The organism is Novosphingobium subterraneum, assembly GCF_000807925.1.
In the GTDB taxonomy this organism is placed as follows: Bacteria; Pseudomonadota; Alphaproteobacteria; order Sphingomonadales; family Sphingomonadaceae; genus Novosphingobium; species Novosphingobium subterraneum.
On the sequence record NZ_JRVC01000034.1, the window covers coordinates 1 to 57671 of the forward strand.

The window sequence follows — 57671 nt, forward strand, 5'->3', positions numbered from 1 at the left end:
CCAACTGACCGCCCAAAGCCCAAAGTGGGGAATTTTACTTTGCCACTTCCGGGGATTTTTACAGTGCCGTTGACACCGTGCGGCCCGCGCTTGATGGTGCTCATTGGATCAGTGAGTAGCCCCTAGATTTCTGGACGCCTCCTGCTTTAAAAATCTGCTATCTTTCTAGCTCGGCGCCTTGTTTGCAATGGGGTCAGGCTTGCCTGGCCCCATTGCAAAGATCGCTTTCGCGTAGCTGGCTGGGGTTTGGTATCCGATTGAGGAGAGGGGACGGCGAATATTGCAATCCTCCGCCCCCTCCCGGATCACGGCACAGGCATGATCGATGCCGTAGAACAGCGTCTCGTTGAGTATTCCACGTAACCGTTCTGCGTTGGCTTGCCCGGCGAGATGTGGTGCCACTCGATCTCGTTGTTCTTGTACCAAGCGAGGATCGCATTGGCGATGAACTCGGTGCCTTAGCACATTGGGAAGCGGCGCCATGATCGGCCAACAGGTCTCCAAAGTGACGTTGTCGACTCAACCCTTTGGAGACGGACCGACCATGACCAAGCGCAGTTCTACCCTCCGTCGACTCCGCATTGGTAGCCATCGATATGTCGAAGCACCGGCAGGAGGTATTGGTTGAACGCCCCGAAAGCGGCCGCCAGCGGCGCATGACGATCACGGCCACCAAGGCTGACTACGATTGCCTCGCCGACGAGCTCAGCAGCATAGGGCGCCCGATCGTCGTCGGCTTTGAGGCGGCCGGCAACTACCATCGCACCTTGGCGCACCGGCTGCTTTCCGCAGGTTTCGAGCTGCGACTGATTTAGTCGGTTGCCCTGCGCGCACCCGTGGGGCGCTGCACAATGGTTGAGAAAAGAACGATTCCAAGGATGCGCTGGTGATCCTGCACATGCTGCTGATCGGTGCCACGCAGCGTTACGTCGATCCGCTGGCGGTCGAGATCGACTACCTGCAGGAGATGCCGACGACCCATGACGCCATCTCCAAGGCCAAGACCCAGACCTGGCACCGGATCCTGACGCACTATCTGCCGTTGTACCTTCCAGAGATTGAGCGGTTCGCCGGCTATAGCCGGTCGGACTGGTTCCTAGCCCTGCTGGAGCGGTTTCCCACCCCAGCCAGCATGATTGCACTGGGGCAGGGAGGCTTCGCGCGTGAGGCTTGGTCGCTGGTCGGTCGCAAGGTCTTCAAGGCCCGTCTAATCAACGATATTGATGAGACCGCCTGCGTCTCGGTGGCATTGCGGGTCGACGAGGATTCGGTAGCGATCGCCATGTTCCGGATGGTCATCGCGCAAGCACGCAGCCTCGTCCGGCAGCGCGATGAGATTGAGCGTACCGCTCACACCTTGCTCTGCGTGAATTGAGATTATCAGCTCCTACGAATGATCCCCGGGATCGTACCGATCACGCGCTGACGATCGTCGCCGAGGCCGGCGACCCTCGCCGGTTCGCCCACCACTGCCAGTTCCTCAAGTTCTGTGGGCTTGACCTCGCGAATTGCCAGTGGGGCACATTCCGCGGGCGGACCAAGCTGTACAATTACGGCAACGCTCGGCTACGCTGCACCTTCTGGATGGCAACCCAGGTTGCCATCCGCCAGCGCGACAACAGCTTCCGTGACAAGCTTGGCCGCTATGTAGCCGGCCATGGCAATGACCCCGATGGCCGCCGCAAGGCGATGATCGCACTCACGGCCAAGATGGCGCGTCGCGCACGCTGTCATAAAGACGGGAGCCGAGTACCGCCCGTTCGTCGAAGGGGCGGACACCTGATGGAAGGACCCCTCTCTATCGTGCCGTGAGGGCGCTACGACGACCTTGTAGATAACGTTCGTGGCTTGCATCCGGCATCCGCATCTCATTTTAAGGACGGTGAGGATCACGACCGCCGAGGCCGCTGGATCCTGTGTTTGCTATGGCCAGAGCGCATACCTTGACGATGGAAGCCACTGAATCAGAACGCAATCAGCGCCGATCACCATCGGCGTAACGAGACCTGCTGGCTGTTTCCCGCCGCTGCTTCCCGACCTAGGACGTTGTCGCTGACGATCATGCCCGGCTTGCCGCGCCCGCCGATGATGTCGGGCAGTTCGCGCACCATTCGGTGCCCGAAGAGTGACGTGTCGGGTATCGCGGCGAGGCATTCCCTGGTCACGTTATCGGCGATGTTGAGCACGCGGAACCGCCTGCCGCAGGCGAACTGATCATGGACGAAGTCCAGGCTCCAGCGCGCATTGGGCCGGGCCTCGACGAGGATCGGAGCCGGTGTGCCGACGGCCCTGCGCCGTGTCCGACGCTTGTGAACGCCAAGACCTTCCTCCCGATAGAGCCGGTAGACGCGGTTGATGCCCGAAGGCTCACCTTCCCGCCGCAGCAGGATGTGCAGCCGGCGATAGCCGAACCGGCGCCGCTCGTTGGCAAGCTCGCGCAAACGGCGCGCAACTCCGTCTCCGGCGGCCGCCGGGACTGGTAGCGAACGCTTTTGCGATCAGCTTCAATGACACGGCACACCCGCCGCTCGCTCATCCCATGATGATCCGCGAGATGAGCAACCGCTCTGCGCCTGACAGCGGGCGTTACCAATAATGGGATGACCCGCCCTGTCCTTCCATCCACAGTCGAGCGATCAAGAAGGAGGATGCAATGAGCATACGGAACAAGCCAAGAGATGCAGCCGTGTTCGGCATCGACATCGGCAAGACGGTCTTTCACGTCGTCGGCCTCGATGCTTCTCACGCACCGATCCAGAAAGCCACCTTCAGACGGGAGACGTTGCTGCAGTTCTTTGAGCGTGCGTCGCCGGTGTTGGTGGGGATGGAAGCGTGTCCCGGTTCGCAGTGGCTTGCGCGCAAACTTCAAGCGATGGGTCACATTGTGCGGATCGTGCCGGCACAGTTCGTGAAGCCGTTCGTGAAGTCGAACAAGAACGATATCATCGACGCCGAAGCCATCGCAGAAGCGGTAACCAGGCCGACGATGCGCTTCGTGGAGATCCGGTCGCCGGAACAGATTGACCTGCAGGCTCTGCACCGCGTCCGGGACAGGATGATCGCTCATCGCACGCGACTGATCAGTCAGATGCGCGCCTTTTGCCTGGAATACGGCATCGCAATCCACCAAGGTGCCGGCAAGTTCAAAGCCGACATGCCACGGGTGCTCGGGGATATGGACAATGAGCTCACGCCCGCCATGCGCCGAATGCTGACTGAGGTATTCGGGGAACTCGGCGATCTCGAACAGCGCATCGCCGCCATGAACCGCGAGATCGAAGCTATCGCAGCGCGCAGCGATACGGCCCGTCGCTTAATGACTGTACCCGGTGTCGGCCCACTGGGGGCCACCGCCTTGCTTGCATCGGCCGGCACGGGGCGTCAGTTCCGCAAAGCTCGCGATCTGGCGGCATGGCTTGGGCTCGTGCCACGGGAGTACTCTACTGGGGGCAAAACGAGGCTGCTCGGCATCAGCAAACGTGGCAACAAGTACCTCCGGCGCATGATCATCCACGGAGCTAGATCCTGCGTGACGCATCTCGACCGAAGCCGGGACCGCCTGGGGCCATGGCTTGATGGGCTGGAACGCCGAATGCATAAGAACAAGGTCACCGTCGCCTTGGCAGCCAAGATCGCCCGCATCTTGTGGGTCGTGCTGACGAAGCCCGGTGCCAGTTACGAGCGGAGGGATCCAGCCTTCGGCTGATCTGGACCGCTACAGACTGCGAGGTTCGTGAGCGTGATGACGAAACAGTTGACCTGCGTATCGTAAGCTCCGTCAAAAAAACGGGCTACCAGCCCGAAGCATTTATCCGAGAACGATACGCGCGGATCTCATCAAGGCCTGGCCGCAACAGCGGTCCACTCGCGAGAGGCCGGATACATTTGTGCAGACTGGCACCGTCACCACCGATCGACCCTTGCATGGACAGGGCGGGTCATACATTTTTTGAGAGAAGATCCTTCAGCGCGGCGTTGTCCAGCATCGTAAAAGCTGATCAAATGGATGCACCCGACCGAGGTCCTCATTGCCGAAAGGCTCCTGCGCAGCGGGGGTCGTCCACGACATCACGACAAATTACAACGAGCCCGAAAAGTTAATCCAGATCGATGTAGAACGTGTAGAAACCGCTCTATTTCCTAGCTCCTTGCCCCTACGATAAGATGGTGTTGACAAAGTCAGCAGCCGGGTTTCGGCAACCACTCCCATAGAGTTGCGGTGCTAAATGCGCCAAGCGCGCCTGCTTGGGTCAAAAATTCGGAAGAGGTTTCAGATAGTTAATCGATACCTTAAACCCTTTAAGATTTGCTTATGTAATTTCCCTTAGGTCTTCTCGCGGGTCGGTTCGGACGTGCTGACCCAAGATCAGCGACTCTAGTCGGCGTACCAGGGGACTTGAAATGAGACATTATCTTGCCAGCGCGGCAATTGCCGCCGGGCTTCTGGCCGGAGGTTCCGCCTTCGCCCAGACCGCCGCAAATACCAGCAGTGCTACTGCGTCGGGGTCGGTCACCATCGTCCGCCCGCTGACGATCACCAAGAACAGCGACCTTGCCTTTGGCCGCATCGTGCGTCCGCGCACGGGCGGCACCGGTACGGTCACGCTGGCAAACACCGGCAACTCGGTTGTCGCCGCCAGCGGTGCCGTCGCACTTGCCAGCACCACCAGCCGCGCACAGTTCACCGTCGATGGCGAGGGAGGCCAATCGGTCACCACCTCGATCCCGGCGACGGTCACCCTGACCAGCGGGACCAACACCATCCCGGTAACGTTGCTGCCCGACTTCGGCAGCACGGTGACTCTCTCTGGCGCCCTGGCGGCCGCAGGATCCGCCACGCTCAACGTCGGCGGCTCGTTCAGCCTGCCTGACACACAGGCTTCAGGCGCCTACACCGGCAACTTCACGGTGACTGTCACCTATCAGTGATGGAACTTCGGGGAGCGTTGCCGCAACTGCGCGGCACCTCCCCGAGGCAGACGGCAACCGTCGGCGAGAGGGGGACAAGCCATGGACGCAGGATCGAAGGTTCGCATCGGGCAGATTGCCAGGGCGCTCCTCGCCGCTTGCGCGATCATGGCCTCGCCGGCGGTTGCCCACGCTGCACCAGCACCCGCATCGGCAGAAGCAGCCGTGGTCATCCTCGAGCCGGTTGGCGCAGGGTTCTCGTTCGACATCCTGAGCGATGCCGTTTCTGCGGTGTTCCTCAATGGCGATGCGGGAGATTCGGTCTCGGTGCTGATGTCACCGCGCAAGCCAGGCAAGAAGGGCATGCCCCGTGACGCCAGCGGCGTCCTGGTCATGGCAAGCGGCGTCTACCGCATTGACCTGCTGCAACCGGCCGCATCGGACGCACGCCTGCGCGGCGCAATGCGCGGCAGTGTTTCTGGGCGCGGCAATGTTCCAGGCGACAGCTCCATCCTGTTCCTCGCACAATTCAACTGAAGGTCATCGAGCCATGAAGCGCAACCTCGTGATGATGCCAGGCCTCCTGACCTTGCTGGCGCCGGCAATGGTGGCTGCCCAGCAGGCACCGCTCCCGATCGCCGCTCCCAAGGCGCAAGACGCCCAGGTGACCGTCCCGGTCCAGGCAGCCGCAGCCAATATCAACATTACGCCACGCCGCGTGATCTTCGATTCCAGCAAGCGTACCGAAGCGGTCTACGTGTTCAACCAAGGCACCACGCCGGTTACGGTTGACGTGGCGCTGGTCGACAACGCCATGCTGCCCTCTGGCGAGATCGTGCCGATGAGCCGCCTTGCAGAGCGTGGTGCCGAAGGTCTTGGCGCGAAAGTGCGCTCCGCCAAACCCTTCGTGCTTGCCGCACCCAGCCGCCTGATCCTGCCACCGGGCCAAGGCAAGACGGTTCGTGTTCGCGCCACCCTGGCCGACACCGCCACGACCGCGGAGTATCGCACGCACCTGACCGTCACCACGGTGCCTCCCGCCGATACGGGGCTGACTGCCGAACAGGCTGCTGCCGCCGAAAAGGGCGAGCTGGTTCTTCGCATTCAGTCCGTCTTCGGCATCTCGATCCCGCTGATCGTGCGGGGGGGCACGCCCGATGCAACCGGCGGAATTGGCGCAATAACGCCTTCCGCCACGCGCGATGGCCCTGCGCTTGCAGTAACCCTGCAGCGCAAGGGCACGACTTCGCTTTACGGCAATCTCGAACTGCGCACGGCCAAGGAAGTGGTCGGCGTGGCGCGGGGTATTGCCGTCTACCCGGAAGCTGATGAACGCCAGGCCCTCGTGCCTTTGCTCCGCCCGCTGAAACGAGGCGAAGTGATAACCGCCACATACAGCGCCGACGACGGCAAGAAGCCGGTCGAGATCACCAGCGGAAGCTACACCGCCTCCTGACATGACCACGACACTGGCCATTCTGGCCCTGGCCGCTGCCAACGGCAGCGCGCCAGCGGGACCGGCTGCATCTGCAAGCCCTGCCGACGAGAGTAGCGGCAGATCGGGCACGGCTTTGCCACAACCTGCCTTCGGCACCATCCGTGCGGACGGGCAAGACCTCCTGCTGTTTTCCGTGCAGCTTGACGGCACCACCATCAGCGAGGCGCTGACGGCGTACGGCGACCCCACAGACCCGCTGCTGCCGCTCGGTGAACTCACCCGTCTGCTTGAACTTCCGCTCGATATCGACGTTACAAATGGCGTTGCATCGGGCCGCATCGGCGAGAGCCAGCGTCCCATCACTATCGATCTGCGGTCAGGTCAGGCCCTTATTGGCGGCAAGGTTGTCGCGCTGATTCCGCCCGACAGCTTGATCTCCGAAACCGATATCTACCTGCGGGCCTCGCTGGTGGCCAAGTTGCTGCCGCTGAAGATCACGTCGATTGCCGACGAGATGATCCTCACCCTCGAAGCCTCGGAAAAGCTGCCCTTGCAGGCCCAGCGCGAACGCCTTGCCCGCATGGCAGGGCTTGCCGGCCAGCCGGAATCGCAGGACGATGCCATGCGCGTCGCAACGCCCTACCGCTGGATCGGTCCCCCCGCTTTCGATTTCACGACCGAGCTTGGCTACAACAGCGAAGGCATCAACGGCGGTGGCCGCTCTGTCACGCGCTTTGAAGGCCGTGTGGCGGGCGATCTGCTGAAAGCAGGCTTCAACGCCTGGATCGCCACCGACGACCACGGCGATCCGGTTTCGGCCCGCCTTGCCTTCACGCGCCGGTCCGAGGACGGACGACTGCTCGGCTCGCTCGGCGGCACGTCTGCCGCGCTGGGCGACGTCTTCACGCCCCCCCAGGTCGTCGGCGCACGCAGTCTTGGCGGGGCCGGTTTCACGTTCTCATCGTCGCGCATCGATGAGGCCAGCGTGTTCCAGCGCATCAACCTGCGCGGAGAACTGCCGCTGGGATATGATGCCGAGCTCTACGTCAACGATATCCTGCGATCCGCCCAGCGCGGTGCGGGCGTGCAGGGACGCTATGAATTCAACGACATCCCGCTGGTGCGCGGCCGAAACGCCCTGCGCGTCGTGCTCTATGGCCCGCGCGGAGAACGCATCGAACGCACCCGCGTGATCAACGTGGGAGGCGGCCAGCTTGCGGCGGGCAAGACGACGGTTGATCTCGGCATCGTTTCGCAGGACCGGACCGTGATCGACCTCTCTGATGCCAACCTCAGCGGCTTTGCCAAGGGCAAGGGCGATCTGCGCGCCACTTTCAACATCGCCCACGGCATAAGCGAACACCTGACTGTCGCGGCCGGTCTTTCGCGCTTCACCGACTTCGGCGGCACTTCACACGCCATCGGTTCGATTGGCGCGCGCCATTCGCTGCTCGGCCTTGCCGTGCAGACCGACCTTGCCAGCGACTTCACAGGCGGGCGGGCGATGTCTCTGGGCCTTGCCGGACGCATCGCCGGCGTAAGCTTCCTTGGCCGCCATGTCGAATACGGCGGGGGCTTTGCCGATGAGGCCAACACCGCTTTCGATCCGTCGCGCCCGATGCGCCGCTACAGCGAAGTCGTCTTCGACCTGGCGGTACCGCTGCCCGGCTCGCTTGGCCTGCCAGTCTCTGGGCGGTTCGACCGTGCCGAGTTCGTCGACGGCAGCCAGACCCTCTCGGCCCGGGCACGCACCACCGCGAGCGTAGGGCAGACCCTGTTCGCCATAGGCGCCGACTACAGCCACCGCACGCAGGGCAATTTCGCCGACACCCGCATCAACGCCAATCTCGGTGCGATGCGGCTGATCGACTACAAGTGGCAACTGCGCGCCACTGCCGATTTCGGGATCAAGCCAGGCACCCGGCTGGAAACGCTGGGTTTTGCCGCGGACCGGGCAATTAGCGATCGGTACAGTTTGCGCCTTGGTGCGACACGCAATTTTGCCGGGCATGATGCGGCCCTGCAGGCAGGGCTGACCGCGCGCTTGCCGATGGTGACCGCGACGCTGGGCGGCGACTGGTCCACCAGCCAGAACCGCTGGCGCGTGGGCGTACAGCTCAACTTCGGGATAGCACGCGACCCGCTCAAAGGCCGCTATCGCGTGACGCCGCCGGGCCCGGCCAATGGGGCCAGCGCAGCGCTCCTGGCTTTCATCGACGCCAATGCCAACGGCCGGCGCGATGAGGGTGAGGAAGCAGTGCCCGGCGTGGTCGTGCAGGGTGGCGGACTGAAGGCCGTGACGGATGGACAGGGCCGGGCGTTCGTGACTGGCCTCGGCGATGGCAACATGACTTCACTGCGCACCGACATCTCGGGGACCGACACCGTATTTGTTTCCCCTCCGCCACAGAACATCACGTTTGCTGCGCGTTCAGGGGGAATTGCGCGGATCGACTATCCGCTTGTGCCGACGTCCGAGTTGGTCACCCGCATCCGCTTCCGTGGCCGGGACGGGGCATTGAATGGCCTTTCGGCGGTGAAAGTGCGGCTTGTTTCGCCCAAGGGCGATGTCGCATCCGGCATGACCGAATTCGATGGCACGGTCGTGTTCGACGGGGTGAAGCCAGGCAAGTACGCAATCGAGATCGACGCTGACCAGGCTGCCCGCCTCGGCATGCGGCTGAAGGAACCGATATTTGCGACAGTGGGAGCGGATGGGAGTGTCGTTGACGTCAACGGTGAAGTCGCGTTCAACGAACACGTACAGATGGTGACGAGATGATAAGATATCTCTTCCTTGCGATCACGATCATCTTCTACGGACATGTCCCGGCATCGGCACAGAATTATACGGTGAATTCCGTTTCCGGCGGCAACCTCGGCACCATTGTCTCGGCAACTTCCGGTTCGAGCCAGATAGAAATCAGTGCGGGGAGCGGAGCGTCCGCTTTGATCTCAGGGAGCGCAGTAAGGCTCACCAATAGTCCTGCCAACTTCATTGTTTCAATATCCTGTAATGGCAATCCAAATTGCGACACTAGCAATGTGATTGTCACGTTAACGCCGTCAGGAAGCGCCCAGGGTCGGATTGGGTCCATCTCTGCTGTCACGGCATCAGCCGGGTCGGCAACAGTCATGAGTACTACACCTTTAGGAAATTCAACCGAAGTTGTAATTGGGCCAATTGGCCGAAATGGCAGCAAGACACTGCAACTCGGTTATACTATCTCAATTTCCGGCAACGAGGCCTCCGCTTCAACAGGATCCGCAACTGCAAGTCTGCTTGTTACAGCATCAAGGCCCAGTTCCGGAGGCTCGAGCTCAATGAGTGGAACGGTCGTTGCCACGGTGATCAGACCGGTGACCATTGGCAAGGTTGCAGATCTCCAATTCGGGAGCATCACCCGACCGGTAACCGGATCCGGTACAGTTTCAATCGATGGCACGGGGACAGTATCGGTAACCGGCACCGGTGTACGGCGGTTGCCTGTCCTAACGCCGACTACAGCCCAATTTGCCATCACAGGGGAAGGAGGGCAGGCCATCAGTGTAAATGTCCCTCAGAATTTTTCGTTGTCCGGACCAAGCGGGTCGCTCATCGTCAACACGACATCGATCGGTGCCGGTAACGTCACTCTACCTGGGAATCTCGGGTCCAGTGGACAAAGCGCCGTCATCGTTGGCGGATTGATCGTCCTGGATGCAAGCACGGCAGCTGGCATATTCTCGGGAAGCTTGCAGGTTTGGGTTCAATACAACTGAACTGCTGCGAAGTGTTGAACAGCCTCCGCAACCGCGAAGCGGGGCATTATGCGGTTGTGGAATGTCGATGTGTAGACGATCTGCCCGGCACAACCGCTTTTCTGTGGCAGAAGCTGTGGTCAGCTTTTAAAAACAGATCGGAAAAAGCGTGCGCCGGGAGCCGGATGGTCTTTGACACACTCTGCGGCGCCTGTCTGCTTTCTCTCCATTTTATGCCTTAACGATACAATTTCGTCCGCTATCCTTGGCCTTGTACAAGGCAAGGTCAGCTGCTCGGAGGGCCTCGCGCCGGTCATCGAACGCAAATACATTCGCAATGCCCGCTGAAAAGGTAACATGCCCGATCGGTTCATCGGTCAGCCGGTTTATTAGTTTGCGTGCAGCAAACTGTTTCCGTGTATCGTCAAGTTTCTGCCAAGCTTCATCCAGAGAGATTCCCCGAAATAACAGAACGAATTCTTCTCCGCCATGCCGCGCGACGTGACACTTGTCGTCTGAAATTCGAGTCAGAGCCTGTGCGATAGATTGTATGACACGATCTCCCGTATCATGACCGTGTTTGTCGTTAATACTTTTAAAGTGGTCAATATCGCAAAACGCAACACTTAAAGGCTCAATTTCGGATTGAGCAATACGGTATTGTGACTCAAACACGCCTTCAAAGGCTCTTCGATTTGCCAGGCCGGTCAGATGATCCAAATCGGCTTCCCTTCGGGCTTTTTCCAGACTTGCCCGCAAAGAGGAGGCTTCCTTCTCGCTTCGCTCCATCTCCTTTTCGATGCGATCCGTCCGTTCGATCATTGTCTTGGTGATCTCAACGAGGTTCTGCAGAACAAGGTCGTGAGTCAGGTTTGCCGACAGGTTAGAGGCTTGGGCATGGAGCACCTCGCCGTATTCCTTGGTGCTCTTTTTTGCAGAGCTGGACGTATGCTCAAAGACGGCAAGCGTGCGCTCGACCTTGGCGGCAAGGCTGTCCAACTCCTCTGACTTCCCAGGAAGTGCGGAGACGGCATAATGGTCCATCATCGATTGGGTGATTTTTTCACCTGCAGCTACTTTTGCCGAGATGGTGCGCGCCAAGCCGACTACCGCGCCTGAAAACGCGGCGTGCGCCGTGAGCAGATTTGCCTGGCTTACTTCAAGCCTGTTTCCAAGGAGGAAATCCGAGATTCTTTCGAGCAATTCGCGATCTGCGTGGCTCGCGAGAGTCTCCGATGTCTTTTCGGCCTCTGGTGGCAAGGGGCTTTCGCTAAACCACCGTAAGAATCCAGATCCGGGTTTCACGCTCACATTCTCCATTACAGGCCTGACATAGCCAGGAGATCCACTTCAAAGGTTCGTGATCCTTTTAGCTCGGCGTGGTAAAGTTTGCTTGCGGCTACCACTACGAAGCTACCGGCATATTTCAATTGAACTCGTTAATAGTCGAGCTACGGGGAGAGTCGGCTAACTGAGGAGATGTCCCGCTCCGTCGAGCGCAGCCGTTGCTCGAACCGGGAGAGACAAGTGATTGTTTGGCTGAGTTTCCACGGAACGTATGGTGCTCGCAGATTCGAGATGCAGCACCGATTTCAGTTCAGCCTTTACAGAGGTCGGCCGGGTTTCGGTCTCTTAAGGATTCTCCGATTTTGCTCGCATCGGTCGAGCCGGAGTAGCACCTTTATTATCGAGTGTCGCGCAGGCTAATGAGGGATTGATGCAAGGCGGGAATCTGTTCGTTCTGCGTTGGTGAGACAAGGAGCGCCTGATACGAGTGCCCGGTCAAACGGTGCCGGTCCGCTTACTCGACAGTGACCGACTTCGCCAGGTTGCGCGGCTGATCGACGTCAGTGTCCTTGGCCACGGCGACATGGTAGGCGAGCAACTGCACCGGCACAGCATAGACCAGCGGCGCGATCAGCGGGTGGACCTTCGGCATCTCGATGGTCGCCAGGCATCCTTCGCCCGCTTCGGCAATGCCTTCGGCGTCCGAGATCAGCACGACCTTGCCGCCGCGCGCGCGCACTTCCTGCATGTTGCTGACGGTCTTTTCAAAGAGCGGTCCGGAAGGCGCCAGCACGATCACCGGCACAGCCTCGTCGATCAACGCGATGGGGCCGTGCTTCATCTCGCCGCTGGCATAGCCCTCTGCGTGGATATAGCTGATTTCCTTGAGCTTCAGCGCTCCTTCCAGCGCCAGCGGATAATCCGGCCCACGGCCAAGATAGAGCACGTCGCGCGCAGGCGCGATCAGGTGCGCCATGCCGGCAATCTCCTCGTCGTGGGCAAGCGCAGCGTTGAGGCAGGCCGGAGTCTCGACCAGCTGCTCGACGATCTCGGCCTCTTCCTCACGGCTGAGCCGCCCGCGCTTGACCGCAAGGTGCGCCGCGAGCGCCGCCAGCACGGCGAGCTGACAGGTGAAGGCCTTGGTCGAGGCTACGCCGATTTCCGGCCCGGCATGGGTCGGCAGCAGCAGGTCCGCCTCGCGGGCCATCGAACTCGTCGGCACGTTGACGACGACGGCGATGGTCTGCCCCGCGGCCTTGCAATGCCGCAGCGCCGCCAGCGTGTCTGCCGTCTCACCGCTCTGCGAGATGAACAGGGCAAGGCCGCCCGGCTCGAGCACGGGATCGCGGTAACGGAATTCCGATGCCACATCGATGTCCACCGGCAGCCGCGCGAACTGTTCGAACCAGTACTTTGCGACCATCCCGGCGTAGAAACTCGTTCCGCAGGCGACGATGGTCACGCGGTTGATGCTGGCGAGATCGAAGTCGATCTGCGGCAGCGCCACGGTCTGCTCCACCCGGCGCAGGTAGGAGCGCAGCGTTTGTGCCACCACCACCGGCTGCTCGAAGATCTCCTTCTGCATGAAGTGGCGGTAGTTGCCCTTCTCGATCGCGGCTGCGGTTGCGCCCGAGGCGACGATGGGACGCTCGACCGGATTGTTTTCGGCATCGAAGATCTGCGCGCCATCGCGGGTGATCACCACCCAGTCGCCCTCTTCGAGATAGGTGATCCGCTGCGTCAGCGGGGCGAGCGCCAGCGCGTCCGATCCAAGATAGGTCTCGCCCACGCCATAGCCCACCACCAGCGGCGAACCGAGACGCGCACCGATCAGCATGTCGTCATGGGTGCGGAAGGCGATGGCAAGGGCGAAGGCCCCGCGCAAGGTCGGCAGCACGGCCTTGACCGCGTCCTGCGGCGAAAGCCCCGCCTCGACCTGTTCGGACACGAGGTGGGCGACGACTTCTGTATCGGTCTCGCTTTCGAACGTGCGGCCGCGCGCGATCAGCGCTTCGCGCAGCGGCTTGAAGTTTTCGATGATGCCGTTGTGGACCAGCGCGACTTCACCCGTGGCATGGGGGTGCGCATTGCTGGTCGTCGGCGCGCCATGCGTTGCCCAGCGGGTGTGGGCGATGCCGATCAGGCCCGAGGCCGGATTGCGCGCCAGTTCCGCCACAAGATTATTGAGCTTGCCCTCGGCCCGCCGCCGCACGAGCTGACCGCCTTCGACAGTGCAGATGCCCGCCGAGTCATAGCCGCGATATTCCATCCGCCGCAGGCCATCGACCAGCCGGTCTGCCACCTGTTCCTTGCCGGCGATTCCGATGATTCCGCACATTTGGGGATGGGCTTTCGCATAAGAGTTACGTCACATGGACGCCCGGCACATTGGCCGCGCGATCCTTGGCTTTGGTGTTGCCGCAGGCCGCTTTCACTGCCCCGTTGCCGGTATGGACCAGTCGCTCTCTAATCCCCAATCCGGAAATTGACACCCCTTAGATGAGGGCGTGCCAGGCGAGGAACTTGCTTGATGCAGGCCGGTCCAGCCCCCAAAAATGTGTCAGAGCCCATTTCCTCACGGAGAAGTCCGAAACAAGAACGAAAACTCAACTCGCCGGTTACGCGCCGACGATGCGGGGAGACAGAACGGGTTCGTGCCGATGCAAGGATCTATGGGGCGTGAGCTTTCGTATTGTTTCCGGACGATGGGGCCAGTCCTTCAATCTCGCGCCGGATCGCCGTCGCCCTTGCGGAGGCAGAAGCGTGCGTCGGGCTTCGCAGGATTCCCCCGCTGTAGCGTTTTCCTGGTCCTTCCCAGAACTGTACTGCAAGCTCGGGATTGTAACCGGCATTGGCCAACAGGTGGACGCTCAAGCGATCAGCTTCATCTTCTGCAGCGCGGATAAGCTTGCCGCTTCTCCCATAGGCAGACAGAGCAGTGTATCTTACATTCAGGCTCTCGAGCTTTTGGCGGTGCCCGAGAACCACGTGTGCCAGTTCATGGGCCGCAATGACGGCCACAAAATCGTCGGTTTGATCATCGAGGAAATGCGCCGAAAGCTGAACAATTTCTCCGTCTGAGAGGCCGAGGTCCGCCTTGTCGAAGGTTACTTCCCAGCGAGCTCGACAGGTCCGTTGAGGTTGCAGCGAGACAACTCTCGGTGCTGTCTCCCCATTGCGTTGTATCGTGATGTTGATAGGCGCATCGGCAGCTTGCATAAGCAGCAATCGCTCTGCCTTGTCGCGATCCATGCTGCTACGTTTGGCGGAGCCGTCCAAGGGCAGTGCGATATCGTTGATTGCGACTATTCCATCACCCACTTTCAAGCCTGCAGATGCTGCCGGGCTATCAGATAAAACCAGTTCGACTGCTACCGGGGCAGGGAAGTACCCCGCTTGGGCCAACGATGCCGCAAAGTGCCTGTCATATTGACTTTGCGCATGCAGAATGAGTCCCGTGAACGGCATCTGGTTACGGCAAATGGCGGCGTTACCGGTAATCAGCCTGCGCATGATCATCGACAGTCGCAGATCTTGCTCCCTGACTGCATAAAAGGGCTCAAGCGTGTTTGCCCTCTCCAATGGCGCGCGCGCTGCAGTGGGATTGGCAAGCTGAAGCGCTGCCACAATGGCAACGATGTGGTGCTTCCTTAATCCATTGTGCATCCCTGGATCCGCTCCGGATGTTCGAGTTCTGGCTAAGGCACAGCTTGACTTAGCGTCATAATGACTTCGGTTCGCCGAACCCGCGCAGGCCGTCGACCGTCGTCCAGCGGCATCGACCGGACAAATCGTGCGTTATCCTCCAGTGCGCGTAGCACTGCTCTTTGATTTGCTGAGAACCCGATTTTGGCCGGTCCGGCCACTGGACGCGCGAAAACCGGCCTTTCCGGGGAAATGATGCTTGGCCGCCAAGGATCATGCTTTTGATGCCTTTGCTTCCAACAGGGTCAGGCGCTCGACACAGACCGTGTGCACCACGCGGCCCAGTTCCTCGACCTGCTCACCGAGCCAGGACAATTCCTCGGCGGTAATGCGATAGTGCCTGGAGTAGCGGGCCTTGACGTAGGCCTCCTTGAGTTTCTCGAACATCGCGCGCTGCTTCCGGTTATCCGAAGGCCAGACGTAGGTCAGGCGACGATCAATCCGTTCCGCCTGAGTGCGTAGAAACGAAAGGTTGTGCACGTGCGGTGTGTAGAATGTGACAACTAAGAGCACGCAATGGTAGAGGCGCTCAGCCGCTTGGTGGAGGTCGAACGCAGCCTTTCTGAGATCGCCGTCACCCACTGCATGACGAAAACCTCTCACAAAACTTTGGGCGCTGGGGATCCAATCCTCGAAATACTCTTTCGCCATTGCCAGCGCCTGCTCTGGCGTCTTGGGCTTGGGGCTGTGCAGTTCGGTATCGTCAGCCTCGTAAAGCGCGATGCCGTCCCTGGCGACGTCCATGAAGAAGTAGCGGCCATGCGCGAGCCCATCGTTCACCTCACCTAGCGTGTGGACGATGAAGTTCACCGGGGTCTTCAATGTTCCGGTGATCCCGTACTCTCGCATGAGGCGGTCATCGAGCCGGGACCAGTACTTGACCCGGTCGGTCAGGTCCTTGTGGTTGACGATGATCAGCAGGTCGAAGTCCGACTTGTACCCCTTGGCAGTATGGGGTTCATCGACCCAGCCTCCGCGCGCGTAGCTGCCATAGAGAACGACCTTGAGTATCCGCCTGGCTTTGCGGCGCGCTTCGCTGGCGCAGGCAGTCACGTCTTCGAACTCCTCGAAGATCAACTGCAGCACCCGCTCCAGCTCGCGCCGCTTGTTGGCGGGAAGATGATCAAGATCGCGTCGCATCACAAAAGTTACCCTGTCGTTCCCAACCCGGAATGGCAAGCGCGCGACGGGACCCTGCCGACCGCCGCTGCATCAAACCGACCTCCGTCTTCGAGTCCCCCGCTCCACTCCGCGCCAACCCGGATTGTGGACATGATTGCTCATAAAGTAGCATCCGAAAGCTCGGGCAAGGACATCACCGGAACAGTCACCGAATCCGTGGCGACCAAGTGCCGACTAGTTGTGGAGGAATTTGCTTTCAGTTCAGGCCAACGCTTCGATGGACATACCATCGCCGGACGAACAGCTCCAAGGATTTAGAAAGAAACGACTATTCCCGTGTCTACGCTACGGATCTCCAGCCTTCCAGTCGCTGCATCGCGGCAGCCGATCCGAAGACAATCCCGATGGCAGCACAATCAGCGATCCAGTCGATCCCGTCTGAACTGCGCCTAAGGGCAGGCAACAGCTGAAGACATTCGATCAGGGCCCCAAGCGTAGCGAGAGCCAGGGCAAGCACCAACTTGCGCTGCTTTGGAAAGGCGATGAGTGAGAGCAACGAGAGGCATCCAAACGCTATTACGTGCTCAATCTTGTCGCCAATCCCCAATGCCGGAGGGGAAGGAGTGAGGGCAAGAGCAACGATAGCAGTGGCGGTGAGGCAGAACAGGGTGAGGAACGCAAATCGCGTGTATCGCTGCAAAATCATCTTGGTCCCAATTGCTTAAGGGAAATATTCCTCGACCTTGCAGCCGGGGAAGAGGCGGGGCAAGAAGTGGTCGAGCAAAGCTGCCTGATTTATGCAACCGCCTGTCGATCAGGCGTTGCGGCACCGGCGGGCGCAAAGAAGTTCTTACCTCAGATGCAGGTCAAACTGCACCGGGCAGGGTTAGGGACCGCTCGTGGTGTGATTCCGGGTGCAGATTGAAGTGATCGCGTGAGGTGGGGGCATGCGGCGTCCCGGCCAAGCATTCAGATTCTGGAAAAACCTGAGAAACCAAGCGTTTATCTGAAAGCAAAAACCGCATGGTCACTGCCATGGGACTGACTATGCGAACATGCTTCGGCCGCTCGTGAAGAGCGAGCTTTCTGCGCAATCATTGAGGCTCTTTTACAAGGCTCGATACAGGTCTCGGCTGGACGAAGCAAACCGGCATCAGGGGCTGCACAAGCACGATTTCGATAAAAGTGCGATCGGCGTCGTACCCTGTGAGCACCCGAAGCAAAGACATGGGACGGGGAGGGCACCAAAAGTGATCCGGGATGGCTTGGCGCACTGCTGGCAGGCTTGGCTGCGGCCCGCGTAAAACTCATCTTCAGCCTGTCTGAGCGAGCCGACGGCTTTGCAGAATGACATGAGCTATCATTGTCATCAAGACCTGGGCTCGGCCAATCCTTGGCATCTGTCGCAGGCATTCCGGCCTGATCTGACCGCCTTGGTGCTAAGCTGCCACCAATGGCCGCCACCAAGCCTCGTTCTCGAGATACCAACGGACCGTCTTGCGCAGGCCGCTTTCGAAATCGTGCTGCGGTACGTAACCGATCTCGGATCGCGCCTTGGTCTCGTCGATGGCGTAGCGCCGGTCGTGGCCCTTGCGGTCTTCGACGAATGTCTTCAATTCACTGGTCTCCCGCCCCTTTGCCGCCGGAGCGTCCGGATAACGTTCTGCCAGGCCTTCGATCTCGGCGAAGGCAAGATCGACTTCCGCGCAGATCCGGTCGATAACCGCCATGTTGGGCAATTCCTCGCCACCCCCGATATTGTAGACTTCGCCAGCCTTGCCGTTCAGCAGTGTTGCCTCGATACCGCGACAGTGATCCTCGACGTAGAGCCAGTCGCGGACATTCATACCGTCGCCATAGATCGGCAGCGGGCGTCCTGACAGAGCATTGAGTAAGAACAGGGGAATAAGCTTTTCGGGATAGTGATAGGGACCGTAATTGTTCGAGCAGTTGGTCGTGGTAACATCAAGGCCATAGGTATGATGATAGGCCCGAACGAGGTGGTCCGAGGCCGCCTTGGATGCCGAGTAGGGCGAGTTCGGCTGAAACTGCGTGGTCTCACGGAACGCCGGATCATCGGGCCCAAGCGATCCGTAAACCTCGTCTGTCGAAATATGATGAAAACGATGCGCGCGTCCACTGCCGCTATCGAGCCAGACCTGTCGCGCGGCCTTGAGCAGGCTGTTTGTGCCAAGGATGTTCGTGTCGATGAACGCGTCGGGTCCGCTTATCGATCGGTCTACATGGCTTTCGGCAGCAAAGTGAATGAGCGTTGCGATATTGCGTTCGCGCAGCAGCTTTTGGACCAGATCGGTATCGCGTATGTTGCCTACGACCAGTTCGGCCTGTTCGACGTCAGCAATGGTCGACCGATTTCCGGCGTAGGTAAGGCAATCCAGGACGATGATCGCATCGTCAGGGTGCATCTTGCTCCAATAATGGACGAAATTGCCGCCGATAAATCCGGCACCTCCGGTGACAAGCAGGTTAGGCAAGGGATCTTTCCTCTTTGAGCATGGTCCGCAGGTTCCTGCGCCAATGTACCCATTCATCACCAAGTACGGCCCTGGTAGAACTGACATCGAGGACCGAGAATGACGGGCGTCGTGCAGGCGTTGGGAAATCGGCTGTAGCAATCGGCACGATTTTCGGAATGCGCTTCAGCATGCCCAGAGCTTGTGCCTCTTCGGCGATGGCGATTGCGAAGTCATACCAGCTGGCAACACCTGCATCGCGATGATGAAAAATGCCCGGTTGGTTGTGCAGTGCCAAGCCCCAAAGCGTCCGCGCAAGTCCGGTGGCCCAGGTCGGCGATCCGATTTGGTCGGCCACAACGCGCAGTTCGTCGCGTTCGCGCATCAGTCGAAGCATGGTCCGTACGAAATTGGCGCCACCCGCAGCGTAGACCCAGCTTGTTCGCACGATGATTGCATCCGAGCCTGCGCCATCCTCGCCGGCGGCCTTGCTGGCGCCGTAAACCGAAAGCGGGTTTCGCACATCACTCGGGCGATAGCCATGACCACCGGTTCCGTCGAACACGAAATCGGTCGAGACCTGCACGAGCCGTCCACCTGTGCGTGCGAGAACCTCAGAAAAGACCCGTGGGGCCTTGGCATTGATGACATGCGCCAAGACCTGTTCAGTTTCGGCCTTGTCGACAGCTGTGTAAGCAGCTGCATTGATCACGACATCGGGCCGTTCGGTCCCAACAATGCGGACGATTGCATCGGCATCGCCAAGATTGAGTCCTGCGCGACGATATCCGATGCAAGTCCATCCTTCCGGAGCAGTTTCCAAAAGGGCCTTCCCGACCTGGCCGTCGATGCCGGTTACGAGGGCTTTCATGGAAAGGGCGTCACCTGATCGAGCGAGAGGCCAACGGCATCCTTGGCCGAAAGCTTCGGCGTAATTCCGTCAAGTGGCCATTCGATTCCCACCGCACGGTCGTCCCAGGCGAGGCAGCTCTCGAACTGCGGCGCGTAATGCGCGGTGCACTTGTAGAGGAAATCCGTGTCATCCTCGAGTGTCAGAAAGCCGTGGGCAAAGCCTTCTGGCACCCAGAACATGCGTTTGTTCTCTGCTGAGAGAACGACTCCTGTCCATTTCCCGAAATCTCGCGACGAGCGGCGCAGGTCGACCGCGACGTCGTAGACAGCGCCGCGTGCCACGCGCACCAGCTTGCCTTGCGGGTGGGGATTCTGGAAATGCATGCCGCGCAAAACGCCCTTCTGCGACCGGCTATGATTGTCTTGCACGAATGTCAGATCAAGTCCCGCCGCAGTGAATGCGGCGCTGTTCCAGCTCTCAAAAAAGAAGCCGCGTTCGTCGCCAAAAACCTTGGGTTCGATGATAAGTGGACCTTGGATGTCACATTCGATAATTTTCACAGCGAACCTTTTTGCGTCAGAAGTTGCAATAGATATTCGCCATATCCCGATTTGCGCAACGGTTCGGCAATTGCTTCAAGTTCGGCATCACTGATGAACCCCTGTCGCCACGCGATTTCCTCGGGGCAGCAGATTTTCAGGCCCTGCCGTTCCTCGGTGATGCGGACATAAGTTGCTGCATCCAGCAATGATCCGTGTGTGCCGGTGTCCAGCCAAGCGTAACCCCGCCCCATGATCTCGACCGAAAGCGCACCCTCGTTCATGTAGAGCCGGTTGAGGTCGGTAATCTCCAGTTCGCCACGCTGCGAAGGTTTGAGCTCGCGTGCACGATCCACCACCGTCTCGTCATAAAAGTAAAGACCAGTCACAGCATAGTTGGATTGTGGCTGTGCCGGCTTCTCTTCGATCGAACGTGCGCGGCCAGCCTCGTCGAAGGCTACAACACCATAGGCTTCGGGATTGTTGACGCGATATGCGAACACGCTCGCTCCGGTCTCGCGCCGATTGGCATTCTGCAGCAGCTGCGGCAGGCCATGACCGTAGAAGATGTTGTCCCCCAGCACCAGCGCGCTGGGCGCGCCGCCGACAAATTCCGCGCCGATATGGAAGGCCTGTGCAAGGCCGTCAGGTTTCGGCTGGACGGCATAGGACAATGCGATTCCAAATGCGGATCCGTCACCAAGAACGCGCTGGAACTGAACCGCGTCCTCGGGAGTGGTGATAATCAGGATGTCGCGAATACCCGCCAGCATCAACGTGCTGAGTGGATAATAGATCATCGGCTTATCGAACACCGGCATGAGCTGCTTGGATACCCCGCGCGTCAACGGATAGAGGCGGGTTCCAGAACCACCAGCAAGGATGATGCCCTTGCGAGAGCTTTTACAGGATTTCGTCACGTTTCGAAGACGCTCCATTCTGCACCGCGGTAGCAGCGCACGCTCTTCCGCAGAGCAACAGTCAAAGGGCAAAAACTGGCTTGAAAGTCAAGGAGCATCCCTTGCAGCAAGTTCAATGTCTTGGCCCTGCTTCAAGAACCGGCGTTTCATCTGGTTCCCGCAACCAGACCTATATCATATCCAATACCCGGGGGCGGTGCTGCGGCCCCTGATATGGGCTTGCAGTATTCCCCCTGACTGCGCGGCGCGCCATCGCGCAGGTTGAAGGTCCGGCATTGGGCGCGGGGACGAAGCGAAGCTTCGGCAAGACTTCTTTTTCCCCCGTAGAAAAGCCATGGCACAGCTGCCACGTGCCGAGGATTATCCCGATCACATAAGCGTACAATCAGTCCTTGTCTCATTTACGGAATGTGATCCGAGTTTCGGCATCTTCGCACGCTCATTTGGCACCTACGCCGCCTTGTACCCCGGTCATTCCGTCGAAAGGCAGGAAGATGTAAGCGCAAACGCCAGGGGAAAGTTTGTTGATCCTTTAATGCGTTAGTTCACAAAGTGCATCTAATCTGTGCGGATAGGGTGGCGCGCGAGTTCGCCCGCGCTATCGGCGACCGGACGCTCAATCTTGTGAGGTCTTCCGGGTTCGTCGGACGGAGGGCTCGGCGGCGTGGGCAAGGGTTCGGAGGAATCGCACCACATTAGCCAGTCGAGCCTTCGCAGAAGTCGAATGGCACTCTGCAGTGTTACGCGGTGCCCAAGGACGGCAATGGCGGCTGTCGCGCGTTGCTCGGCTTGACCTATGCCTGCTTTTGGGTGGCAGGCTTGGGGATAAGCGGATTGACTGAAGAAAAATGTTGTATTGCAAGGGCCTGCTATCAATCGAGCTTGGAAAGCGCGGTCGAGGGAGATGGTTCGAGCAGTACCGTTCGGTCATCAGCAGCATCCTTCGGCAGCAATGTTTCGGCGCTCTGCGGCGCGACGTGGCACCCCAGGATGGCGTTGGGGCGCCATCAATCGTGGCTTCAGGCGCTGGCGCGAAGCCGGGGTCTGACAGACAATGAGAGCGCAACATTCAGCGCCCGCGTCGACAGCGGACGGGAAACGGGGAGTCTTTGACCCGCTCCCAGCCGCGTGTGGGTGGGTTCGCCAGTAAGCTCTACTGCCATTGGCAGTTGCTCTCGGACTACTGCTCTTATTCCACCTGACGGTCGGCGAGGGGCAGATAGCGACGCCTGCGACGCCCGGATGGCGTGCCCGAGCACGCACCTGTCGCGTTGCTCGTCGAGAAGGGCCCTGATACCGACGCGATCCGCATCAATTCTGCCCATGGACCATCAGGGCCGCCATTCCAGGGACGTTCAAGCCGGGGGAAAATCGGGCATGATTGTGCGCTTTCAGTGCAGTGTATCCATTTCGAGCGCCTGCTCGACCTTCTCAGAAACAGCGACCCGATAGGACACACCGAACAATAGCTCCCGCGGAATGATCCATCTCACCACCCCCAGCTACTGGCTCAGACATGTCCACAGCGGGTAGCCATTGAACCCTTCTCGACACAGGCATAGCTTTACGTGCTGTCAGGGGCGGCCAACACTGGTATAGATGATGCCCGCCTCGCGCGCCTGAGCCGGATCATAGACATTTCGCAAATCGATAAGCACAGGAGCCTTGGCCCTGTCGTGGATGCGTCCGAAATCAAGTGCACGAAACGCGTCCCACTCGGTTACCAGCACGATCGCGTCTGCCGCTTCGATCGCGTCATATACATTGGTCGCCATAGTTACATCAGGCATGAGACGCGCGGCCGCTTCCATGCCTTCCGGATCATAAGCGACCACGTCTGCGCCTGCATCCAGAAGCGTCTGAATGATCGCGATCGACGGAGCATCGCGCATGTCATCGGTGTTTGGCTTGAATGTCAGGCCCAGTATTGCGACGCGCTTGTCCCGTGCGCTTCCGCCAAGTGCTTCGATCACTTTGCGGCCCATTGCCCGCTTGCGCGTTTCATTTACGTTCACCACGGCTTCAACAAGCCGCACAGGACTGCTGAACTCTTCCGCTGTCTTGAGCAGGGCGAGGGTGTCCTTGGGAAAACACGAACCGCCGTAACCTGGACCTGCGTGTAGAAATTTTGTGCCGATCCGGTTGTCGAGGCCCATTCCGCGTGCCACGTCCTGCACGTTCGCCCGCACCTTCTCGCACAAGTCGGCCATTTCGTTGATGAAAGTGATCTTCGTCGCGAGAAAGGCATTGGAGGCGTATTTGATCAGCTCCGCGCTTCGCCTGGACGTAAACAAGATGGGCGCCTTGTTCAGGAACAGGGGCCGATAGACTTCAGTCATCACGTTGCGGGCCCATTCATCCTCGGCGCCTATGACGATACGATCAGGGCGCTTGAAATCGCCGATAGCCGCTCCTTCGCGCAGGAATTCGGGGTTCGAGACGACTGAGCATGCTACCGGCGTGCCGCTCGCCGCGAGGATCCGCTCGATCTCATCACCCGTCCCGACGGGTACCGTCGATTTCGTGACGACAACGGTCGGCGACTTGATGTTTGCGGCAATTTCGTGCGCTACTGCTTTGACGTAGCTCAGGTCCGCGTGACCGTCGCCGCGACGTGCAGGGGTGCCGACGGCGATAAACACCACCTGCGCGCCTTGGATTGAAGCGGCCAGAGACGAGGAGAAGGACAACCGTTCCGCTTTGACGTTTGCTGCGACAAGTTCCGCGAGACCCGGCTCGTAGATTGGCATGACGCCTGCGAGGAGGTTTGCGATCTTAGCCTCGTCCTTGTCGACGCAGACGACGTCGTGCCCAAAGTCGGCAAGACATGTGCCGGACACCAGGCCAACGTATCCTGATCCAATAATTGCAATCTTCATGGAAGATCCTGATCTGCTAGTGTGCGTCCCAAGCGGTGCACGCGGCATCCGACGCAACATAAGGTGCTTAGATTGAGGGCAAAAGCAGAACCTGCACAGACCTCACCTCGTTTGTTGGTGGCTCGTCTAGGCCGGCCTGTCAACGCCTAGTGAAGACTTCTCAATGGCACGGCGGGCAATTCCACGGTCTCAGCTAATTGTGAGCAGCCGTACTGGTAAAGCGCATTGCTAACGGGATTTCCGTCAGCCAAATCGCGCAATCATCCCTTGAACCGCGTGAGCGAAACGCCAGGAAACTGCGTGTTCACACATCAAACGGGAGAGGTTCCGATGACGTTGCCTGGTCGGCTGTAGCGACAGACCATGATTTCCTCGCCCCGGCTTGCTGCACGACCGCAGCCGACTTGCAAAGTGCGGCGCCAAACTACCTGCGTGTAGTGCGCGACGTCCCTTACATTGCCTGTCTCGCTATTGTTCGGGAATACACCAGGCTTGTAGTTGCGCTTTTCCGCAATCCATAATGCGACCATGGACTCAGGCCGGAAAGCGCCCGGAGTGCCGCCCCAGATGTTCTCGCCAAGTGCTGGCTCACCTTGGACATTTGGAGAATGTTCGAAGCGCCCTGTGTCGGCAAGATGCTGTGCCCACTTTTGGGCACCGTCCGCCAGCTCCCTGTTCCAGACCAGACTCGGTACGCCAAGGGTCGAACGCTCGCGATTATGCGCTGCCAGCACTTCTTGCGCAAAGTCATCGTTAAACGGCGAACCACCGGCCGCTGCCGGAAGGATGGCAAGTACGAGAGCGGAGCAGGTACTTGAGAGTTTTTTTATAAAGAACACAATCGCCTCCAATGGAGGCATCGTGGCAAAGGTGGATTGACCAGCACTTTCGCGACTTGGTTAACTTTCTAGCAATACCTGCGAGGCTGATCGATCATCGCGTAGACCTGGCAGCGCGCCAGCAAGCGCAGGCGCTCGCGATGAAATTCCGGCGCGCCTTGGGAAATGTCATCTGGCTCGGGAGTGTGCGATCCCGGCGGCGACTCGTAAACCGGCTTAAGGTTTCCTGGCTGGCGTGATTAAAGCTGGCCAAGGCCATGGAGGTGATGGTCTGCGTTGACGGACAGAGGATATCCGATCATCGAGCTTTCTCTGCCAAACAAGCCGCGCAGGATTCCCGGTGTAGATCATCGTCGGTTTCTGAACGGAATTGCCGCCCGGCTTCGGCCTGCTTCTTTACGGCCGGATGGGCCCCGGCGCCATGGCTCCTCAACGACGTGTTGCAATCGGTTTGTTCGCTGGCGCCAAGCCGGAGTGCGAAATCGGCTCTGGCTGCTGTTCCCGCGACTTTCGAAGGCAGATTGTGTTGCTGGGCTCGCCTGGGGCCGCGTCCTCCAGCAAAGTGCGACGGGTAAGAAAGGGGCACGGAGACCGAGACATGGAACCCGTCGCGCTCCAATCGCAAGCAGCGCTGACCGTCTTCGGATTGGCTCGGTCGTCTACGCAACCTGTTCGAGTGCTGTCCGAGCGCATCAAGCATTTCCGGAGCTTGCCACTGGTCACGAAAAGTGCCCGGAGACCACCTCGCCACCGGCATATGCCTTACGCATCTGGTATGCTACACGATGTGGACCACATCGCCCACATGGATCACTGCAAACAATCTTTTGGCAAATTCGGAAGGAATGCCGATGCATCCATGCGTTCCCAAGCCGGCCTGCACGTCGCTTCCATGAATGGAGACGCCGTCGTCCGTCAGCCGAAGGGTAAACGGCATCGGGGCGGAGTCGTAGGTTGCCGACACGTGATCGCGCATCATGGCGATCACGGGAAAGGAGCCTCGAGGCGTTGGATATTCATCTACGCCATGCAGAATGACAGCCGTGCCAATCTCCTCGCCGCCCCTGAACACCGATATGATCTGCCGATCGAGATCGACGCGGACCATGACTGCCCCTGAGCCACCGGGCGAGGAATGCAGGACATCCTGCCAGCGGTATTCGCCATAGGCCATCGCGGCGGGAACTTCCAACAACGAGGACACCATCGCGGGCCAACCATCCCGAGAGGACAACTGACGCGCTTGTTGCGGTGTTAAGAAGATTCGTGGTTCATGCAACGACCGGGATATTGCCGTTGGAGGCGTCATGGCGGAACGTGACGCGTCCTGCCATGCGGTATCGCTCTCATTCCTGCACGCCGCGATCAGCAGGAAAAAGGCCAGAACGATTGATTTCAGAATGCAGCCAGTCAGTCTGAGCAAGCGATAAGTTCCAAACGATGTCGCTTGCGCAAAACGATTCCGGTGAGGCCGAGCCCGATGATCATGATGAACCATGTTGCAGGCTCCGGGACAACGGAACCCCCTCCGGGAGGGAGGACACCTTGTCCAGGAGGGGTTATCACGCTGCCCGGAAGGCTGCCCGGCAACGGGCCAACGCCGTTGAAACCCGCAGGACCTGGCGTCACCGCCGCAAGAGCAGCAGGCAAGGATAGAGGTGCAGCACTGCCAAGCCCGTCCTGAGCTCCAATAGCGGGATCGTCAACAAGGTCCTCGGGCGAAAATATCTTGCCCAGCGCACGTTCGTTCGGGCTGGCCGGGGATGAGGCGGGATCGACGTTCTTGCCGATTGCGACCTGTGCCAGCGCCTTGCCCTTCGCCAGTTCTGCTGCCAAGCGTTGGCCAGGCGATCTTTGTGCGAACAGTTCGAGGGCGCTAAGTCCTGCAGGACCGCTGCTGGATGCCGTGGCCTGGACGCCCGCACCGGCGATGCTCCGCTGAAGCGCAGCGGTTCCGGCCAGCCCGACCAGCATGGCCATCGCGATGCCCATCAGGCGGCGCCCGCGAAGCAGACTGAGAGATTGCCGAAAAGGCGCAAATGAAGGCACGAGTTTCAAGCTCCTCAAATCCCAGCAACGCCATACTGCCCAGAGTCGGCTTGACAGAACGTTACACCTTTAAATTCAAATCGGTTAAGGATTTTCCTCGTTTGATTTTGATCCGTCCGACGCATTATCAACCCAGAATACAGGTCAGGAAGAAACTTTGCGTGACGGGCCTCACAGGCGCAGGACAATGTGGACGATCGTCGGGAAAACGTCCGAACGCAGGTGTCGGTGGTTAAGGATTACCTTGGCCGTGCTGGTCCTGGGCTCGAGCGCCCTTGGAGTGTCGCAAGCAATACAGCCTCCGCTCATGCGCGAGGCCACCTTGGAGTTGCCAGAGTGGCCTGCGCGTCGGCGGCCTGTTCGCGCCGTGCTGCTGGCTGATATTCACCTCGGCGGTATTGACATGACCGCCAAAAGGCTTTCGCGCATTATCGACCGCATCAATGCGGTCCAACCAGATGTCGTTCTGGTCGCCGGCGATTTTCTCACCGATTGGGCTGCGGACTCTGCGGACATCATCGAAGTTGCGGCGCAGATGAAGCGGTTACGTTCGCGCTACGGCACTGTAGCGGTGCTTGGAAACCACGATCATGGAAGCAACACTTTACTGCTCCGGAATCAGCTGGAACAGTCAGGTGTTACCTTGGTGGATAATGGAGCAGTGCGTCGCGGCCCTTTGATCCTGGCCGGGTCAGGCGACAGTGTATCAGGACATGCTCGTCTTGGAGGGACCCTCGCTGCGGTGCGGCGGTTGAGGGCAAAAACGGATGGAGCAATTGTCTACCTTGCCCATTCGCCGGATATCTTGAAATGGTTGCCTCAAGGCCCTGCGGTCTTGCTGGCCGGGCATACTCATTGCGGTCAGATTGTCCTGCCGCTGATTGGGGCGCCAGTCCGGGTGTCGCAGATATTTGGGAATAAACTTCGATGCGGGTCAATTCGCATCGGCGACAAGCATATCATCGTGACTTCCGGATTGTCGACGAGTTCATTGCCGCTTCGCATTGGAGCTCCGCCCGATTTCTGGGTCTTGACCCTGTCAGGTGCTTCTCACGCAGGATGATTGGCTGTGCAAGACAGTCGCCGCTAGCCGACCGCCGGGGCGGGAGAGTCTCGCGGCCAGAAGCCAGGCACTGCTTGATGCTATGCCTGAGGCACCACGCTGCTGGTTGACAAGGGCTGTGACAGTACCGCCATCTGCGAGGCCGCCGCGTGCGAAACTTCCTGGCCGCTGTCCCCACAAGCTCAATTCAAAAGCGGCGTTTTGCCATCAATGGTTTGAAAACGGCAACGCCGCCTTCAGCCGCATCTGTACCTGAAGCTGGTCGACTGCGTAATATGTCTATGGCTTGAAAATGGGATCCTGTCATTCGATCCCATGTTCCGGCAGCTGGGGATGGGGATACCACTTGCCACTTCTTCAAGGCAACTCCGAACCTCGGTGTTAACTGTTTGTTGTCTTTTTTGGCTCATTCTTTGCACGGTTCGTCCGGATGGGTGATCAGAAGGAATTCTCTATGGCCAAGAGTGCACCCGCTAGAACGCCCGGAATGCCTTTTCACGATGCGGTCGCTTCCAGGGCGGCCAGATCCAGGGTCGAACCGGTTTCCGTGATCGATATCTCGGGCGAACACGGGGCAACCCGGGCCCAGCGCGACGGCTGGATGGCCCGCGATCTTCAGATGATGTTGGCGCAACATTACAACGGTGAAGCTGCAACGAAGTCGCCGCCTAAGCTTGGGATTATCGCTCTGCTGGCGTTGGCTTCGTGGGGCCTGGTTATCGCTGCAGGTTTCGTCGCCCTCTCCATCATGTAGTTCCACGGCCATTTTGCGGTGATGCGTCGCAAGAAGGTCGATCTTAGGAATCTAATCGAGTGCTTCTTCCGCATCTGAGAAGATGTCGCGAGCGTGGCGAGCGTCAGCTGGATTTGGGCTCGGGCCCGATCATTGCGAGGCGCGACGCATCGGCAAGATTGTTAAGTAGCGTCTCGTGGAAACGGATCACGGTGCGGTGGAGCGGCACTTGTGCATTGCGCACGGCCGATGCGCGGACCAAGAGCCCGTCACCGATATATCCTGCAAATGCAGCCTTGAGGCGGCCAGAACGCTGCTCAGCTGTCGTTCGGGGTAGATCCAGACCAACCCTTGTCCAGTAAACGATGTCTTCCGTGCGCGCGCCTGTCCGTGCAGTCAAAGCAACAGCCGGAACCTTGCGGCCTCGCCCGGCGTCGAGGTCGACGAACCACCTGTCGACGATCTCAAAGCCGATGGCCGGATAGCATACTTCGGGGCGATGCAGCTGCAGAACATCGCTTTGTGCCTTGCCGTACGCCGCGAGTAGCATCACGCTTGGCAAAGTTGCTGCAGGATCCCGGTAGAACCGCGCGACTTGCTGTGAATAGAGGCGGCTTGCCAGGGAGCCTTCGACTCGCGGAATGACAATTTCTCCTCCCTCGCCAGCGATCCAGGGAGCAACGTCAGAGGGAATCAAGGTTCCGAGCTCTGCGTCTGCTGGGACAAAGGCCAACGTACGACGCGGCCGCAGAGCCTCTGCCAATCCCAAGGATCCCGCGCACGCCAGACCGGCGAGAAGATTGCGCCGGTCAATCATTTCGCAGATCGGTTGAGTATGCGCCAGAAAACCATGTCTGCTCCAAATATGAGGACAAGACCCAAGCCGAACAGGATGACGCCTGTCGTTGCATGCAGGAACCCTTGCGCAACATCATCGCCTAGATAGTACGTGATGAATATGAGGGTGACGACTCGCAGAACGTTAACGGCCACGGCGAGCGGTACAATCAGGCATACTAGCAATGCAGCATAGCGCCAGGATGCGCGCCGCAGAAGGTAGATGTAAAACAGGCTCACTGCTGTCATGCCGACAAGGGAATTCATTCCCGAGCACGCATCCTCGACGAGCAACTGATATTGCGCCACCTGGAGCGTCACACCCTGGCGTGCGACCGGCAGACCCGCGAGCGTCGAAATCTTCATGCCGAGTTCGCTAACCAGCATTTGCAGGGGGGCAGTAGCGCGGTCTAACATCCAGCCTGGCGGTGGAATGAGAAACCCCAGATAAAATAGCGGAAATGCATGCCTTTTCAGTTCCGAAAAACCCACCAGGCGCCATAAGAATCCGAGCGATACAAGGTAAAAACCTGCCACTTCTATGCTGATGAAGTCGTAGGCGCGGCCAAACACATACAAGGGCCACCCGAGCAAGCAAGGCCAGATGGCTTGAACCCATGAACCGCCGAGAACTGTGCGGTCTAATCGCAATCCGTTGTGATAAAGCAGCCAGAGACCTGTTGTGAGCACGATTGGGCCGTGCGCGCCGAGGTCGGTTGTCCAGACCTGCCTACCCAGATTGCCAATCGTCGGAATGGCCAGCACCAGCAGCCCGGCCAGGAGCGGAAGGTAGACAGGCAGCTTGGTGCTGCGTTCCGGTCGTTGTCCTTCGATCGCGCCGCGAGCCTCAGAAGTCATTTAGGAAGGTGCCGATGACAGCCGTATTTTCGAACTGCAACTCATTCACCAGTTGTTTCACATCGTTCACATAACTGCGTTCGCGGCAGGCCACGACCAGGGCATACCGGGTCACCGACGCGATCCGGCGGCAGTCCGAAAACCGGTTCGCTGCCGGCGTGTCGATCACGGTCAGATCATATTCACGCAGGCAGGTTCCAATCAGGTTTTGAAAAGCCTGGCCTCCCAGGTTTTGAATGCCGTCATCGTCCACGTTGCCCGCATGGAGCACTGACAGATTATCCTGGACGAGCTGGACGCCTTCACTTAGCGGTAGGGTCTCGTCTCGCAGGAGCTCGACCAGACCCACGTTGGATTTTGGCCCTCGGATGTACTCTGACATGCCAGGGTTGCGCAGGTTGGCATCGATCAGAAGCGTGTTGACTCCGGCTTGCGACATGGCGACAGCAAGATTTGCAGCGATGAAAGTACAGCCGGTCCCTGCCGATGGGCTGCAGATGGCAAGAGCTCTGCGCCCGGCTTGAACGTGCTGGGTCATAATCACACCGCGAAGCGTGCGAAGCGCTTCGGCGGCCACCGATTGCGGTTGTGAAGCAATAATGACGCTGGGCGAGAATGCAAACTTCTCGCTGCTCTTCTTGTCAGGGTCGGTCGTCTCTGACTGCTCGATGGTCGCCATTACGCTCTCCCTGCAGATTTCAGCGGCAGTATGCGTATGTCACCCAAGATCTTTCTCCATGTCGGGCGTTCGCCCCCGGTATCCGAAGCGCCCGACATCGTTCCCAGAACCGGCACATTGGCAAAACGCATGTCTTCGACGCCACGTACGCGACGCGCCGTCAGCTCTGCGAGAAGCGCAACCAGCACACCCATGACCAGACCGAGCGCAGCAGAGCCGAAAATCAGCAATGGCCAGTTGGGAAACGTCGGCTGGGTTGGCGTAGTCGCACTGCCGAGCAAAGTAAGGCCGCTGTCGAGTGCTTGAGCCTGCTGCTCAAGATCAACCGCTCGTGCGGACGTCTTCTGATATTGTTCACGCAAGACCGCGACATCACTCGCAAAACGACGTGCCTCGTCGACGAGGCCACGTTGCGCGAGAACCTTGGCCTGTTGCGATCCCACCAGCGCCTGCAGGGAAGGGCCTGACGATCCGCCGCTGACTCGGGGTGTTGCTGCGGCACCTGCCGCAATTAGCGCGTCACGCCGCCGTCTGAGGTCGATCAATTGTGGATTGTTCGGCCCAAGAGATTTCTCGGCGGCAGCGATAGCTGCGTTTGCCTCGGCGATTTGACCTGCCATGGGATTGGCTGGAGCTACAGCAGGCATATTCATGGTTGGCATTGGCGTTGCCGCGGAAAGGGCAGCGAGACGCTTGCTTTCCTGATCGATCAAATCCTGGTCCAGAACAATACCGTTCGTGCGTTCGAAGTTAGAGAGGCGCAATTCCGCCTGGGTCAGACGGCCCCTGATCTCGTCTGCCTGTCCACGAAACCAGCGGGCGTTGTTGGCAGCATCCTCCCGTTTGAACGCAATCGCTTGATCTACGTAGGCGCGCCTGATTGCATCGGCTACCTGAGCTGCAATCTCGGGGTTGGACGATGAATAGGAGATTTCGAGAACGTTGCTCCCCTCGACAAGTTGAGTAGAGGTGCCGTCCATTATCCTTTGCGCAAGCCACCTGCGGAAGTCCCTGGTATCATTCGGATCGCGTGCCCGATACTGTGCCGCAAGCTCAGGAGAGTCCGCCCATCCCAGAAGGTCGGTAGCGCGTCCGGCGATGCGATAGTCACGGATCAGCTCGATCTGAGTCTTCACATAGGCACGAGCAAATGCCGAGGAGATCATCTCCCCGGTAACCGGATCAGGCTTCACAACGTCCATGAGGACGCGGGATTGTGCAGTGTAGCGGGGAGGTAGCACGCGTCCTGCCAAAAGCGCTGCAGACAGGCTTGCCACGAGAGCGATCAGGATGATCCCTCTGCGCGCCCAGAAGATACGCAGAAATTGTGTCAGGCTCATGCTTTGTCTCCGGTGCGCATGCTCATCAGAAGAACCGCTCGCCTATGAAGATTGAGTCATCGGCAGCGACTGGCGCATCGAGGTCGACTTTTACTTTCTTCCCATTTCGATAGACCGAAACCTTGCCCATCGATCCGCGATCCGTGACACCGCCGGCGCGGGCGAGCGCCATCCGATAGGTCATGTTCTTTTCGAGCTTGTAGACGCCAGGGGCACCGACCTGACCCGAAACGTAGAAATTTGCCGCTGTTGCAATGAACAACTTGTCGTCGGGACTGACGTACGGATCTTCCAGAGGCCCGCCGCTGGCGACGGCGGAGATTGACAGCGAAAGCTCATCGCCGTTGCTCCGCCGCACAATGACGGTGTCCCCTGCAGTTGCACGGACGCCGCCGGCGCGCGCAATGATTTCCGAGACTCGGTAAGGACGGTCTACCGGAAGGATGCCGGGTGTGCCAAACTCGCCGAGCACAGTAACATAGCGGCTGGCGTACTGGGCCACACCGACAATCACGACCGGATCATTGTAGAACCCCCCTTGCTTGAGGAGCCGGGCGACCTGATCGCGAAATTGCAGCACGGACAACCCCGAGGCCTTCACTGCATGAATATATTGCAGGGTGACCGTTCCGTCGGCCTGGACGGGCTGACGAGTGGTGAATTCGGCCTGGCCGAGCACGCTCACCTCGATGACATCGCCAGGACCGAGCAGGTACCCTTGGTTTAGCGTGCTCGCAGGGGTATTTCCCGAAGCAGCTGGGGCGACTTGTGCCACTGCCGACCCAGCGATCAGCAATACTGTGCCCAAGGCAGACGCAATCAGCTTTTTGTGGTCCATGTCAGAAATTCCCGAGCGTGATGGAGGCTGTAAGCAAGCCGTAAGTGTTTCTGTAATCGAGAAATGTCCCGTTCGCATTGCGGCGTTCATGCCCTCCTTCGAGGGACAGTTTCAAGCGCCGATTGACTTGCATGCGCAAGCCCGCATTCAATTGATCAAGCCGGTCGTTGGTCAGGAGAACCGTTTGCGTCGACCTGGCATTGGCGAAACGCCGGTCATTGCGCGTCACGCCTGAAAAGACCGATGTGCGCGGCGTCAGGGCGTATTCCGCAGCAAGCGCGTAGCTGGTGTCACGGCTATAGAGCGCTTCGCCGCCCAAGGACGGATTCAACGATCTGGCGAAGTCGAGAGTTACGCGAAGATCGGTGCTGGGGACGGCAGAAAGACCCGCGGTCCATGTCAAACCCTTGAAGCCTCCTCCCGCCGGACCGTCAGGGTCGAGATTACTGTATGCCAGAGACGCATTTGCAGTCAGAATTGCGCCAATTTCTCGCCGTCCTGTAATCTTCAGCTGATCGATCCGGTAGCCTGACAGGCCGATCGTGCCTGACCGTTCGGGATATGTGATGCGGTCACGACCGAGCGTCGCCGTGAATTCACCCAGCACGGGATTCTGATAAGACACTCCGGCCTGCAGCTGATGGCCGCGATAATTGGCGAAGCGGCGCAACGAGTTGCTGTTGTTTCCTTGGGTGTATCCAGCCGACCCTAGTATCTTCAAACCGTTTGCGCGCCCACACTGGAGGCTTGATTCATAATTCTGAACGGTCTGCGTGTTTCGTACGCTGTCGATCCCGGGAACATTCAGGACAGCAAGTTGCGCCAGGTCGCTCTGGCGACGCTCAAAGCGAGGATTCAATTGAAGTTGGCAGTTGCCAAAGTATAGTCCGGCGTCGGCATCCAGCGCGATCCGCTCACGGTTCAGCCTCGCATTGCGATTGTAGAAGTCATATCCGGCAAAGGCGGTAAGCTCGAGACTGTTCCGGCCTAGCGGTCGAATGAGACTTAGCTCAGCCCCGACGGTGAGGCGTTGATCGGCCTGCTGGAGACCACGCTGCAAGGCGCGGTCAGGGTTCGCCTTGGCCACGTTGCTTTCTGCCCGAAGGGCGCTGGTCAGACTGACAGTCGTAACCTGTGTCGCTTCTTGCGCAGAGGCGCATGAAGGGACAAAGGTCCACGCCAGCGGAGACAACAGAATGCAAACAGATTGATGGCGCATTGGGCAAGACTTTCAGCTATCTTGATCGGCTTGTTACCGTAATCCTCGGTCCGGGCCAATGACGTTGCGAGCCAACGTCCGGCGCGCCCCAAATTGGAACGCAACGAGGCGATCCCGATCGCCCTAACGGCTCAAAAGTTGCATTTGTAAGGCGATTGCAGAGGTTCGTCCGCTTGGCGGCCCATGGGACGCAGCTCGATTGAGGCGTCGAATCGATAGGCCCGGTAATCCAAGCCGAGGTGCTCGGCGTCGGCCGAGAAACAGTTGGGCAGAGTACCAGATTGAGGCTGCCGCCGGTAAGCCGTGCGGAGTTCTCAGTGACTAAACAAGGCCGGTTGTCGGTTGTCATCGGCGTGCGTTCGACACGGACGTGAGCAGCTTTTGCAATTCGCCTCGATAGGTCTGAAGCCGAGCATCGACATTTGTCCTGGCTGTCGCGATCTGCGCCTTTAGTCGTTCGCGTTCTTGAATGTGTGCCAGAACGAATTGCAAAGCCTCGTCCACGCTATAGCCGGTTTCAGGCAGGATGCAGTCATAGCCAAGAGAACCGAACAGCCCGGAGAACTTGCGGCTATATGCTGTGGGTACTACCGGGACGCCCGCCGAAAATGCTGCGATGCAGGCGTGCATTCTGCCAGCCACAAGCACATCCAGCCCGCTGATGTGCGACTTTGCGGCCTCGGCGCCTGAGAAATCCGGGATACGTCTTGCAAACGGATACATTGCGGCGAGACGGTCGGCCAAAGCGCCATCGTCATCGCCAGGGTCGGTCCGACTCGTTGCATGCGCGATCAATTCTATTTGTACGCTGTGGTCAGTCGCGAAAGTCTCAAGCAAAGCGTGAATGAAGCCGGCGTAATTGTAGGAGAGGCCGAACCTGTTCTCTCCACTTTCGGCTTGTCGATAGAGCAGGCCAGAGGCATTCAAGCCTATGCGAACAGGCTTGGAGTCATTGGTGGTCGGAGCGCGGGTGAAGGGGAGCTCAAAAGCCACGTCAGTTGCCAGGACAACGCGTGCACTTGGCGCAATCTCGCGCGCTACGTCGAAGCTCTGAATATCTCGGGCGACGACACAGCGTGCGCGATTCATAACTGCTTTTGCAAGTTTGCGATAAATGGTACCGGTGAACGGTCCTATCGTTTGTGGAGCAAGAACAAGCGGCACTTTGCGCACGTAAGCCAGGGCTTTAGTTGCCCATAGATAGGCAAAACGTTTCGGCCCATAAATCTGCGCAAAGCTATCCCCAGCCCCAATATCGATAATCGCATCCAGTGACGCGAGAAGCGACCAGTATCCACGGGGAGATATGATGCTTCGACCGTCGACCACGAAAACGTCAGCACTGTTTTTCCGCAAGGTTGAAGCGTCGTGATTGTCGCGCATGCCGATGACGATCAAATGCGCGTCAAGACCCAGTTTTTCCAATTCCTGACGGACTATGGCAATGTTCGAAAGGGTGAGGGCATCGACGCCGAGGTTCCCCGAGGCGAGCGAGTGCCAGAGCAATCCGATTTTCATGTGCAAGGGGCTCAGCGTGCATCTCCCTTGGCGGGGCCAGGCTCAGCTGTAGTGGCTTGACCCGTTTTTGTCACGAAAGCGGGATTAACCATCACTTTGGCCCGTTCGCGCTTTACAATAGTGTTAAGCGCATTCCGGACTTGCGTGGTGCTGCGCTGGTTGGTCAGGATAAAGCGCGCGGCTTGCAATGCGGCTGCATCCTCAAGAGGTTCGGCGCGGATCGCTGTGATCTGTGACATCACGAATCCACCATCTCCGCCGGGTGTCATCAGGAGCGCTCCCTCTTTCAGTCCGGCTGTTGTAGCGGCAACTTCGGGCTCGAGACTGAGCGTGTCCATAATCGCGGCAGACCGGACATACTTTATGCCTGATCGTTCAAGCAGATCCTTTACCTGTTGCAAGCTTTGGTATGCGGCCAACTGCTTGGCGATCGAAGTCGACACGGGCGGCAGAATGAACTGGTCGACTGTCAAAAGTTTACGTTGCGCAAAGCTGGCAGGGTGGGCTGTGACGTAAGCGGCAACCTCATCGTCTGAGACGTTCGGCACATTCTTTGATAGCGCGCTCCTGACAAGTTGCATGAGAGCCAAATCCCGAGCCCTGCTGAGTACCATGGCCGCTTCCGGTGTCTTGTCCATTCCCTCTGACTGTGCATAAGCGGCAAGAATCTTGCGGGAAATCAGCCCTTCGAGCGCTTGTTGCTGAATTTCTCGCACGGCCACAGGATCATCCGGCAAAGAGGGGGTTTCAAGCCGGAGTTCAGCAGCAGTGATTTCCGCTCCAGCGATCCGTGCTACGACTTGGCCGGTGGGGGCTTTTTCCTTCTCGGCGCCGCAGGCGGTAAGGGCCAGGCAAGAGATCACCAGCGTAAATCTTATCATAGTCCATTTGGCCTTCTGTGGGCGGGAAGTACGGAGGAACTCTCTACACAATCGAAATTTTCTGAGATAGGGGCAAATCACCATTTCCCTAATTTGGCTTGAATGCGCCGGTCGGGGCCAAATTCTTAATCGAGGCTGTCTATGGCACGCGACCCGAAATTCTGTCTTGCTGCCTCGGGCGGTGGGCACGTGCGGCAGCTACTCGATTTGAAACCTTTTTGGGCGGAATACGACCATTTCTTCGTGACTGAAGATACCGCGCTTGGTCGCTCGATAGCGCGCGACGAGACAGTGGAGTTTGTCCCTCACTTCGCTCTGGGCCAGGCGCGGCTCGGCTCACCTTTGAAAATGCTGCGTTCAGCATTCAAGAATATTTGGACGTCCTTACGCATCGTGCGCCGACACCGGCCAGACTATGTCGTTACGACTGGCGCCGGATCTCAGGTTTTCATTGTGTTGTGGGCGAGGCTCCACGGCTCCAGAATCGTCTTGATTGACAGTTTCGCTCGTTTCGATGCGCCGAGTGCCTTTGCCAGGTTGGCAGGGCCGCTCGCTCATCTTCGAGTATCACAGTCTTCTGTTGCGGCTCAAAAATGGGGCGGTGCCGCAGTTTTCAACCCACTAAAGATGATAGAGGGGCAAGGCCCGGAGAAGGAGGCTTTGGTATTTGCGACGGTCGGAGCGACATTGCCTTTTCCGCGCCTTTCAGACCTCGTGGTGCAAGCGAAAAGAAAAGGCCTCCTTCATGAGGAGGTGATCCTGCAAGTTGGTCAGGGTGGCTCCGTTGATGTTCCGGGCGGCGTCCTGGCAGTGGAAGAGCTCACTTTCGACGAGATCAAGGGCCTTCTTGCGCGCGCGTCGATCGTGATCTGTCATGGCGGAACCGGATCGATCGTCACCGCTCTGCAGAACTTTTGCCATGTTATTGTAGTGCCTCGCCGGTTCGAGCTTGGCGAACACTATGACAATCACCAGGAGGAAATAACAGCGGCGTTCGTGCAGCGCGGGCTGGTCAGAATGGCCGATGATGAGGTCGAGCTAGAGAAGGCGCTTAACGAACTCCGTGGAGCGCCTGCAGTGGGCGCGACGACCGACCCTGCCGAACTCATGGACTTCTTGCGCGCCTGGGTTGCAAGAGAACAACTGAGTGCGCGCTGAACAAAGTTTGGATCGCCGAAGCATCATGCAAAAAAGGGCTGCCAAGGGCAGCCCTTTTCAGATCTCCACAACTGCTCAGGCAAATGCAGGAGTAGCGGCCTGACGGCGGCGTTGCCGAAGGGCGACGCCCGCGAAGCCAATGCCAAGAATCATCAGTGCCCAAGTCGACGGCTCGGGTACACCAGAGAGCGAAAGGATGCCGTTGTAAAAACCATTGGGCTGTGAAGACCCGGTGACGAGGATCTGCTGCGCGCCGGCCGGAATGCGGAAGTTGAGCAACGCCCGCTGCTCAGTGACGCCGGTGGATGTCGCCGGGATCACGGTGGAATTGAGCTTCACCCCATTCGAGATAAAGTTGACGTTGTATGACTGATTCAATCCTGCGCGAGTCGAATCGATCACGACGCTCGCATTTCGCGCATAATTGGTGACGAACGTGAACACGTCGTTGAAGTGGGCGGGATACTCTGCAGGGTCGGTGTTGCCGAACGTGCCCCCGACGTTAGCGGTGTAGTTGATGAAGCACGAGTTGGTGCCCGTCGATGTGCAGGTTGCTGCAGACACCGGGGCAGACGCAAGAGCCCCTGCGGAAACAATCGCAGTAAGGAATGCCTTCTTCATAGCTTAACTCCTGACAAAAAGCAGCAAGAAAAGCCGGACCCGCCATCGAATCCAGTCACTTGGCTTGTTTGGTAAATGTAGTGTTAAGCACGCTGCAGCGCAACACGGAATCACGTCGACCGTCCCAAAACGGGAGTGTTTGTTGATGAATTTTTTGCAAGGAACAATACTGCCGCGGCCACGTTAAGCTTAGATTTTTCGTTCTGGTTTGGCCAACACAACCTTGCTTTGTGGCACATACGGTTGGCGCGGATCGGGCTCGGCGAGGTGGCCGGTCAGAGCATGCTGCGAGTATATGCGGGCCGTTTTGTCAGCACTGGGGAGTCGTAGTCGGGCAAGGTCTGCGTATGTCGAATCGATGAGACGAACGCGAACAACGTTGTGACGGGTCGCCCCCTCAGTCGTCGGGTGTCTCCCCTTCTAGTCTTGGGCCGCCGTGGTCACGTCTGAGGGCGCCATGCCCGTGTCTGGCCAATATTTTAGGGCCAAGATCTGCGGAATGCTGTCGTCACAGAAGAGGAACTGGCCATCAGTCCCCTGCCATTGGCGAGAGTCAGCTCCCAGCGTCGCGATGATTTCTTTCACCATGTCTTCCGGCAGCAAGCCGAAGTTCTTTTGCGCAAACCGCCCGGCTGCAAACAGCGAGGTCGGCTTTATTTTTGCCTCCAGGCAGTTCAGCTGTGCCTGCGCCGTGGGCGATAAGCGGGAATGCATGTCATCAAGCACCAGTTCGACTGCTACTCGGAGGTCCTGGCTTGAAATGACTCGCCTGTCGTTCTCCAATGCGGTGCGAGCCGAATACTGTCCAAGAAGGTTGGCAAGATAAGGTGAACCATTGCTCATCTCAATGAGCAGGTCGCGCGTCGCGTTCTCGAAGCTGAAGTTACCGATCGTCTCGCCTTTTGCTATGATCTGGCCGAGCTCATCAGGCGCCATGCCCGCGACCGCAATCCCGAGGACATTGCGCCTGATGGACGGAACGTGTGCGACAAGCTCCGACAAATTAAGCGCAACGCCGCCAATGACTAGTTGCACGCGCGCCGACCGATCAGAGAGGCTCTTGATCAGCTCTGCAACCTTGTCACGAAATCCCTGCTCGGGTGATCTGTCGAATTCATCGAGAATGATCAAAAGTTTAGTGCCTGTGAGCTTTACAAGCTCTTCGCTCAGGGATGCGGGTGTCACGGGGTCTTCACCCAGAATGTCACCCAGGCTGCGGTCACGCTCGACTTCAAGCGAGGATGGGTCGTATCCGGCGTGATAAAGCAGGGGAACATCGCGCGCGACCGCGCGAAAGAGGCTGTCGAACGTGCTGCTCTCGCTGCAGGATGCGTAGCGAACCAGATAACGGGCGTCTTTCGCCAGGATGGCCAGCACGTGGAGGAGCGAGGTCTTACCTATCCCGCGGTCGCCGAAGACGACGAGATGCATGCCCTGATCCTCGACTGCACTGATCATCCTGTTGAGCAGCTTTGTGCGGCCTGCGAATCGGCCTAGATCGGAAACTGGCTGAGCAGGCGTGAACGCGCGTGATAACAAGGTGCGCGTCGCAGCGCCACGTGGCGAGCGCAGGCGTTCTTCACGCGAAAGTCCCTTGAAACGAGGGAAAGACGCGGTGTCTCGAGTTTGATTGAAGGTGCCGGCTGGAATATTAGGTGCAGCGCGCGGACCTGATTTCTTCGTCGACTTGGAACCGAAAAATCGTTGAAACCAGGATTTGGACTGCATTGATCGAACACCGTATTGAGCAGAAGAGTGGTTTGCAGAAAGCTTCAGGCCCTAAACCGGGGCTTCAGTACGTAATAGAGGTAGACCAGGGTCGAAAGCATTAAGACGCTCGCGAGAAGCACATAACCACTGTTGCCCGCATAATTGGCTGCGGCACAGGCAGTTGCAGGAGGGAGATAATGCCATGGCGTATCTTTCGGCTCCTCGGCTGCCGACCTCTGCAGGTAAAGCACGGCAAGGCCTGCGAAGATGAGGACTGTAAGCCAGTCAAAGATTGTTTCCATGGCGCTCTCTGGGTTGTCGCGGTGAACCGGACCGGCAGTTAGCGCAATTCCGGGCTGAGCGCGAATGCAATTTCGCGCCGTGCATAATCGGGACGATCTGGACGCCTTGAGCCGCGCTCGAAAGCCCTGCGCCAACGTTAACCACGCCTAGCCAGTGCCCTTTTAACAAATCGAACGGATAACCGGGCTTGGGGATAAGCACTTCCACGGGGTTAAAGAATGTCAGTCATCACCGTTTCAACCAGCTCGCAGCTCGTTGCGGCTCTTACTAAAGCGCGAGCCGGAGACGTCATTTCGCTCCTGCCAGGCGACTATTCGTCGGTAACGATCAAGGGCATCAACCCCACAGGAACCGTGACGATTACGTCCGCGGACCCGAGTGCGCCTGTTGCGCTCAACGGATTGAAGGTGACGAACTCGAGCAATCTGGCTTTTGACAATCTCCATTTTGCCATCACCGGGGGCGCTAATCTAACACCATTCTCGGTGATGAGTTCCTCCAATATTGCATTTTCCCGGCTCGACGTCGGCGGTCAGCCGCTGGGATCGGAGGCTGTCAGCACAGGGCTGATGATCCGGGGAAGTCAGTCAATCTCGGTGACAAACAGCAATTTTCATGATCTGCGCTTTGGCATCTCGATGCTCGACAATAGCGGCGTCACCGTCACGCAATCGCTTTTTCATGACATCCGTACTGACGGTATCCGCGGGGGAGGGAACTCGAATGTCACCATCACCAGCAATGCTTTCACGGACTTCCATCCCGCGGTTGATGACCATGCCGATGCCATTCAGTTCTGGACAAAGAACACGCTTTCCTCAGCCAGCAACATTGTCGTCAGCGGGAATGTCATAGAACGCGGAAACGGCGACGCGAGCCAGGGGATTTTCTTTCGCGACGAAGTTGGAAACCTGCCATTTCTGAACGTGACGATTTCCGACAACGCCGTCATCGGCGGATTGTACAACGGAATTACCGCCGATGGCGTCAAGGGCGGTTCGATCACTAATAACATCGTTGCCGGGTTTGCCGACCAGACCAGCTGGCTTCGCGTCCAGAACTCGCCCGGACTTTCATTGCAGGGCAACGTGGTGACCGGATTTGTCTCGGACCTCGATGCAGCTCTGCCCGCCGGAAACACGACGATCGCATACTCGACGGACGACGGTGCTGCTGCGCTTACGCAGTGGCTGAAGTCGCACGATATTCCGAAAGCATTCGGAGGCAGCCTTGCCAATTTTCTCGGCTTTTTCGGTCACGAGGGATCTTTTCTGACTGCTGCTCTGGCATTGCCAACAAGTGTTACCGTTCAGGGAACAGGCCTTTCCGACAAGCTCGTCGCGGACTCAACCCTGAACTCTTTTGTATTTGGCGGCGCTGGCGATGACACCCTTACTGGCAATGGAGTTCACGCCCAGCTCGCCGGCGGTGAAGGAAACGATACCTTTATCGTTAAGGGTCCTGGTGATCTCGTCATCGAACTGGCCGGCCAGGGGACTGACACGGTGAACGCGTTCAGCGATTACACCTTGACCGCAAACGTGGAAAACTTGCGGCTGTCGGGTACGGCGACTGAGGGTGCTGGCAACGAGCTTGCCAACCGTATCATCGGCAACGGCATGGACAATGTCCTCCGAGGACTGGCAGGCGACGATACTTTGCAGGGCGGAGATGGCAACGACCGGCTTTTCGGTGACGACGGTGCCGACGTGTTACGGGGCGATGCCGGAAATGATCGCTTGGAAGGTGGACTTGGGGATGACCAGCTTTTCGGCGGCGAGGGCAGCGATGTCCTGTTCGGCGGAGCCGGCAACGATATCCTCGAAGGTGGAGCTGGATCCGATATTCTGACCGGCGGTGCCGGAGCCGATGTCTTCCGTTTCCGCGCCGATGCTTTGTCGGGGAGCGATGTGACCGTAATCACAGACTTTGCGAGAGGTTACGATCGCATTGACTTGCGCGCCATTGACGCAATTGCTTCGTCGGCAACGAACGATGCATTTTCCTGGATCGGAAGCAGCAACTTCACAAAACATGCGGGCGAACTGCAGGTGAAGGCGGTAAGTGGCGGCATGATGCTGGCGGGCGACGTCAATGGCGACGGCATTGCCGATTTTCGCGTGATGCTTCAGGGGCTGAGTGCGCTGTCCTCTTCAGACGTAAATCTCTGATGCCAAGATGGCGGTTAAGGGCGGTATAGCTTTCGGGTGTTTTCATCTGCATAGGGCAGGCGTCCAAAACGACCGAGTTTGAGATCACTGCGCAGGATGCGTGCTGGATTTCCGCCGACAGCACATCCTGCGGGGACGTCATCAAATACCGTTGCGCCGGCCCCTACGATGGAGCCATCGCCGATCGTAACCCCGGGCAGGATGGTCGAGCTGCCGCCGATGAAGCAATTCTTCCCGATCCGGATCGGTCTGACATCGCCGGAGATAGTTTTCGTTATGAGCAAGGTCTTAAAGGCGATCAGCGATCCTTCGGCCACGACTATGCTGCCTCTTGCGCCTGAAATCATCGTTGCAGACAAAGAAAGGCTGACGGATTTGTCCATGACAACGCCGTGGCGTAGCGTCAGCCATCGCCGCCGCAGACCTGTCACCAGATAGCGCACCTTGCGTAACCGGTTCAACGACCATACACTCATTTGGCACCTCGACATCGGCCATTGCACAGCCAGACATTTCTCAATTATTGGAGTTGCATGATGGAGTCGAGGGGTATGATCCCGCCCGCCAGAACCCTGAAGCAAATCCTGCAGCGCTTTGTGCAGACCCGTGTCTGGAAAATGGATATCGCGCCCACTGCATGGATCGCCACATCGGCTTTGATCGATAGAACGTGGCCACGCGGGGTGCACATCGGTGAGCGCTGCATCATTGATCATCATGCAGTGATTCTCACGCACGACATGACCCGCGGCCTCTATCTGGACACCGTTATCGCGGATGACTGCACGATCGGAGCGCGGGCGATAATTTTTCCCGGGGTGCGCATCGGCCACGGCAGTCACGTTGCGCCTGGAGCGGTTGTGCTTCGAGATGTCGCACCAAACTCGACGGTTGTCGGGAACCCGGCGCGACTTCAGGATGATATGTTCGATGGAAGCGCCACCTAGGGATGTCCATGCCACGAGGTAGACAGTACGTCGGCCCGACCCTTGCTGCTTATCACCAAGTTGGTTGGCGCTCGCGCCGGCGACTGTTTTTGCTCGGATTGCTGGCATTGGTCTCGTTTGCTTACGGCGCGATTTTTGCGCTGACGCAGACTTATTTTCTCATGCAGTTGTCGGTGCCATTCGTGGTGCTTGCACTTTTGATCATCTGGTGCTTGCCGGAGACTGGCCAAGCGCCTGAACGTTTGCTGGAGGGTTTGTTTGCTGCATTCCTGATCGCACTGCTATGTTGGCCAGACTATCTCGCCGTAGCGATTCCCGGCCTGCCCTGGTTTACAGCGCTCCGCCTCGTGGCCGTACCACTTGCCATTGTTCTCCTGATATCTCTGTCGCAATCACCGTCTTTCCGGGCGGACATGGCCCGACCGCTGAAGGCTTCACCGATCACATTGCGTCTTGTGGTCCTATTCTCCTTGATAGCCCTTGTTTCGGTGCCACTTTCATCAGATCCGTCAGGCTCCACGAGCAAATTTATCGTGGCGATGCTCTACTGGGTAATGATATTCTTCGTGTCCGCGTGGGTTTTCCAGAAACCCGGTCGGGCCACATTCCTCGCGTTTGCTCTGTGGATGATCCTAGTCGGTATCTGCGTGATAGGGCTGTGGGAGCAACGCCTCCAGTCAGTACCGTGGGCAGGGCACATCCCCAGTTTTCTGAAGATCGAGGATCCGGCGGTAGAGCGAATTCTGTCGGCGAAATCGCGCGCTGCGAGCAAATTGTACCGCGTCCAAAGCAAGTTTACCACGCCCTTGGGACTCGCCGAATTTTTGGCATATGCCACGCCTTTTGTTCTGCACATTGCCTTGACGACCCGGCGTTTCATTGTGCGTATTGCAGCCTTGGCAACATTTCCTCTTATTTGGACGACTATTGTAGGAACTGACTCGCGCTTGGGTATGGTCGGATTCTTTATGACGTTCATGCTTTACCTTATTGCGTGGGCGGCTTTACGATGGCGGCGTTCGACCAAGAGTCTGTTCGGGCCTGCGACAGTCCTCGCCTATCCCGTAATCTTTGTTGCATTCATTTTGTCGACGTTTTTTGTCGGCCGACTGCGGGCATTGATTTGGGGAGGCGGTGCGCAGTCTGCCAGTACCGAGAGCAGAAAGATCCAGATTGCTTCCGGCATACCAAAAATACTGGGGCGTCCTTGGGGACACGGCATAGGACAGGGCGCAGAAACACTTGGATTTCGGAACGGGGCTGGGGTCTTGACGATCGATAGTTACTATCTCGGGATCGCACTTGAGCTGGGCATTGTTGGATTTGTGGTATTCTATGCGATTTTCATTGGCGCTAGCTTGCGTGCAATACGCGTTTCTCTTCGCCAATTTGACAGCGATACGGCCGTTATCTTTCCGCTTGTAATCGCGATTATCAACTTTGTAATTATTAAGTCGATTTTCAGCCAACTTGAAAATCATCCGTTGGTTTTTGCATTTCTCGGTGCCACTCTAGCGCTTGTGCTTCTGATATCTAATAGAGATCAGGTCCCTTCGGCGTCGCCAACTGCAGATTCGAGCCGTGCTTGAGTTCCAACGCAGCCCGATATTCTTCAGGCTTGGTTGGTGAGCCGGTACATGTTCATTTCATATGAGTAACCCCTAGCGCGTAGACTCATTATGCGGAGCACTAGAGGCGAGCGCAGACGAGCCTGATGGCGGCAAGGAAGTTCGCGGGATCCTTGTCGTAGCGCGTTGCAATGCCACGGAACTGCCTGATGCGGTTGAAGAAGCGCTCGACGAGGTTGCGCTGTTTGTAGAGCCATGGCGAGAAGGCATAGCGCTGGTTGCGGTTGGATCGATTGGGAGTGTGGGCCCAGACGATCCTGGCTTCAGCGGGCCTTACGGACTGCGTTGCTATCATATCCTTTGTCGCAGAGCGGGATCACGCCCTCGGGAATGGCCACGATTAGCGCTTCCGCCTCACAGGCATCGTGAACCTGCCCGCCTGTCAGCCTCAGGCTGACAGGACTTCCGTCAGCATCGGCAAGAGCGTGTACTCAGCTGTGAGGCCGCCCCGGGAATGTCCCATGCCACGATCGCAGTTTTCCCCCTTTTGGCCCGTCGCACCATGCTGGCGGACGCGCATGCAGGTGGAATCGATCATCACCAGTTCGCCACTGTATCCAGCAGGCCGGTGCGGGGGTTGGCAACGGAAGGCGACACGCGGTCGGCTTTGAACATGTGTCGTTGATGATCGTGCCAGCGGCTCCGGCGCTGGTCTGGTACAGGTTCACAACTTGCAGCAGCGGCATTTGCCGACCTCCTCCAGGCCGATGGTGGTGCCGGTTACGGGAAGCTCGACGCGGCCGGGCGGGTCCAGGAAGTGGTCTCCTGGGTCCATTTTCGGAACAAGATAAATTACTAGCCTTTTGCGCTGTCTGTGCCTTTCTCAGTGGAGCTCGGCGCGCCAAAGAGGACTTCATGAAATAAGACTTCGATTAGCGGTGGGGCGAAGCGACGAAGCTTATAGGCGTTATTAAGAGCGTGTTTAAGCCACTGATGTTCATAGCGTAATTCACTGCTTTCGACGTGCATCGGAAATTCGAGACGCGCAAGATCGTCCATCTGTTCGGCTAGTTCCAGTACCATTTCGACATCGTCTGCGTTGGACAGCGTCTCTGCTAACCGCCGATAGAGCGCTGCACGCTCCGCCAAACTTGATCCCATAGCCCACCATTCAATCGTGAGAGTCTCGAACGTTCACAAAAGCCAGAACGTTCGCCCGACTGATGATTATGGTTAACGCGAGCCGCACTGCCCTAAATGTTGTTTCAAGAAGGCGGTTCCGGTCGGGAAATGTTTTTTTACAGTAAATTCGGAAATAGTATTACTTATCTGGTGAGAACTTGACTCAAAGCTATCCCTCGCAAATTCATAGCCCTGCGATGCGGCGCGCAAGAGCTGGATCGAGGCGATGAAGATCTATGTGTTTCTGATGCGATGGTTTGCTCGAAATCCTTGGCGAGGCGCCGGTTTCGGTTCAGCCGTGCCAGCGTCCGCTCGACGACCCACCGGAGTTCAACAACGAGCGTAGCTCAGTCCATTGTGCCCTTCTGCTTATTTATCTGGAGTGAGATCACGACGAAGCGACGCAAATCCGATCCTCAGTGAAGCTTACTGGTGAACCCGCCCCGCGAGCGGCCAAGAGCGCGTCGATGAGTCCCCCTTTTCCGCCCGCTGCCGAGACGTGGGCGCGAACGGTGGTGCTGTCGATGCTGTAATGGCCACTCTCCGCCATGGTCTCGGCCAGCGTCACGGCAACGGTCTCCCAGACCCCGGCTTCACTTATCGCCGGAACCGGCATAGGTGTTCCAGCTACCATGTTTGGGTGGCACCTCGCGCCACGGAGCGCCGCAGCGGAGCCGCCACCGGACACCGTTGACGATTGAGCGGTTCTGCTCGGGCGGCCTGCCTCCAAAAAGCAGCCTTGGATCAATCCCCGCACGCCTCGTCAATCATTTCGGCTTCCGTCAGTCCTGTTTCGCGATAGGTTCGCAAAACCCGGAGCATCGACACATGTATCGCATCACTTTAGCATGTCATGATGTTCCCGCCGCAGCGGGAGACGAAGCGGCGCGTGACATCACCGAAGCGTTTCGCCTTCATAATCCGCACGAACACAACGTCATCTGCACCTTTGTGGACGGCAAGCTGAGACTGGTCGCCGAGAATGACCATGACCCCGAAGGGCCTAACCTAATGGACGAGTTCTCGGACAGCATTTGCGCATACGTCGAGCCCTTCGACGCGACCTCAAACTGGTGAGCTTAGAAACGCTTCGCTGAATTTGTCCACGCCTGCTAGGATCCAGAAACCTGCGAGACCGAATACCTTGTCGGAATATTTTACAGGTGTATACTTGCCGGGGCGCCTTTCGCAGATCGACGCCAAAGTGGAAACTCCCCGGCCAGTCCGGCTACTTCTGGCCGGGGCTTTTCTGCCGTGCTGGGCTGTGCTTCGCAGGTGTACCGGCGTCGGCGGTGACTTTATCTATCAACCTTGGAGTGCGGATTCCGACGATGGCGCGCATGTATTCCGATCTGATGCCGCGCAGCGTTCCGATTTGATCGCGCGCAGGTGACCACCTGATCGTTGGGTAATGATGTCACTGTGTTCTCGGCTTGGTCAAGCCGGAGTTGTGGCGGACAGGCGGCGCATGGATTCGCCACTCATTTCGAGACGATGGGCGTTGTGAACGAGGCGGTCCAGAATGGCGTCGGCGTAAGTGGGGTCATTGATCAGCTCGTGCCAACGCGCCACTGGAAGCTGACTGGTCACCATGGTCGAGCGGCAACCGTAGCGGTCTTCAAGAATCTCGAGGAGGTGGTGCCTTGCATTGCCATCGAGTGGCTCGAGACCCCAATCGTCGAGGATCAAGAGGTCAACCCGGGCGAGGCTTTTCATGCGTGCAGCGATCCGGCCATCGCCCTTGGCGAGGGACAGTTCGTCGATCAGCCGCGGCAGTCGGGTGTAGAGGACGGAGCGATTATCCCGGCAGGCCTTGTGGCCGACTGCACAGGCGAGCCAACTCTTTCCGACGCCCGTCGGGCCAATGATGGCCAGGTTCTCATGGTTGCCGATCCAGTCGCCCTTGAGCAGCATTTCGAACATACGGCGGTCCAATCCACGTGGACTGCGATAATCAACGTCCTCGGGCACCGCGTGGTGTCGCAATTTCGCGTGCCGCAGGCGCAGGGCAAGGCGGCGGTCGTTTCGCCAAGTGGCTTCGTGGTCGAGTAGCATTGCCAGCCATTCGGCATGACTGAGGCCGGCGGCATCGCCGTTGCTCTCCATTTCTGAGAAGGCATGGGCCATGCCAGTGAGGCCCAGCTGGTTCAGCTGGTCCAGTGTCGGATGTTTCAGCATTCATGGGTCCTGTCAGTGATAGTATCCGGAGCCCCGGATGTTGGTGTGAAGGATCGGCGTGCGCTCCGGGGTTTCGCGCACGGGAACCTGGTCGAGCCCTTTCTCAAGGATCGATTTGACGCTGGGATAATTGCGAGCCTGGATTTCCAGTGCACGCAGTGCCGCTGCCTCCAGGCGGACAGCGCCAAAGCGCTTGGCCAAGCCGATTATTCCGAGGCAGGACCGATATCCTTGCTCGGGATGTGGCCGGTCCTCGATGATTTTCTCGACCAGCAAGGACAGCATAGGACCCACACGCGCTGCTTCTTCGCGGATCTTGGCCGGCGTCCATTCGAGGTAGCGCCGATGGCTGGACGGCATGTGCTCAGGGATGGTTGTGTGTCGGCCATTGCCAGACCCACGCATGTGAACGGCAATACGCTCACCGCCGAGGAATATCTCGACAGTACGGGCCGTGCAGCGGACCTCGACTTCACGGCGGGCGAAGCGGTAGGGCACCGAGTAATGATGGCGGTCGACGGCAATGTGGTAATCGAGCCCGACCCGGCACCGCTTCCATTCTGCATGGACCCAAGGCTCGGCCGGCAGCGGCTTCAGGTTCGGCGCGTCTACTTCCTCGAACAATTGGCGCCGCGTCTTTCCGAACTGACGCATCACTCGCGTATCGTTGAGGTCAGCCAAGCAGCCGGCGATCGCCGTATTCAATTCGGCAAGGCTGTAGAAAATCCGGTTGCGCAATTTGCCCAGCACCCAGCGCTCGACAATGCCAACGCAAGCCTCGACCTTCGCCTTGTCCCGCGGCCGCCTTGGGCGCGCCGGAAGCACTGCGGTCCCGTAATGACGAGCCATGTCGTTGTAGCTACGGTTAAGCATTGGATCGAAGTGACAAGCCTTGATCACCGCGACCTTGGCATTGTCGGGAACCAGCAACTGCGGCACCCCGCCGAAGAAGGCGAAGGCCGCATTGTGCGCCTCGATCCAGTCAGCGAACTGCTCGGTCCAGGTGGCACACGCGAACGACAGGCTCGATCCGCCCATCACCGCCACGAACAGATGGGCGTCACGAACTTCGCCTGTACGCCGGTCGACAACGACGGGGACCTTGTCTCCGGCATAGTCGACGAACAATTTCTCGCCGCCTGCATGGCTTTGCCGCATCACAAGCGGCAACCGCCCCTGCCAACCCCGGAACAGGTCACACCAGCGACTGTAACGATACCCATCCGGGTTTGCGGCGTAATACTCCTCCCACAGAACCTGGAGTGTCACGTGCTTGCGCTTGAGTTCGCGCGCCACCACCGACCAATCTGGCTCTGGCTGCTTACGACGGCCGGGCCTCACCCCGGATATGCCGTAAAGGCGCGCTTCCAGTTCCGCGTCGGTCATCTCGGCCGGCACCGGCCACGTCAGCCCGGACCACCCGAAACGCCGCAGCGTGTCGCGCACCGTCGTCGGCCCGATCCCGACCCGTTCGCCAACTACCCGCGTCGACAACCCGGCATCCAGGCTCAGCTGCAAAATCTCGCGCACATGGCGCATCGCTAACCTCCTCGTCGGCATCCATTTCCTCCAGTCGACTGACGACCGGAGAAATGGCCCAACGATCAGGCTGCCCACACCTCAAACTGCGCGCGATCATCTCGGAATCCTGCGCGGACAATTCTCGGAACGCTGCGCGCGATCACCTCGGAATGCCGCGCGCGATCAAATCGGAACAGTGCGCGCGATGACCTCGGAATCCGCACCTTGGAGCCCCCCAACCCGATCGTTCTTAGTGACACCGCTCGGCATCAGACCGTCCTGACGCGAGTTGCGTTAAACGTCTTGTCATCAGTATTCTGGATTGTGGAGCATTATACAATCGGGTCGATCGCGTCAAAGCCACGGGCTATTGCGAAACTATCATGAAACATGCCGAGGCCGGCGGTCTAGACGCTTCGCTCACGCCAAGCTCATCTTCTACAAGTTCGATGATTACAATCGCAGATATTGCCCCACGATTATCAGGTGTCAATTTCCCGACGGGCCGCTGACATTGGGCGTGTCCTTAAACTTACTCTTGAGCTACAGTTCCGGCCTCAGTTTCTTCGGCGCCCCGGAGCCGTCCGCTTGGGTGCTCGTGTTTGTGGGCGTGGGGCTCACAGGCGCTTAACTCTAAGCCGATCCCGAACCCAGTGTAGCCGCAACCGGTCCGACAGGGGGGTGAGCCCGCCAAACCACCGTTAAGGTCGGCGTTGTACTGCGTACTGTTGCCGACAGGTAAGATCACCGGCTCCGCTGCGGTCGGCCTGGGTCCATTGGTGCCGTTTGGAGCACCCTATTGGTTGGTATCTCGTTCAGCCTGCCATCGCCGTACAATGTCCTCAACGGCAATCCTGGGCAGGACGGTCTTGTTGTCGATATTGCGAATGTCTCCGCGCAGAACGAAGCGACCTGCGACATTTCCGGCTAACTCCGTATCGTTTGCCGCTTCAAGCCTGATACGACTGTCCTGATCCGGGAAAGGGATTACAGTATTGCCAAAAATCTTTCCTTGTCTGACCCCCGCGACAGTTATACCGTTAAAGAGGCCTCCCAAAACTATATTATTTGTGATAGAAACATTCTCAAAAGGTGCTTGTCCGAAGGTGTCCCGGACGAAAATTCCTTGTGTAGGAGCGCCTGTTCCTCTGTAGATTAGGTTGTCGCGTATCGCGATATTATGGGCCGATTTAGTTTGCTGGGTGGACCAGAGCTGAATACCGTCGGGGTGATCCTTCGGCGCGGGATGGAAGTTTGTGAATTTGTTACGTTCGATGACAATGTTTGACGCGCCGCCCCCGCGGATGCCGTCTGTCTGCAAGTCCGCGAACCGGTTGTCTGCGATTATGACCTCGCCGACGTTAAGAAGAGCAATACCGTGCCTGTAGCGAGAAAAGTGACTGCGCCGAATGGCTAAGCCTGTAGAATCTCTTAGCATGACGGCCGCCAAGGGTCGGGTTTCGCCTTCCGTACCCGGACCAGCGAATTCGGAATTCTGAACATGCACGCCTTGGGAGCCAACAACCAGAAGCCCGTAAGCTTGCTTCAGGGGGCGCCGCGTAAATCGCAGATTTTCAATCGTGACCCCCGAACTGGACGCTATGGTCAGAGATGTGAACTCTGCCGGATCTTCCGCTTCAGCGCTTCGAATGGTGATTTCTCCGCGGGTGCGGTTTGCGATACGGAGTTCTCCGTAGTCTCCGGCTGCCAGTTGAATCACGGCGCCTGGGGGGGCGCATGTCCATGCCCGAGACAACTCGGATGCGGAAGAGACCTGTAAAGGGCATACGGTACCGACAGCGGGGCTGCAAGACGCGATCGTACATGCAGCAAAAATTGCTGGTAGCGCGGCGCGTTGGATCATGGCTCTACCCTTCTGTGTTGTCCTCCATGACATAGCCGAATTCCTCGAGCGAAACAGGGCAATAAGGCTGCAGCGCCCGATTAGAAGCGGCGTATCCATCGCGCAAGGGATTGACGACCGCAGACCACTGGCGACGCTGCCTGTTATTGCCGATGTTACAGAAATACCCAAGCCGGAGCAGGGACTCGCCAATCCAGCGCGATGCCCGCGGCCCGCCAGGATGCAGGACTGACGGACGGAGGTGGTTGGCAAGGCGAATTAGCGGCGTGCCCCCGGGCGGGAAACTCTTGCCGGGCCGGTCTGCAGATAGCTTGTGATCATCCGGCAGGCCGGGATGGCCGGAAAATCTCAGAAGGAGATCAACAAAACGCCTTGGGTTCCTCGCGAGCAGTTCCTGCGGTAGCACCAGCACGCTCTTGGCACCAAACAATTTGGCGTAAAGCGCAGCGTGGCGCTCATACCGGAATATGTCGGGCGCGAACCCAAAATACCCCGGTTCGCATTGCTGGTTCAGGAATTTGCGTATCGGCAAGCTTCCGCCCCGCTTGACGTACTGCTGATAAAGCGAACGCAGCATCGCACCTTGCTCACGGATCGTCAGCAGTATGCGGGCGTCGGGGGCAATGGCGTGGAGGCGATGCGCCAATCCCACAGCATCGCGCGATCCATAAAAAGGGTTGCCAACCAGAATCTCGGAACTGAGGACGTTGACAGCCTGAGATGAGCTCAGCTTCTCTGCCACCTGAAAACGGGCAGGCCCTGCATCGAAATCGAAATCGTGCGGCCTGACGATCAATGAATCGATCTCGACGTGCGACATCATCATATTGAACAGCGCTTTGTCGCTGAACAGCTGCTCTTGCAGCCACGTTGTGCCTGTCTTGTGAAATCCGGGGTGTATGAGCAGCGTCATGAGGCTTTCACTGCAGCGCAGCGTAGCGGCCGGTCAAGACCATAATGCCTTCGAGGTGACGCACGGCGTAGAGCGAGGCAATGTTTCGAACGACCAGAAGTGCCGAAAGTGTGGTTGCAACGCCAATCACGCCAAACTCTCTTGCTGCCAGTGGTGCCAGGCCAAGCATTGCCATGGTGGTCGATATGGTGATCGCAAGATTGATGCGGGCATGGCCGGTGATGGCGAGCACTAGCCCTGAAGGACCTGTGGCCGCATAGACAACTTGCCCGATGATCAACACCAGCAACAATGGACGTGCAGCGACAAACTCTGCCCCCACTAAACTCAGCAAGGGGCCGGCGGCAGCAGCGAGAGCCGCGGCGAATGGAATTATGATCACGACTGACAGACGTGTAGCTGCGCCGGCAAGCTGTGCGATACGCTGTCGGTCATGATTATGATGCGCCTCGCTCATTTGCGCGACAAATGTGCCGAACAAGCCTAAGGTCACTATACCAAGCACGCTAGAGACTTGGCTGGCGACACGGTACAGGCCCGCGCCATAGAGGCCGGTCGCAGCACCTGCCGTTGCTAGACCAAACCATTCCGCAAAGTTCTGGGCGATTGCGACTCCCCATAAGGGAAGTGCGGTAGCCCACAAGGTTTTCATGGGGATACGGACTGCGCTTTGGTCTGAGCTTGTATTTCCGAATGACGTGGCGGCACCAGTCAGCGCTGCCACAAGGCCGGCAGCTGCGGTCATCCAAAGAATCTCAGGAAGTGTCCGCACAATTCCGGCTGCCAGGACCAGAAGGGTGAATGCGGGAATGAGTATGACCTCAACCACCTGGGCGAATATGTAACGACGCTGTGACCTGAGCACAGCTGCCGCAATTCGCGTGAAGGTACGGGCCATAAGAATTGCCACGAGCGTGGCAAGCGCGGTCTGTGGAACAGCCTGGCGCCCCAGCTGATCCAGTAAGCTGTTGCCTGCCAGAAACAGAGCACCTGAAATTGCTGCAGCGATCAGGAATGCCTGAAGGTAGACCAGAGCCAAGGACTGGCGCTGCACGCGCAAACCCGATGCCGCACCGCGCGAAAACTCGCGGGTCACAGCCAGATCAAGGCCACCAACGGCCATGACGGATAGGAACATGGCAGTCTGGGTGACAAGCGCGTACTGGCCATTAGCCGCCGGTCCGTACCAGCGGCCTATTATCACCGTCACAATGAAACCGAGGGCGACACCTCCGGCGCGGGCAGCCAATCCCGTCAGGGCTTTTGAATGACGCAACAAGCCTGCCGACAAACGCTTTAGATACATGGCGCAAGCGCCTGGTTTGTTGCTTTACGATAGCGAGTAATAATGGAGGTCTCCCGGAATCTTTCCGCTTGCTCAGCTTGCCAGACCCTGAGCGCGCCGCGCACGGCTTCCTGATGGGTGGCTATCTCGACAATTGCGCGCGAAACGCTGTCGACCGATTTGGCGCTAACTCCGCGGGCAAAGGGTGCCGTTGGGAACCATCCGTCAATTGCAGCGCCCCGCGGGTAGATCACGGGCGTACCTGCAAGCAGGGCTTCGATAAAAACCATTCCGAAACTCTCTCTCCGGGATGGCAGGGCAAAAAGACACGCTGAGTTCATCCACGCTTGAATTTCTCCAGCGCTTAGCCGTCCAATCCGCTGGACGAACCCGGTTGCATTGTTTTCAGCGATCAGCCGGTCCACCGCTTCCAGGGAAGCTTTGCTGCCGCCGCCAGCGATTTCGAGCCGCAACTCTGGCTGCGAGTCCCTTGCTCGAGCACATGCCGAGATGAGGGTGGCAATATTCTTGTTGCGCCAGTCATCCAGGTTGAAAGCCGTCGCAATGGTCGTGCCGGGATTTTCGCGCGGCTCGATGATCCGATCGGCGACAGGAATGCAAGGAATAAGCTCGACGGGTTTTTCCCGCTGACCCAATGGTCCGGAAAGCCAATCTCTTATCCATGGGCTGAACGCAATCGCCATGCTGGCTTCATGCCAGACAGTACGGTACTTTTGCCGCAGATCTCTCCGGATCCGGACTAGCTTCTGATCCGTGTTTCCTTGCAACGTCAGGGCGAATGGGATGCCAAGCGTGCTTGCGACATCACGCGCCACCAGTCCCTCAAATGATAACTTGTGAGCGTGTACGAGCTGGGGGTTGAGTTGCATGGCTTGGATATCATGCAAAATCTCTCGAGCGAGTGCGCGCATACTCCTTGCCAGAAATACGCTGTTGGGTGGGGCGGCATACTTCCAAGTTGCGAGCCTGCCATCGTCCGCCACACGCCATATCTTGCCAGGGCGTAGCCAGGCATCTGCGCTGCGACCAACCCGATTGATCGAATAGACCCGATGAAGAAATTCGTCATCGGTGCGATCGAGAAGTGCCGAAATTGCCCGCGTCTTCGACTGCGATACGGCATCAGGAAAATCAGCACTGATGTGGATGATGGTCGGCTGGCCAGCGGTCGCCATTTCAGTATCCCGAGAGCCAGGTACGCCTGCCTCGCCATATATCCGTCAGACGCAGGCGATCCTCTTCTGTCTTGGCGACAAAGGCTCCCAATCGACGCGTCAAGCCCCAAAACCACAGTTGAGCAATACCCAAAGGGACGAGCCAGCTAGGCCAATGATCCCTGATCAACGTCGCCTTGGCCCGCATCACAGCGCATACCTTGTCCGCACGTTTTTTTGTCGAAGCCCCGACCAGATGCATGATCTGGGCATCGGGCGTGATCATCGGGCGGAATCCTAGCGCCCGGGCGCGCAGGCATAGATCTGCATCTTCACCGTACATGAAGTAACGGGTATCGAAACCTCCGAGACGCTTCCAAAGCTCGGTTGAAGTCAGGAGGAAACAGCCGACTACGATATCGACTTCTCGAATGCTGTCTCGCTTCCAGCCTCCAATAGCTTCGGAATTGAACAAATTGCTCTGGGGAAACATGCGATGCAAGCCCAGAATCTGGCAAAGTAAGCTCCAAGGCGTGATTTTTCGCCATGCGGATGCTGGATTGAGACTTCCATCGGGAAATACTGTGCGGCCGCCTACGATTCCCGCATTCGGGTGCATCTTGGCGAAAGCCAACAGGTTTGCAATTGCGTTGGGATGTGTTTCCGTGTCCGGATTGAGCAGGCAGATGAAAGGTGTCGTGACGGTCTGCGCGACGCGATTGTTTGCAGCCGCAAAGCCGATGTTTTCCTGATTTGCAATCACTTCCACAGAAGGGAATGACTGCGAGAGGGCCTGGGCGCTTCCATCCTGAGAGGCATTGTCAAACACGACGATGCGCATCGGCAAGTCAGGTGAGGATTGCAGCAGTGTTTCAACCGCCTTGATGGTCAAGCTGCACGTATTGTAGCTGACAATGATGACGGTAATTTCCGGGGCGCTAGGCGACGGACGCATGCAAACGTCACGATCCTCAGGTATTGTCATTCACGAGGTTCCCTTGCCTACCGAATTGGGAAATGGCGTGTCGGCGGAAACCGTCTCCAAGTATCCAGTGGAGGGCCTGTAAGCCACATGGATCGGTGGAGCAAGGCAAGCCTGCTGCCATGGTTGTGAAGCGCCCGACAGAAATCGTCAATCCCGCGCGAACGCTCTGGCAAACTGGTCACGCAATGGCCGCGTAAGGTAAGACAGCATCGAGCGAGAACCCGTTTCTATGAAGACATCTGCCGGGGAGCCTGGTCTCAAGGCCGACCTTGCAGATGAGGGCACCGTTTGTGGATCTATCGAGACACGCACAATAAAGAAGCTCGTCTGCTTGCTAGCATCGGTCGAGCGGCTAGCCGAAACGTATTCGACCTTGCCTTTCATTTCTGGCTTGGCATTCCCGGATCCCGCCGCCACTTGCACGCGTGCTGTCATTCCGAGCCGGATGCGGTCTATATCCGCCGGCGAAATGGCAACTTCGACCATGAGACGGTCCTTGTCGGGCACAATCTCAAGCATCGGCTGTGCCGGAGAGACCACGTCTCCCACAGCTGTGATAGCGAGCTTGTCGACTACGCCTGAGTTCGGAGCACGCACCACGCTACGCTCCACTTGCTTGGCCGAGGTGGAGCTCCGAAGCCTCTGTTCGTTCAACGCCATATCCACAGCAGCCAGATCACCGGCCGCTTGAGCGATTTTTACGCGCCCGAGCTGTTGCAATTGCTCGCTGACTTCCCGATTGCGGGCTCGCGTTTGTGCAATCTGAGCTTGCAGTGAGCCAATTGAGCCCTGGGTTTCGAGCATCTGTCTTTCGAGCTGGTTTTTTCGGCTTATCGTGACAAGACCCCGTTTCCAAAGATTCTCCATCCCGGCGCGTTCTGGTTCTAACAGTTCGCGTTGGCTCTTCAGAGAGGATATCTGCGCCCGCAGGCCTTGCTCCTGCCTCAGATTTTGTTCGACTTGTGCAGCCAGCTGAGCGCGCATTCCACGCATTTCGGCCTGCCGCAACCGAAACAGCTGGGACTCATCTGCCATCGCCTGAGCCGCGGCCTGATCAGGAGAGCGCTTGAGCTCATCGGGGAATGCGATCTGCGGTGAGCCGAGACGTTCGGCTTCGAGCCTTGCGCGCTGAGCGAGAAGTTGATGTACCGTGCGTGATGCGAAACGTTCCTCGAGGCTGCTGTTGGTCGCATCGAGTTGTACAAGAGGGTCCCCGGCATTTACGTGATCGCCGTCGCGAACGAATGTCTTGGCAACGATCGCAGTGCTTGGGAGCGGATTGGCAATGTGCTTGATTTGAGTTTCGGCAACAAGCTGGCCAGCCCCTACTACTGCGCCTCCGATCGGCAAGAATGCCGCGGCTGCGCCTA

50 protein-coding genes and 6 pseudogenes (1 of these 56 running past the window's edge) are annotated in these 57671 nt (G+C 58.4%); 16 read left to right on the top strand and 40 right to left on the bottom strand.

Going from position 1 to position 57671, the window contains the following annotated elements:
* Positions 1 to 207: 207 nt before the first annotated feature.
* A pseudogene (locus tag NJ75_RS25240) lies at positions 208 to 458 on the bottom strand (integrase core domain-containing protein); the annotation flags it as partial.
* A gap of 138 nt (positions 459 to 596) precedes the next feature.
* Between NJ75_RS25240 and NJ75_RS21905 the strand changes: the two are divergent.
* Positions 597 to 1838, top strand: a pseudogene (locus NJ75_RS21905) (IS110 family RNA-guided transposase).
* Positions 1839 to 2045: 207 nt separating this feature from the next.
* On the opposite strand, the pseudogene NJ75_RS21910 reads toward NJ75_RS21905, so the two are convergent.
* A pseudogene (locus NJ75_RS21910) lies at positions 2046 to 2593 on the bottom strand (IS3 family transposase); the annotation flags it as partial.
* A 60-nt stretch (positions 2594 to 2653) separates the two neighbouring features.
* On the opposite strand from NJ75_RS21910, the gene NJ75_RS21915 reads away from it, so the two are divergent.
* The 5 genes from NJ75_RS21915 to NJ75_RS21935 all read left to right on the top strand — a co-directional run bounded on the left by NJ75_RS21915 (position 2654) and on the right by NJ75_RS21935 (position 9128).
* On the top strand, positions 2654 to 3706 hold the full coding sequence (locus NJ75_RS21915) for an IS110 family RNA-guided transposase (protein ID WP_039338337.1): 1053 nt from the start codon (positions 2654 to 2656) through the stop codon (positions 3704 to 3706).
* Between the two features lie 695 nt (positions 3707 to 4401).
* Positions 4402 to 4929 (top strand): DUF4402 domain-containing protein, encoded by a 528-nt coding sequence (locus NJ75_RS21920; RefSeq protein WP_052242752.1) that lies wholly within the window; start codon positions 4402 to 4404, stop codon positions 4927 to 4929.
* An 81-nt stretch (positions 4930 to 5010) separates the two neighbouring features.
* Positions 5011 to 5445, top strand: a complete 435-nt coding sequence (locus tag NJ75_RS21925; protein ID WP_039338338.1) for a hypothetical protein — start codon at positions 5011 to 5013, stop codon at positions 5443 to 5445.
* A 13-nt stretch (positions 5446 to 5458) separates the two neighbouring features.
* Positions 5459 to 6364, top strand: a complete 906-nt coding sequence (locus NJ75_RS21930; protein ID WP_052242753.1) for a fimbrial biogenesis chaperone — start codon at positions 5459 to 5461, stop codon at positions 6362 to 6364.
* A 1-nt stretch (position 6365) separates the two neighbouring features.
* Positions 6366 to 9128 (top strand): collagen binding domain-containing protein, encoded by a 2763-nt coding sequence (locus NJ75_RS21935; protein ID WP_039338339.1) that lies wholly within the window; start codon positions 6366 to 6368, stop codon positions 9126 to 9128.
* A gap of 64 nt (positions 9129 to 9192) precedes the next feature.
* Here the strand turns inward: NJ75_RS21935 and NJ75_RS24850 are convergent, their stop codons facing one another.
* Positions 9193 to 9483: a hypothetical protein gene (locus NJ75_RS24850; RefSeq protein WP_039338340.1), complete on the bottom strand. Its 291-nt coding sequence runs from the start codon at positions 9481 to 9483 to the stop codon at positions 9193 to 9195.
* Positions 9484 to 9670: 187 nt separating this feature from the next.
* On the opposite strand from NJ75_RS24850, the gene NJ75_RS25460 reads away from it, so the two are divergent.
* A complete protein-coding gene (locus tag NJ75_RS25460; RefSeq protein ID WP_169745761.1) occupies positions 9671 to 10108 on the top strand; it encodes a DUF4402 domain-containing protein in 438 nt (145 codons plus the stop codon).
* Positions 10109 to 10318: 210 nt separating this feature from the next.
* Here NJ75_RS25460 and NJ75_RS21945 read toward each other — a convergent pair whose 3' ends face one another.
* The 4 genes from NJ75_RS21945 to NJ75_RS21960 form a co-directional block, all read right to left on the bottom strand.
* Positions 10319 to 11407: a GGDEF domain-containing protein gene (locus NJ75_RS21945; RefSeq protein ID WP_082013528.1), complete on the bottom strand. Its 1089-nt coding sequence runs from the start codon at positions 11405 to 11407 to the stop codon at positions 10319 to 10321.
* Positions 11408 to 11888: 481 nt separating this feature from the next.
* A complete protein-coding gene (gene glmS, locus NJ75_RS21950; protein WP_039338341.1) occupies positions 11889 to 13712 on the bottom strand; it encodes a glutamine--fructose-6-phosphate transaminase (isomerizing) in 1824 nt (607 codons plus the stop codon).
* A gap of 332 nt (positions 13713 to 14044) precedes the next feature.
* On the bottom strand, positions 14045 to 15040 hold the full coding sequence (locus NJ75_RS21955; RefSeq protein ID WP_052242754.1) for a M48 family metallopeptidase: 996 nt from the start codon (positions 15038 to 15040) through the stop codon (positions 14045 to 14047).
* Positions 15041 to 15292: 252 nt separating this feature from the next.
* A complete protein-coding gene (locus tag NJ75_RS21960; protein ID WP_039338344.1) occupies positions 15293 to 16219 on the bottom strand; it encodes a nucleotidyltransferase and HEPN domain-containing protein in 927 nt (308 codons plus the stop codon).
* 562 nt (positions 16220 to 16781) lie between these two features.
* Between NJ75_RS21960 and NJ75_RS24620 the strand changes: the two genes are divergently transcribed.
* Complete coding sequence (locus tag NJ75_RS24620; protein ID WP_156135936.1) at positions 16782 to 17126, top strand: hypothetical protein; 345 nt, start codon at positions 16782 to 16784, stop codon at positions 17124 to 17126.
* A gap of 514 nt (positions 17127 to 17640) precedes the next feature.
* Here NJ75_RS24620 and rfbB read toward each other — a convergent pair.
* The 6 genes from rfbB to NJ75_RS24030 form a co-directional block, all read right to left on the bottom strand.
* Entirely contained in the window at positions 17641 to 18696 is a 1056-nt protein-coding gene (gene rfbB / locus NJ75_RS21970) for a dTDP-glucose 4,6-dehydratase (protein ID WP_039338347.1), read from the bottom strand.
* The gene (gene rfbD / locus NJ75_RS21975; protein ID WP_039338348.1) at positions 18689 to 19546 is read right to left on the bottom strand and encodes a dTDP-4-dehydrorhamnose reductase; all 858 of its coding nucleotides are present in this window, start codon (positions 19544 to 19546) and stop codon (positions 18689 to 18691) included. The genes rfbB and rfbD overlap by 8 nt, the downstream gene beginning before the upstream one ends.
* On the bottom strand, positions 19543 to 20088 hold the full coding sequence (gene rfbC, locus NJ75_RS21980; RefSeq protein WP_039338350.1) for a dTDP-4-dehydrorhamnose 3,5-epimerase: 546 nt from the start codon (positions 20086 to 20088) through the stop codon (positions 19543 to 19545). Before rfbC ends, rfbD begins: the two co-directional genes overlap by 4 nt.
* Positions 20085 to 21005 carry a glucose-1-phosphate thymidylyltransferase RfbA gene (gene rfbA / locus NJ75_RS21985; protein ID WP_052242755.1) on the bottom strand — a complete coding sequence of 307 codons (921 nt, stop codon included), beginning with the start codon at positions 21003 to 21005 and terminating at the stop codon, positions 20085 to 20087. The genes rfbC and rfbA overlap by 4 nt, the downstream gene beginning before the upstream one ends.
* A gap of 1556 nt (positions 21006 to 22561) precedes the next feature.
* Positions 22562 to 23866: a UDP-glucose dehydrogenase family protein gene (locus tag NJ75_RS21990; protein ID WP_039338352.1), complete on the bottom strand. Its 1305-nt coding sequence runs from the start codon at positions 23864 to 23866 to the stop codon at positions 22562 to 22564.
* A gap of 311 nt (positions 23867 to 24177) precedes the next feature.
* Positions 24178 to 24717, bottom strand: coding sequence for a CAP family protein (locus NJ75_RS24030; RefSeq protein ID WP_197423828.1), 540 nt, complete (start codon positions 24715 to 24717; stop codon positions 24178 to 24180).
* A gap of 264 nt (positions 24718 to 24981) precedes the next feature.
* On the opposite strand from NJ75_RS24030, the pseudogene NJ75_RS25465 reads away from it, so the two are divergent.
* Positions 24982 to 25185: pseudogene (locus tag NJ75_RS25465) on the top strand (transposase); the annotation flags it as partial.
* Positions 25186 to 25483: 298 nt separating this feature from the next.
* On the opposite strand, the gene NJ75_RS24040 reads toward NJ75_RS25465, so the two are convergent.
* Complete coding sequence (locus NJ75_RS24040) at positions 25484 to 26128, bottom strand: L,D-transpeptidase family protein (RefSeq protein WP_236727228.1); 645 nt, start codon at positions 26126 to 26128, stop codon at positions 25484 to 25486.
* A complete protein-coding gene (locus NJ75_RS22005; protein WP_039338356.1) occupies positions 26116 to 26697 on the bottom strand; it encodes a PEPxxWA-CTERM sorting domain-containing protein in 582 nt (193 codons plus the stop codon). Before NJ75_RS22005 ends, NJ75_RS24040 begins: the two co-directional genes overlap by 13 nt.
* 424 nt (positions 26698 to 27121) lie before the next feature.
* On the opposite strand from NJ75_RS22005, the gene NJ75_RS22010 reads away from it, so the two are divergent.
* Both NJ75_RS22010 and NJ75_RS22015 read left to right on the top strand, forming a co-directional pair.
* The gene (locus NJ75_RS22010; RefSeq protein ID WP_169804137.1) at positions 27122 to 27817 is read left to right on the top strand and encodes a metallophosphoesterase; all 696 of its coding nucleotides are present in this window, start codon (positions 27122 to 27124) and stop codon (positions 27815 to 27817) included.
* A 430-nt stretch (positions 27818 to 28247) separates the two neighbouring features.
* On the top strand, positions 28248 to 28571 hold the full coding sequence (locus tag NJ75_RS22015) for a hypothetical protein (RefSeq protein ID WP_039338359.1): 324 nt from the start codon (positions 28248 to 28250) through the stop codon (positions 28569 to 28571).
* A 103-nt stretch (positions 28572 to 28674) separates the two neighbouring features.
* Here the strand turns inward: NJ75_RS22015 and epsI are convergent, their stop codons facing one another.
* The 8 genes from epsI to NJ75_RS22055 form a co-directional block, all read right to left on the bottom strand.
* Positions 28675 to 29367 (bottom strand): exosortase-associated protein EpsI, V-type, encoded by a 693-nt coding sequence (gene epsI / locus NJ75_RS22020; RefSeq protein ID WP_082013531.1) that lies wholly within the window; start codon positions 29365 to 29367, stop codon positions 28675 to 28677.
* Positions 29364 to 30245: an exosortase gene (gene xrt / locus NJ75_RS22025; protein ID WP_082013532.1), complete on the bottom strand. Its 882-nt coding sequence runs from the start codon at positions 30243 to 30245 to the stop codon at positions 29364 to 29366. Before xrt ends, epsI begins: the two co-directional genes overlap by 4 nt.
* Positions 30235 to 30924 carry a CpsD/CapB family tyrosine-protein kinase gene (locus NJ75_RS22030; RefSeq protein WP_052242758.1) on the bottom strand — a complete coding sequence of 230 codons (690 nt, stop codon included), beginning with the start codon at positions 30922 to 30924 and terminating at the stop codon, positions 30235 to 30237. The genes xrt and NJ75_RS22030 overlap by 11 nt, the downstream gene beginning before the upstream one ends.
* Positions 30924 to 32264, bottom strand: a complete 1341-nt coding sequence (locus NJ75_RS22035; protein WP_052242759.1) for a hypothetical protein — start codon at positions 32262 to 32264, stop codon at positions 30924 to 30926. Before NJ75_RS22035 ends, NJ75_RS22030 begins: the two co-directional genes overlap by 1 nt.
* 25 nt (positions 32265 to 32289) lie before the next feature.
* Complete coding sequence (locus NJ75_RS22040; protein WP_039338361.1) at positions 32290 to 33102, bottom strand: SLBB domain-containing protein; 813 nt, start codon at positions 33100 to 33102, stop codon at positions 32290 to 32292.
* A gap of 1 nt (position 33103) precedes the next feature.
* Positions 33104 to 34294: a porin gene (locus NJ75_RS22045; protein WP_169804136.1), complete on the bottom strand. Its 1191-nt coding sequence runs from the start codon at positions 34292 to 34294 to the stop codon at positions 33104 to 33106.
* Between the two features lie 372 nt (positions 34295 to 34666).
* Complete coding sequence (locus NJ75_RS22050) at positions 34667 to 35839, bottom strand: polysaccharide pyruvyl transferase family protein (protein ID WP_052242760.1); 1173 nt, start codon at positions 35837 to 35839, stop codon at positions 34667 to 34669.
* An 11-nt stretch (positions 35840 to 35850) separates the two neighbouring features.
* Positions 35851 to 36720, bottom strand: coding sequence for a hypothetical protein (locus NJ75_RS22055; RefSeq protein WP_039338365.1), 870 nt, complete (start codon positions 36718 to 36720; stop codon positions 35851 to 35853).
* A 141-nt stretch (positions 36721 to 36861) separates the two neighbouring features.
* Here NJ75_RS22055 and welK point away from each other — a divergent pair, with 141 nt between their 5' ends.
* Positions 36862 to 37878: a beta-1,4-glucuronosyltransferase WelK gene (gene welK, locus NJ75_RS22060; protein ID WP_039338366.1), complete on the top strand. Its 1017-nt coding sequence runs from the start codon at positions 36862 to 36864 to the stop codon at positions 37876 to 37878.
* 75 nt (positions 37879 to 37953) lie between these two features.
* Here welK and NJ75_RS23590 read toward each other — a convergent pair whose 3' ends face one another.
* The 3 genes from NJ75_RS23590 to NJ75_RS25390 all read right to left on the bottom strand — a co-directional run bounded on the left by NJ75_RS23590 (position 37954) and on the right by NJ75_RS25390 (position 40511).
* Positions 37954 to 38499: an FxDxF family PEP-CTERM protein gene (locus NJ75_RS23590; RefSeq protein WP_052242761.1), complete on the bottom strand. Its 546-nt coding sequence runs from the start codon at positions 38497 to 38499 to the stop codon at positions 37954 to 37956.
* A 420-nt stretch (positions 38500 to 38919) separates the two neighbouring features.
* A complete protein-coding gene (locus NJ75_RS22070; RefSeq protein WP_082013534.1) occupies positions 38920 to 40227 on the bottom strand; it encodes an ATP-binding protein in 1308 nt (435 codons plus the stop codon).
* A 44-nt stretch (positions 40228 to 40271) separates the two neighbouring features.
* Entirely contained in the window at positions 40272 to 40511 is a 240-nt protein-coding gene (locus NJ75_RS25390) for an XrtV sorting system accessory protein (protein WP_039338367.1), read from the bottom strand.
* A 219-nt stretch (positions 40512 to 40730) separates the two neighbouring features.
* On the opposite strand from NJ75_RS25390, the gene NJ75_RS24935 reads away from it, so the two are divergent.
* Entirely contained in the window at positions 40731 to 42683 is a 1953-nt protein-coding gene (locus tag NJ75_RS24935) for a right-handed parallel beta-helix repeat-containing protein (protein WP_052242763.1), read from the top strand.
* Positions 42684 to 42697: 14 nt separating this feature from the next.
* Here the strand turns inward: NJ75_RS24935 and NJ75_RS25395 are convergent, their stop codons facing one another.
* A complete protein-coding gene (locus tag NJ75_RS25395) occupies positions 42698 to 43159 on the bottom strand; it encodes a DapH/DapD/GlmU-related protein (protein ID WP_039338368.1) in 462 nt (153 codons plus the stop codon).
* A gap of 75 nt (positions 43160 to 43234) precedes the next feature.
* Between NJ75_RS25395 and NJ75_RS22095 the strand changes: the two genes are divergently transcribed.
* Together NJ75_RS22095 and NJ75_RS22100 are read left to right on the top strand one after the other, a co-directional pair.
* Entirely contained in the window at positions 43235 to 43630 is a 396-nt protein-coding gene (locus NJ75_RS22095; protein ID WP_039338434.1) for an acyltransferase, read from the top strand.
* Between the two features lie 89 nt (positions 43631 to 43719).
* On the top strand, positions 43720 to 45219 hold the full coding sequence (locus NJ75_RS22100; RefSeq protein ID WP_169745763.1) for an O-antigen ligase family protein: 1500 nt from the start codon (positions 43720 to 43722) through the stop codon (positions 45217 to 45219).
* A 100-nt stretch (positions 45220 to 45319) separates the two neighbouring features.
* Here the strand turns inward: NJ75_RS22100 and NJ75_RS25250 are convergent.
* The 5 genes and pseudogenes from NJ75_RS25250 to NJ75_RS25480 form a co-directional block, all read right to left on the bottom strand.
* Positions 45320 to 45814 (bottom strand): annotated as a pseudogene (locus NJ75_RS25250) (IS5 family transposase); the annotation flags it as partial.
* A gap of 239 nt (positions 45815 to 46053) precedes the next feature.
* Complete coding sequence (locus NJ75_RS22110) at positions 46054 to 46347, bottom strand: hypothetical protein (protein WP_156135938.1); 294 nt, start codon at positions 46345 to 46347, stop codon at positions 46054 to 46056.
* A 217-nt stretch (positions 46348 to 46564) separates the two neighbouring features.
* A pseudogene (locus NJ75_RS25470) lies at positions 46565 to 46718 on the bottom strand (IS5/IS1182 family transposase); the annotation flags it as partial.
* A gap of 50 nt (positions 46719 to 46768) precedes the next feature.
* Entirely contained in the window at positions 46769 to 47014 is a 246-nt protein-coding gene (locus NJ75_RS25475; RefSeq protein ID WP_211257971.1) for a hypothetical protein, read from the bottom strand.
* A complete protein-coding gene (locus NJ75_RS25480; RefSeq protein WP_156135940.1) occupies positions 46974 to 47147 on the bottom strand; it encodes a transposase in 174 nt (57 codons plus the stop codon). The genes NJ75_RS25475 and NJ75_RS25480 overlap by 41 nt, the downstream gene beginning before the upstream one ends.
* 61 nt (positions 47148 to 47208) lie before the next feature.
* Between NJ75_RS25480 and NJ75_RS22125 the strand changes: the two genes are divergently transcribed.
* Positions 47209 to 47457, top strand: coding sequence for a hypothetical protein (locus tag NJ75_RS22125; RefSeq protein WP_039338373.1), 249 nt, complete (start codon positions 47209 to 47211; stop codon positions 47455 to 47457).
* A gap of 360 nt (positions 47458 to 47817) precedes the next feature.
* On the opposite strand, the gene istB is transcribed toward NJ75_RS22125, so the two are convergent.
* From istB to NJ75_RS22165, 8 genes are all read right to left on the bottom strand, one after another.
* A complete protein-coding gene (gene istB / locus NJ75_RS22130) occupies positions 47818 to 48558 on the bottom strand; it encodes an IS21-like element helper ATPase IstB (protein WP_039338375.1) in 741 nt (246 codons plus the stop codon).
* Between the two features lie 12 nt (positions 48559 to 48570).
* The gene (gene istA / locus NJ75_RS22135) at positions 48571 to 50097 is read right to left on the bottom strand and encodes an IS21 family transposase (RefSeq protein ID WP_082013536.1); all 1527 of its coding nucleotides are present in this window, start codon (positions 50095 to 50097) and stop codon (positions 48571 to 48573) included.
* A 778-nt stretch (positions 50098 to 50875) separates the two neighbouring features.
* Positions 50876 to 51799 (bottom strand): right-handed parallel beta-helix repeat-containing protein, encoded by a 924-nt coding sequence (locus NJ75_RS24055; RefSeq protein ID WP_169745764.1) that lies wholly within the window; start codon positions 51797 to 51799, stop codon positions 50876 to 50878.
* Between the two features lie 148 nt (positions 51800 to 51947).
* Positions 51948 to 52856: a hypothetical protein gene (locus tag NJ75_RS22145; protein WP_039338381.1), complete on the bottom strand. Its 909-nt coding sequence runs from the start codon at positions 52854 to 52856 to the stop codon at positions 51948 to 51950.
* A 7-nt stretch (positions 52857 to 52863) separates the two neighbouring features.
* Complete coding sequence (locus NJ75_RS22150) at positions 52864 to 54162, bottom strand: lipopolysaccharide biosynthesis protein (protein WP_039338382.1); 1299 nt, start codon at positions 54160 to 54162, stop codon at positions 52864 to 52866.
* On the bottom strand, positions 54153 to 55337 hold the full coding sequence (locus tag NJ75_RS22155) for a glycosyltransferase (RefSeq protein ID WP_039338384.1): 1185 nt from the start codon (positions 55335 to 55337) through the stop codon (positions 54153 to 54155). The genes NJ75_RS22150 and NJ75_RS22155 overlap by 10 nt, the downstream gene beginning before the upstream one ends.
* Before the next feature lies 1 nt (position 55338).
* On the bottom strand, positions 55339 to 56301 hold the full coding sequence (locus tag NJ75_RS22160; RefSeq protein ID WP_082013538.1) for a glycosyltransferase family 2 protein: 963 nt from the start codon (positions 56299 to 56301) through the stop codon (positions 55339 to 55341).
* A 147-nt stretch (positions 56302 to 56448) separates the two neighbouring features.
* Positions 56449 to 57671 carry the 3' portion of an HlyD family type I secretion periplasmic adaptor subunit gene (locus NJ75_RS22165; RefSeq protein WP_052242766.1) on the bottom strand. The gene runs 127 nt beyond the window's last position, so the window shows 1223 of its 1350 coding nt (coding positions 128–1350); its start codon lies off the right edge, out of view — the gene reads right to left on this strand; it ends in the stop codon at positions 56449 to 56451.

Excerpts from the sequence above, each read along its gene's own strand:
- NJ75_RS21915 (WP_039338337.1), top strand. The coding sequence starts at position 2,654 with ATGAGCATACGGAACAAGCCAAGAGATGCAGCCGTGTTCGGCATCGAC.
- NJ75_RS21920 (WP_052242752.1), top strand. The coding sequence starts at position 4,402 with ATGAGACATTATCTTGCCAGCGCGGCAATTGCCGCCGGGCTTCTGGCC.
- NJ75_RS21925 (WP_039338338.1), top strand. The coding sequence starts at position 5,011 with ATGGACGCAGGATCGAAGGTTCGCATCGGGCAGATTGCCAGGGCGCTC.
- NJ75_RS21930 (WP_052242753.1), top strand. The coding sequence starts at position 5,459 with ATGAAGCGCAACCTCGTGATGATGCCAGGCCTCCTGACCTTGCTGGCG.
- NJ75_RS21935 (WP_039338339.1), top strand. The coding sequence starts at position 6,366 with ATGACCACGACACTGGCCATTCTGGCCCTGGCCGCTGCCAACGGCAGC.
- NJ75_RS24850 (WP_039338340.1), bottom strand. The coding sequence starts at position 9,483 with ATGACTGTTGCCGACCCGGCTGATGCCGTGACAGCAGAGATGGACCCA.
- NJ75_RS25460 (WP_169745761.1), top strand. The coding sequence starts at position 9,671 with ATGAGTGGAACGGTCGTTGCCACGGTGATCAGACCGGTGACCATTGGC.
- NJ75_RS21945 (WP_082013528.1), bottom strand. The coding sequence starts at position 11,407 with ATGGAGAATGTGAGCGTGAAACCCGGATCTGGATTCTTACGGTGGTTT.
- glmS (WP_039338341.1), bottom strand. The coding sequence starts at position 13,712 with ATGTGCGGAATCATCGGAATCGCCGGCAAGGAACAGGTGGCAGACCGG.
- NJ75_RS21955 (WP_052242754.1), bottom strand. The coding sequence starts at position 15,040 with ATGCACAATGGATTAAGGAAGCACCACATCGTTGCCATTGTGGCAGCG.
- NJ75_RS21960 (WP_039338344.1), bottom strand. The coding sequence starts at position 16,219 with ATGCGACGCGATCTTGATCATCTTCCCGCCAACAAGCGGCGCGAGCTG.
- rfbD (WP_039338348.1), bottom strand. The coding sequence starts at position 19,546 with ATGAAAGCCCTCGTAACCGGCATCGACGGCCAGGTCGGGAAGGCCCTT.
- rfbA (WP_052242755.1), bottom strand. The coding sequence starts at position 21,005 with ATGGAGCGTCTTCGAAACGTGACGAAATCCTGTAAAAGCTCTCGCAAG.
- NJ75_RS21990 (WP_039338352.1), bottom strand. The coding sequence starts at position 23,866 with ATGAAGATTGCAATTATTGGATCAGGATACGTTGGCCTGGTGTCCGGC.
- NJ75_RS22005 (WP_039338356.1), bottom strand. The coding sequence starts at position 26,697 with ATGGGCATCGCGATGGCCATGCTGGTCGGGCTGGCCGGAACCGCTGCG.
- NJ75_RS22015 (WP_039338359.1), top strand. The coding sequence starts at position 28,248 with ATGGGTGATCAGAAGGAATTCTCTATGGCCAAGAGTGCACCCGCTAGA.
- epsI (WP_082013531.1), bottom strand. The coding sequence starts at position 29,367 with ATGATTGACCGGCGCAATCTTCTCGCCGGTCTGGCGTGCGCGGGATCC.
- xrt (WP_082013532.1), bottom strand. The coding sequence starts at position 30,245 with ATGACTTCTGAGGCTCGCGGCGCGATCGAAGGACAACGACCGGAACGC.
- NJ75_RS22030 (WP_052242758.1), bottom strand. The coding sequence starts at position 30,924 with ATGGCGACCATCGAGCAGTCAGAGACGACCGACCCTGACAAGAAGAGC.
- NJ75_RS22035 (WP_052242759.1), bottom strand. The coding sequence starts at position 32,264 with ATGAGCCTGACACAATTTCTGCGTATCTTCTGGGCGCGCAGAGGGATC.
- NJ75_RS22040 (WP_039338361.1), bottom strand. The coding sequence starts at position 33,102 with ATGGACCACAAAAAGCTGATTGCGTCTGCCTTGGGCACAGTATTGCTG.
- NJ75_RS22050 (WP_052242760.1), bottom strand. The coding sequence starts at position 35,839 with ATGAAAATCGGATTGCTCTGGCACTCGCTCGCCTCGGGGAACCTCGGC.
- NJ75_RS22055 (WP_039338365.1), bottom strand. The coding sequence starts at position 36,720 with ATGATAAGATTTACGCTGGTGATCTCTTGCCTGGCCCTTACCGCCTGC.
- welK (WP_039338366.1), top strand. The coding sequence starts at position 36,862 with ATGGCACGCGACCCGAAATTCTGTCTTGCTGCCTCGGGCGGTGGGCAC.
- NJ75_RS23590 (WP_052242761.1), bottom strand. The coding sequence starts at position 38,499 with ATGAAGAAGGCATTCCTTACTGCGATTGTTTCCGCAGGGGCTCTTGCG.
- NJ75_RS22070 (WP_082013534.1), bottom strand. The coding sequence starts at position 40,227 with ATGCAGTCCAAATCCTGGTTTCAACGATTTTTCGGTTCCAAGTCGACG.
- NJ75_RS25390 (WP_039338367.1), bottom strand. The coding sequence starts at position 40,511 with ATGGAAACAATCTTTGACTGGCTTACAGTCCTCATCTTCGCAGGCCTT.
- NJ75_RS24935 (WP_052242763.1), top strand. The coding sequence starts at position 40,731 with ATGTCAGTCATCACCGTTTCAACCAGCTCGCAGCTCGTTGCGGCTCTT.
- NJ75_RS25395 (WP_039338368.1), bottom strand. The coding sequence starts at position 43,159 with ATGAGTGTATGGTCGTTGAACCGGTTACGCAAGGTGCGCTATCTGGTG.
- NJ75_RS22095 (WP_039338434.1), top strand. The coding sequence starts at position 43,235 with ATGATCCCGCCCGCCAGAACCCTGAAGCAAATCCTGCAGCGCTTTGTG.
- NJ75_RS25475 (WP_211257971.1), bottom strand. The coding sequence starts at position 47,014 with ATGGTAGCTGGAACACCTATGCCGGTTCCGGCGATAAGTGAAGCCGGG.
- NJ75_RS22125 (WP_039338373.1), top strand. The coding sequence starts at position 47,209 with ATGTATCGCATCACTTTAGCATGTCATGATGTTCCCGCCGCAGCGGGA.
- istB (WP_039338375.1), bottom strand. The coding sequence starts at position 48,558 with ATGCTGAAACATCCGACACTGGACCAGCTGAACCAGCTGGGCCTCACT.
- istA (WP_082013536.1), bottom strand. The coding sequence starts at position 50,097 with ATGCGCCATGTGCGCGAGATTTTGCAGCTGAGCCTGGATGCCGGGTTG.
- NJ75_RS22145 (WP_039338381.1), bottom strand. The coding sequence starts at position 52,856 with ATGACGCTGCTCATACACCCCGGATTTCACAAGACAGGCACAACGTGG.
- NJ75_RS22150 (WP_039338382.1), bottom strand. The coding sequence starts at position 54,162 with ATGTATCTAAAGCGTTTGTCGGCAGGCTTGTTGCGTCATTCAAAAGCC.
- NJ75_RS22155 (WP_039338384.1), bottom strand. The coding sequence starts at position 55,337 with ATGGCGACCGCTGGCCAGCCGACCATCATCCACATCAGTGCTGATTTT.
- NJ75_RS22160 (WP_082013538.1), bottom strand. The coding sequence starts at position 56,301 with ATGACAATACCTGAGGATCGTGACGTTTGCATGCGTCCGTCGCCTAGC.